Raw genomic sequence first — 41,510 nt, forward strand, 5'->3', positions numbered from 1 at the left:
CAACAGTGGAAACTCAAGACAGTAGCAGAAGAAGCAGAATCAACAGTGGAAACTCAAGCAGTATCAGAAGAGAATCTTTCCCTAGAACAAAAACTAGAGATATCACCTGAAGTGTTAGCTGAACTATCCAAACTTATTGAAGAAGATTTGGGGAGCTTTGATTCTTAGATGGATTGAAACTGGCAAGAGTAAGTGTTTTCTTAATTATTGATTGTCGAAAAAACACTTGGTTCATAATCAAGTGTTTTTTCTATAAAACAGTGGATCTCCTAATACAATTTTGACTATATGAATCATCTTAATTTTAAAAAAATGTCGACAAATAGGTGAAAATATAATATTGTGTTAGGGAAATATAATTTAAGGAGGATAATTATGGATTTGTTAACAGGGTTGTTTGCAGGAATGTTTGTTCTTGCCATCATTTTAGTTATTGTAGGGATTGCACTTTATTTACTTTATTCCTATTCTTTATTTACCCTTGCGAGTAATCGAGGAATCGATCTAGCATGGCTTGCTTTTATTCCTATAGCTCAATTGTATATTTTAGGAAAGCTTATTATTCACTTTCGTTTCAATGGAAAAGTGTATAATCAAGCACCAGCCGAATGGGTGTTAGTAGGTGTAAGCATCTTAACTGCTTTTACAAGCGGTGGATTGAACAGCTTGTTATCGCTAATAGGCTTTCTATTATTTATCTTGGCTAGTTATAATGTGTATTGCATTTATAAGAGGGAGAGTGCTGGCATTTATACGGTATTAACCATCATTCCTTTTATAGCACCTTTCTTGTATTTTGCGATTCGTGATAATGAAGCAGATTTATCTGAATTAGATCAAGCTAACTCTGTGGAGAACACGGAGGAGAACTCAAACGATATCAACATGTCATAGGTTCTTTCTTTTCTATTAAAAACGGGATGTAGCAGTAGAGTAATGTTCTCTATTGCCACATCCCGTTTTTTTTTGTTCTAACCGTCGATAAGACTTCCTTTTCACATAGCGTTGTGAGTCGTTCACGATCATTTGCCAGTAGTGCATTCTTTTTTTGCCCAACAACTTAAACAGGAGCCTGTGCATCCTTCTAAACGAATCAACTTCGTATTACACCTTGGACAGATGATGCTAGTAGCTTGGACAAGATAAGAACAAGTGGGACACTGCTCCTGTTTAGGAAGCTTGTTTAAACTCATCGTCTACAAAGCTCCTTTTGTTATAAAACAGGAGTATTCCTTGTTTTATAATGAATCCAACAAAGATCATACTGAGCAAGCTAAATAAGACTTGCACAAAAGGACTAAAACCACCAAATACATTGAGTAGCATATGTAATAAACCACCTACAGTAAAGCTAATCACGAATGTCCCTCCCCACATGATGAAGGCTTCTCTCGTTACACGTTCTTTAAAAATAATCAATACCGAAGCGATACAAGGAACGAATAACGTAATGGTTAGTAAGGCAACGACCGTTTGGGCAGAGGACATGGACAAATCGTAGAGTCCAGCAGCGCCAAAATCTCGGCGAACAATTCCCATAATAAAGGCGGTAGAGGCTTCTTGAGGTAATCCAAGCCAGCTAACGGTTAAGGGTTTTAGGAAAAGTGAGATTTTATCTAACATGCTTGTCAGTTGAAGAACCGAGATCACAAGAGCTCCTAGAGCGAAGAGAGGCAGTGCCTCACGAATAAAGTGAACGGTTTTTATGGTTGTTTTCTTCAATACATTTACCGGACGTGGGATTCTCATAGGTGGTATATCAATTAAGAGAGAGGTTGCTTCTCCCTTTAAGACAGAATCAAGAATCTGCCCCACCACAACGAGCACGAGCACTAAGGCGGCAAAATAAAGCAAGGCATAGCTTTTTCCCACTCCTGCTAAAAGAGCAAAAATAACAGCGAGCTGAGCGGAACAAGGGATCGCAAGACCTAATAGAAAGATGGCAATTCTTTTTTCACGATCATTCCCTAATAAACGAGTGGTAATCGTCGCCATTGTGACACAGCCAAGTCCCAAGATCATGGGGATAATGGCTCGTCCATTCAACCCTATTTTCTGCATAAAGCGATCGACTAAAGTCGCTAGACGAGGTAAATACCCACTATCTTCAAACAGAGCAAGAAAGAGATAGAAGCTAAATACGAGCGGAAGAAGAAGCCCGAATACATAAGTTATGGTCATCGTGAACAGACCAAATTCCCCGATCAGGATTGTTCCCAATATGCCTTCTTCATTCAGATGAAACGTATCGGTAAATAAAGAAACGATAAAAGGTTCATAGATTTCCCCCATAAAGATATCTTCCGTCAATTCAATCACATCTTCAGCAACAAACACACCGATGATTTGATACATGAGCAGTAAGACAACAAGGAGAAAGGGGATTCCTACAAATGGTCGGATTAAAGCTTGACCAATGACGGTTCCTAACTTGGAGCTAGAGCCGGAAGACGTTATTACCTGAGCAAGTATTTCATTTACATGATGACGCCTGGCTGAATAAATAGGTTCAATCTTTTCATGTGCCTGGCTCTTTAAACGCTCACTGATAAGCGGACAGCCTTCTAGTAACAAGACTTTTTCCGCTTGACTTCCCTGAACATGCTCCACCTCTTTTAAGAAATTCGTTAATAGCGGAGTGGGATGTCCTACCTGTGCTTGTTTTATTGTGTTTTTTAAGGTATCCATTCCTTTATTTTGAGTAGCAATAATTTCAACAACAGGAACTCCTAGCTGCTTCGAAAGCCGTTTAGCATCGACCTGAACCCCTTTGTTCTTTGCTTCATCCATCATATTTAAGGCTACAATAACGGGTTTTCCCGTATCAATGAGATGCTGAGTGAGAAATAGGTCGCGATCTAGATTCACGGCATTAATCACATTAATAATTCGATCGGCTTGAAGAATCACTTCGCACGCAACTCGTTCCTCGTCAGTAAACGAAGACACTCCATAAATTCCTGGTGTATCGATGATGAGATCTTGATTCCATTTACCATGAGAAATATCTAGCGTAGTTCCTGGAAAATTAGACACATCTACATAAATGCTTGTTAAAGCTTGAAAAACAACAGATTTTCCTACGTTGGGATTCCCTACTAGGGCAATCCATTCTGAGTTTTGTTCTTTTTTAATGGGTAGTGGTGTTCCATGACAATTCATTTACATCCTTCTTTCAAACAATTTGGTAAGGCAAGAAGAAAAATAGAAGAGGACTACAGTAAATCAATGTGAATCACATTGGCTAAATCTCTTCCGATTGCGATTTCTTGGTGATTCTTTCGAATGACGACGGGACCAGCTGGAACAACCTCTATACACTCAATGGTTTGCCCTACTGTAATTCCAAAACGTAAGGCATCAATTTTTAGAGAAGAATGTAAAATGTCCGCAATTCGTCCTTTTTGACCACGTTTTAATAAAGAAAGAGTCATTCTATTAACCTCCTTTCACAGGAATAGTTGGGCTATTCCGAATGCATATTGGTAGCGGTAAAGTAATGCTATAATGAACACGATAATCATTATCAATTGTCTGATCTGGGGATCATTATACTCTTTTTCATTAGGCGAGTTCAGTGAGATAGTTCACAGAATAGCGAAAAATGCAAAAAAGAGTGTAGCAGCAGGTTGAAAGAGGAGATCCTACTGTACACTCTATTGTTATAGGGGAGAAAAGGAGTTTACTATTTCTGATTTCTCCAATAATGGAGCCGCTCCTTAATCGTTCGCTCATAACCATATTCACTGGGCGTATAGAAAGTATGCCCGATTAACTCATTGGGTAGGTACTGTTGTTCCACAAAACCATCCTTGTAATCATGAGGATATTTATAGCCAATCCCATGTCCTAATTCCTTAGCTCCTTTGTAGTGACTATCTCTTAGGTGCTTGGGGACTTGTCCAGTTTGCTCTTTTTCTACCGTCGATAGTGCTTGATCGATGCCTGTAATAATCGCATTGCTTTTGGGAGCGGTGGCGATATACACCGTGGCTTCAGCAAGAGGAATTCTAGCTTCCGGCATTCCTAAGAAATCGACAGCATAGGCAGCGGCATGGGCAATTTGCAAGGCTCTGGGGTCAGCCATTCCCACATCCTCTGCGGCGTGAACATACAGTCTTCGAGCAATAAAGCGAGGATCTTCCCCAGCATAGATCATTCGCGCTAGCCAATAGAGAGCAGCATCAGGGTCTGAACCACGTAAGCTCTTAATAAAAGCAGAGATGACATCATAGTGCTGATCTCCGTTTTTATCATACTGAATCACTCTTTTCTGGATCGATTCTTCTGCTACTTCTAGCGTAATCTGAATGATGCCAGTAGAATCTGGCGGTGTAGTCAGCACTGCCAACTCTAGGGCGTTGAGAGCGGTTCGGGCATCTCCATTAGCTACTTGAACCAGATGCTTTAAGGCAGTGTCAGTCATATGAATTTTTTCTTCTCCAAAGCCCCTATCTGTATCTTCTAGTGCTCGACGAAGAATGTGTTCAATGTGCTGATTGGTCAGCGGTTCAAGTCGGAAGATTCTAGATCTGGATAGTAAGGCTGAATTAATTTCAAACATAGGGCTCTCTGTTGTAGCACCTATTAAGACAACGGTTCCTTCTTCGACAAAGGGCAAAAGAGCATCCTGCTGTGATTTATTGAAGCGATGGATCTCATCAATAAATAGAACTGTTTTCTTTTGATAGAGTTGTAGTCGTTCTTTGGCTTCTGTTGTTACGCGACGTATATCTGCAACTCCTGATGAAACGGCATTTAGCTGTTCAAAATAGGAGGAGGTAGTATTGGCAATCACTTTGGCAAAGGTGGTCTTTCCTGTTCCAGGAGGACCAAAAAAAATCATCGGTGTCAGTTGATCGGCTTCAATCGCCCTGCGGAGTAGCTTACCAGGAGCAATAATATGTTCTTGTCCGACCACTTCCTCTATGGTTCGAGGTCTCATGCGATTGGCTAGAGGTCCTATTGTATTTTGGGTAGAATCGGTAGAAAAATCAAATAGATCCATATTGACACGTCCTTTCTAGTCACTTACAGAATAGTACAAAGAACGTATATTCGCAATAGGGTTAAAGAACGTCACTAAGTTTATACGAGTATTGATAGGGAAGTATTCCAAATATCCTAGCCTTAATAGTCACTTCTTGAATTGAATGAAAGTTTGCATTTTCTATAAGAATATTGTAACTATTGTTTTCATCTTTGCCTTGAATATATAAAGAGGAGAAGGGTTCAAAAATGTGCAAATGATTTCTTAATTCAGGCTCCTCGTCTAATTGCCTTCGATTCACATTAAAACGTTTGATACCGTTTAATTGGATGGTAAAAACATCTCCTTGTACGAGTTCATTATTTTCATTTTTTACAATCACGTCATGAATAACCATAGGAAATATAGAAAGATTTTCTATAGATAATTTTACCTCTAGTGTTGTCGGGCTAGAACCGACTCCTACTGACATAGGTTCTGAATAATAGAGATATGAGTAAATTAAGATAATGATGATGGCAACTATAGATAAACTAATAATAGAGATTCTTTTCTTGCTCATATACTCCCCACCTTTGCTTTGTTGAATAGGGGGGGGAAGCCCCCTATTCTATATTTAAACTATCTAGGTGTTGAAAGCCAATCTTTTATCATCTTTTTGTAGTTTCCTGCACAACATGCAATTAAGTAGTCTTATCAGCAATCGTTTCTCGATTACTCCATAGCAAGTGTCGGAAATTGGACTTCGAGCCTTGGATGATGAAATGAGGAATGTGATTTTCTTTAGCAATTTCTATACTTCCCCATGTCGCTCGATGAGAAACGGATGTTAGTAGGAAAAACAAGGCATGGGATTTTTTCAACTCTGTATAAATTCTTTCTGGGCTACGTCCGTCATCATGAATGAGTTCGGCTCCAGTTTCAAGAACAACTTCTTCAAACCATTTTTTTTGCCCGCCAATCACTGCTATTCGGGAGCCTTGTAAAAAAGGCTGTGGTTTCTCTTTTGGTCGTTCTACCTTTTCCTTCTTTTGATTTCCCTGTGCATTCTGCTGACTAGCCGCTCTCTTCTCCTCATCAAAAACTTTATATATTCGAGAAATGCGAGCAATATCTTTTCCATAAGCTACATTAAACGTACAGGGCGTTCCATTCTCTGGCTTAAGGAACATTCTATCTTTTTCATGCAAGATAAAGCGATTCTCACTATTATTCATATCTACACAATACAGGGCATGATATTCCCCAAGTTCGATATAACCGTCATACTGATGAATAGGAGCGTAATGATCGTCTCCTTGAAATAGTAGCTTAATATCGTATTGCATCACTCCGTTTTTCTCTTCTAGTGGTGTACACTCAACTTCTGCCTCGTGTTGTAAATCATTTTCATGCACCAAGGACTCTGTTATATTGAAGGTTTCTCCATTTTCTAATTGAATAAAGCCTCCGTGATCTCGTCGATAAAATATTCCTGGATAAACGTTCTGTCCATCTTCACTAGGTTGATCTTCTGTAATTTCCTCTTCTAGTTCCTCCATGTTGTTTTCGACCATTTTAGTAGATAGCCCGATTTCCTGAATCTCATTAGCAAGAATTTTTTGACTGCTAAACTCTTCTAAATCATCAATAAAGATAAGTGCCTGCTTGATCTGTTCACGTAATTCTTTGGCAGTAAATGAACCCGTGGGAGTACCTGCTAATAGTAGCTCGTTAATGGTATTTATTTTCTGATATACTCTTAGGATCATTTCTTGAATAAGAGAGGATAGATTTTGGCTCTCAGTTTGCTTTCGCTGATCTTCCTTTAATTCTTTTTTAAATTGAATGATCTCATTTTTCCTGCTCTCACTCAGTTTTGTCATTTGATCAAGTTCTTTAGTTTTCTTGACAAGCTGCAAATCAAGTTCCCTCATTTGATTTTGGAGTATTTTATTATCCTGAATCAGATCTTGATTTCTCTTTGTCCAATTTCTTTTTTCTACCTCGCCTTGCTCTATTAATTCTTCATTTCGGTTACACCATTTACTGATTTCATTTTCCAAATGATGATTTCTTTCTATTAGTTGCTGTATTTGTTTCTCCTTTTGTATCAATTCTTGTTTCTGCTGATTTGCTTCTTCTTCTCGTTCATGCCTTCTTTTTTGTTCCATTTCTATCTTTTTTTCAAGCTGGAGAACCTTCTTCTGTATATCCTCTTTCTGAATGTACTCGGTGATTTCTTGTTCTGGCATTTCTTCAGGAGCTTCTTTTGGTCCATTGTCCAGATCCGCTACTAGTTGGTCATGTTTTTTTTGCCACAATACCTGGTTGTTTTCTTTATCTGGATGCAAATAAAACGCCCAATAATAATGCCAGAATCCAAAACTAGCAATGAGCTCCTCTTGTTTACCTATGAAAACGTGTAGCTCTTCTTCTTCCTCCACTAAGGAAGATACGATCTCTCGAATCGCAAAAATTAGTTTTATTTTCTCATGTTTATTATCACGTTTACACCGATTTAAGATGATGTTCATTTCTTTTTGAAACAAGGGATCTGGAAATGCTCTTTTTTTCCCAGTTAAGTCAATCGGAAGAGAAAGACAGGCGATCATGGATCGCTTCTCCTGTTCAGTCATTTCTTTGATTAATAAATGTACCTGATCGATAGGGATAGGCAGAGAAGCCTCATGCAAAATCTGATCTTTATGTTGAATCACTTCGTTGTTCCAATCTATCTCCTCTTGATATATTTTCCCTAATATTTTCCGCATTATTTTTGTGTTCATCTGTAAAAACCTCCTTGTTTTTAATCCTGCTCACAAATATAGTGCTATAAGAAAAGCTTCAGTAAAAAAAGAAGAAGCTAACAGATTTTTTGTTGGCTTCTTAGGCTATAGCGATGATGTCATGATCTGAATTGGAAGTAGGTTTCCGTTCCTTAAATTCCATTTTTTTCATACGGATTAAATTCTATAACATCCTAAAAAATCCTGCTCTATAGGATAGAAATAGTAAAAATGAACCACTAATCGCTGTATGTCTGCTGGAATTCATGCTATAATATCAGAATTACTTCTAGTGAAATAGGGTGGAGAAAACGCGTGGGCACGAAATCTATCTTTTTTCTAAAATGGCTTGTTTTTATGTTATGGATTAATGATCATGTCTTTTGGTATTGTGCTGATGATTCGTGCAGACATGGGTGTTTCTCCATGGGATGTATTTCATATAGGTCTGTTTCTTCAAATAGGATTAACGATTGGAACATGGACCATTATCATAGGTATTTTCATCATCGCTTTGGCTTCATTTCTGACTCGTTCTCTTCCTCAAGCAGGCGCTATTGTGAATATGCTTCTCGTAGGGGTATTTATCGATTTATTCATGCTCATTCCTTGGCTTCAAACCCCATCACTTCTCTGGGGGAAAATCTTGTTGTTTTCAGTAGGAATGATCATCAATGGAGTAGGGATAGGAGTGTATATTGCCCCGAAATGTGGAGCTGGACCGAGAGATAGCTTGATGCTAGTGCTCACTGAGAAAACAAAGTGGAAAGTCCAATGGATAAGAGGGGGTATGGAACTTGTTGTCTTAACCCTCGGATGGTTATTAGGAGGTCCAGTATCCATAGGGACATTCATCTATACATTTGGAATTGGAAGTATTGTAGGCATTACTCTTCCCATGTCTGATGCATTATTTCAGAAATTAACGGGTGGGAGTGGGGCAAGTCAATCTGGAGGTGTTCAAAATGAAAGTATCAACAAAGGGCAGATACGGGCTTACCATCATGATGGAGTTAGCCATTAATTTTGGAGAGGGTCCAACGTCGCTGAAAAGTATTGCTAAAACAAATGATTTATCGGAGCATTATTTAGAGCAACTTATCGCACCTCTAAGAAATGCAGGTTTAGTGAAAAGTATTCGTGGGGCGTATGGAGCTATATTCTATCAAAAGAACCAAGCCAAATCACAGCGGGGGACGTTATTAGAGTGTTAGAAGGACCCATAAGTCCTGTTGAATTTGAGGAGGAAGAGGATCCAGCTAAGCGTCACCTCTGGCTTCGTATTCGTGATAGTATCTCAGAGGTGCTTGATAGCACAACCTTAGAGGATTTAATAAATTTCAAAGAAGAAGGAAAAAATGATAACTACATGTTCTACATATAATGGTTATAGGAGATGCGAGGAATGAATCAAATCTACGTGGACCATGCTGCAACTACTCCACTCCACCCCAAGGTGCTGGATACCATGCTACCTTTCTTCCAAGCTCAATACGGGAATCCTTCGAGTATTCATCGCTTTGGTCGTGAAGCACGGGCTGCCCTTGATCAAGCGAGAAACAGAGTGGCTTCTGCTCTTGGAGTTCAGCCAGGAACGCTTGTTTTTACAAGTGGAGGAACGGAAGCAGATAATATGGCGCTGATCGGTGTGGCTTTAGCCAATCAAGATAGGGGAAAGCACATCATCACCACCCAAATTGAACACCATGCCGTCTTACATACCTGTCAGTATTTAGAGCAACTTGGCTTCGAGGTATCTTATCTGCCAGTGGATTCATTTGGGCAAGTGAAGCTGTCGAGCTTAGAACAAGCCATACGTGAGGATACGATATTAGTGAGTATTATGTATGGGAATAATGAGGTAGGAACTCTTCAACCCATAAAGGAGATTGGAGAGCTTCTAAAGGATAAGGGGATTTATTTACATACGGATGCTGTACAAGCCTTTGGAATCGAACGTTTTGATTTATCAGAAATGAATGTTCATCTGGTATCTATATCGAGTCACAAGATCAACGGTCCTAAAGGAATTGGTTGTTTATATGTTGCACCAAAGGTTCTGTTGAGTCCTCTATTATTTGGTGGGAGCCAAGAAAGAAAAAGAAGAGCAGGGACAGAGAATATGACGGGTATTGTGGGCTTTGCTACGGCTATTGAGCTCGCTTTAGACGAGATAGAGGAAAAACGCGCTTTATATCAGGAATTCCGTCAGCGTCTTCTTTCTATTTTTACAGAAGAGGGACTTTCCTATGAAATCAATGGTCATCCTGAGCAGTATCTTCCCCATATTCTAAATGTCAGTTTTGAAGGGGTTCGAACGGATGCTTTGTTAATGAATCTTGATCTTGCTGGCATTGCTGCCTCAAGCGGCTCAGCGTGTACAGCAGGCTCCTTACAGCCTTCTCATGTGCTTTTAGCCATGCACGATAGTGAAGAACGGGCGAATTCTGCGATTCGCTTTAGCTTTGGTTTAGGAAATACACTGGAACAAATCGAACAGGTTGGTCATACCTTGGTTTCGATCGTGAAGCGAATGACAAGCTCATCATAATCCGAAAACAGATCGAAGAAAGGAGGTGTAGCTCATGGATACAACGGGAAAGTCTAGGGCAGAAACAAGAGTGGTCATAGGGATGTCAGGCGGAGTCGATTCTTCCGTAGCTGCCCTTCTCCTTAAGCAGCAAGGGTATGAAGTCATAGGGATCTTTATGAAAAACTGGGATGACACAGATGAAACGGGCTATTGTACTGCAACGGAGGATTTTAATGATGTTGTAGCGGTATGTAATCAGATTGGAATCCCTTATTATTCTGTTAATTTTGAAAAGGAATACTGGAACAAAGTCTTTACCTATTTTTTAGAAGAATATAAAGCAGGGCGTACACCAAACCCAGATGTTATGTGTAATAAGGAAATTAAATTTAAGGCATTTTTAGATCATGCCCTTGCTCTAGGAGCAGATTATTTAGCTACAGGTCATTACGCTAAGGTTCACCGCGAAAATGATCAATCCTTTCTCCTGCGCGGAGAAGATTCGAATAAGGATCAAACCTACTTTTTAAGCCAGTTAAGCCAGGAACAGCTCTCCAAAGCCATGTTTCCAATTGGAGAGCTACCTAAGAAGGAAGTGCGACGGATTGCTGCTGAAGCCGGTTTAGCGACAGCTAAGAAAAAAGACAGCACAGGGATTTGCTTTATTGGTGAGCGTGACTTTAAAGAGTTTTTAAGTCAATACTTACCGGCTCAGCCTGGGGAGATGAGAACGTACGAAGGTGAAGTAAAAGGCAAGCATGACGGCTTGATGTACTACACATTAGGTCAACGTCATGGGTTAGGAATTGGCGGTTCTGGTGAGCCATGGTTTGTCGTTGGCAAGGATGTCGAAAAGAATATTCTTTATGTAGGTCAGGGCTATGAAAACGAACGATTGTATACAGATCGATTGTTTGCTTCTCAATTAAATTGGATTAGTGGAAATCCTCCTGAGCAAGAGTTTGTTTGTACTGCGAAGTTTCGTTATCGTCAGCCAGATCAAGCAGTGAAGGTGTATGTGCGAGAGAATAACACCTGCGAAGTGGTGTTTGGACAACCTCAGAGAGCCGTTACACCGGGGCAAGCTGTGGTTTTCTATCAAGGAGACATCTGTCTTGGCGGTGGAACCATAGATCAGGCGATGAAGGATTCCTGATATAAGTCATAGATTCATAAATTGAATTTGAAAAGATCAAAAGGGATGGGCTCTTAACACGGCTCCATCCCTTTTTGACTTATTTGTTTTCATTTTGATTATTTCTCTCATACATTCTAGCAAGATTTACTTTTTAAGTGAACCATAGGTACATTTTCTCCAGAACCATTCAGCAGGACCATAGGAGAAGCGCTTGAACCAATAATGGCTATAGACGATTTGAATGGCGAAGATGACAAGGGTCAACAGATAACCAAGCGCTGGTCCAACCTGACCATAAAGCCCTAGTCCATAGGAATAAAAGATCGTTGTGCAGATAATGGTCTGCATTAAATAGTTGGTCAGTGCCATTCTCCCCACATTGCGTAAATAAGAGAGGTAATGATAGATTCTCTTATTGGAGCAGAGTAGAATGAGAGATGTAATATAGAAGAAACAGAGCGCTCCTCCACCGATAAGATTTCCAGTCAGTGCATAGAAACTATCTAGTGAACCCCCGAGATCACTTGTTTTATTAGATAAATAGACATACATCCCTTTCATCGGAACCCCTATAACAAGGCTCCCTATCCACACTCTCTTAATCAAGGTTATATGTTTTTCCACTTCATGAAAAATTCTTCTCTTGGCGGCATACAAACCAAAAAGAAACATAGCTAAAATAAAAGGAGCACCGAAAATACCGCTTATTATGACAAACAACCAGTCAGTGGCGCGTTGCCTGAAAATATCTCCGTAGCTGCCTTCTCCAAAAGCCTCATATGAACTCTTTATTTGAGCCTCAAAGAATTCCGGAGAACCAAAACCAGAATCATACTCGGTAGTACCTGCTTGCTGGTCGGCGGTGGTAAGCATGTAAGCAAGTGCGACTGTTAGAATAACAAGGAGAAGCGCCCATATGAGAATGGTCTTATTTGAACGTTTGCGAAAAGCAAATAGGAAAATACCAATAAACGAATAGATGATTAGAATATCTCCTGCCCAAAATAAAAAAGCATGAACAAGTCCAAATAAGAAAAGGAAAAAGAGTCGTCTGCGGTAAAGAGAAGCAGCATTTCTTCCTCTTTCCTCTGCACGGGTCATAAAGATCATAAATCCAAACCCAAATAAGAAGGAAAACATAGTATAAAAGTTTCCTACAGCGAAAAATTCAATACCTAGACGTATCACTTCATCTAAACCATGCTGGGAAGTAGATAAACCAACAAGTTCTAAATAAATGGGTGAATTAAAAAAGTCCATATTCACTGTCAGGATCCCCAGAAGAGCAAAACCACGGATGATATCAATAAGATGAATTCGTTCAGTGGAAGAGATAGGGGTTAATAATTCGGGTGTCTGATTTCTCTCCAAAAAAATACCTCCTAAAAAAATAATCTTCCTTATATCATACGCTCCATGGTAAAAATATACAATACTTATCTCCAATTTTTTCACATGTTATACTAATAAAAAGAGGATGTAAAAGGAGATTTAACATGATAAATAAACAGGCCGTGCAGCTAAATGAAGAAGGACTACAGCTTTTACGTGACGGAAAGATTGAAGAGTCGGTCGATGTGTTTTTGAAGGCGATCCAAGCAGATGAGAATTACCCCTTTCCTTATTGCCATATTGGGAACATCTTAGCAGGAGCAGATAAACAAGAAGAAGCGATCACATGGTTTGAGAAGGCGATTCAGCTACATCCAGAAATGGCTACTGCCTATTATGGATTAGCCAATGCCTTCTATTCTCTGCATCAATGGGATGATGCCTTGTATTCGTTTCAATTAGCACATGACAAGGGTCTGCAAGATGGAGATCTATTCTATATGATGGGGATGACCTATTTACATAAGGGAGAGGGACATGAGGCGATTGCTCTCGCCTATTTTCAAAGTGCTGTAGAAAAGAATGAGAAGGATGTGGAATCCCTCTTTCAACGAGGTCTGTGTTCAGCTTATTTAGGTCATTTAGCTCAAGCCAAAGAGGATTTCTATCGGGTCGTGGAACTTGATCAGAAGCACTCAGATGCCTATTTTAATTTAGGAGTTGCTTACTCATACGAAGGAAACTCGGAAAAAGCATTAGCCCATTTTGATAAGGCGATTGAGGTTCAACCTAATCATTTTTTAGCCCTTCATGCACGTAAACAACTACGAGAAGCTGAGGAAAAGAGCGAATGACGAGCAAGAAATCAGATCAAATGGGTCTAGACTTATTTGACGAGAATCAGCCTTATATTAAAGGCAAGCTTCTTCAAGAGGTTTTTCATAATCCAGAAAACATGTATACGGTCGCCAGAATTAGAATTAGTGAAGCTACAGAAAATGTTCAAGAAAAGGAGATGGTGGTGGTTGGCAATTTGCCACCGCTTCTGGAAGGAGAAAGCTATACTTTTTGGGGGCAGCTTAAGCATCACCCACGTTTTGGTCTACAGTATCTTATCCAACAGTATAGAAAGGAATTACCACAAGGGAAGGAAGGAGTGGTTCAATATCTTTCCAGTGAGCTTTTTCCTGGTGTCGGAAAGAAGATTGCTGCCCACATTGTAGAAGCGTTAGGTGAGAATGCTATTCAAAGAATTTTAGAAGCACCTCATCTTCTTGAAGAGGTTCCTCAGTTAAATGAAACGAAAAGACAAATGATCTTTGATCGACTCATGGAGCATCAGGGCTTGGAACAAATCATGATTAAGCTAAGTGAGTATGGGATCGGTTTGGCTCTCTCTGTACAGATTTATCAGACCTATCATGAGCAGGCGATGGATGTCCTACAAAAAAATCCGTATCAATTAATCGAGGATATTGAAGGGATTGGCTTTAAAAGAGCAGACATGATCGGCAAGGCGATGGGCTTAGCGCCTGACTCTCCTGAACGAATAAGAGCAGCTTGTACTTATTTTTTACGTGAGCAATCGGAACAGAATGGGCATGTATACTTTCCGTTGGAGGTATTTCTGACTGGAGTCAAGGAATGGTTGAATCGTGAAGGTGAATTGCAGGAGATTGTGGAAATTGATGAAGTTATGATTGCTGGACAAGTGATAGAAATGGGAGAAGAGGGGAAGCTAATCATTGATGAGGAGCGGATTTATCTGCCTTCTCTCTTCTATGCTGAAAAAGGATTTGCTAAGAAAGTAAAACAGCTTCTTCAAACAGAGATTGAGCTTCCTCTAACACAACAGGAATTTTTTGGAGCTCTGGGTGAATTAGAGGAGCGGCTAGGTATCGAATATGCCCCTACACAAAAAGAAGCCATAGAGCGTGCTCTTCACTCCTCCTTTATGATTCTAACAGGAGGTCCAGGAACGGGAAAAACAACGGTTATTAAAGGGGTTTGTGAATTATTTGGAGAAATTCATGGCTACTCTTTAGAGCCCAAAGACTATGTGAATAAGGATGAATCTTTCCCTATTCTGTTAGTGGCTCCTACAGGAAGGGCAGCGAAGAGAATGGCGGAATCAACAGGAATTCCTGCCGTTACCATCCATCGTCTTTTGGGCTGGAGGGGTGGAAAAGAATTTGAGCACTCTGAAGAAGAGCCTCTGGAAGGAAAGCTCATCATTATTGATGAATGTTCGATGATGGATCAGTGGCTTGCCAACCAGCTTTTTCGAGCCCTTCCCGACCCTATTCAGGTCATTTTAGTGGGCGACCAAGATCAGCTTCCTTCTGTGGGACCGGGTCAGGTATTAAGAGATTTGATTGATACAGGCAAAGTCCCTCTTGTGGAACTAAAGGATATATACAGACAATCTCAAGGCTCGTCTATTATCACTTTGGCACATCAAATGAAGGCAGGACAGTGTCCTGATGATTTGCTTGATCCTAAGGAGGACCGACGCTTCTTTTCTTGTACAAGCTCTCAGTTGGTTCATTATGTACGTCAAATCTGCTCCTCGGCAATTCGTAAGGGATACACAACGAAAGATATTCAGGTATTAGCTCCTATGTATAAGGGAGAAGCAGGAATTGATGCGATAAACAAAGCGCTTCAGGAAGAGTTTAATCCCAAGATTGAAGGGAAAAGAGAGATTGCTCATGGAGAGCTGATTTACCGAGTGGGAGATAAGGTTTTACAATTGAATAACAATCCAGAAGAAAATGTTTTTAACGGAGATATTGGTGAAATTGTGTCCATATTCTATGCCAAAGAAAATGTGGAGAAAGAAGATTTCATCATCGTCGCTTTTGAACAAAATGAAGTAAAGTACAGACGAAATGAATTTATTCAACTGACATTAGCCTATTGCTGTTCCGTACATAAATCACAGGGAAGTGAATTCCCTATTGTGGTCATTCCAGTAGTGAAACAATACTATCGGATGTTAAAGAGAAATTTAATCTATACACCATCACTCGTGGCAAAGATTATCTTATTTTATGCGGAGAAGAATCTGCCTTTCGAGAAGCGATCTTGCGAAATGATATTGCAGAAAGATATACCTACCTCAAGCAAACGATTGAAGAATGGCTTGGAAACCAATCCTAGTTATGAAATAACTATATCTTCACACACTATAGACGTACGGAAAGGGGGGCATTCCGTGCGGAGAGCAACAGAATTACTTGGTAAAATGGTATTGAATCAAAAGAACGGTGAAGAAGTGGGACGGATTAAGGATCTGTTATTTGATCGGCAGGGACGTTTGCAAGGATTTCTTCTAGAAAAGAAGAATTGGTTTCATAAAGCACCTTTTATCCCTTTGTCTGAGGTTTCTTTTGGTGAAGACATGATGATGGTTTGTCTAGAGGAAATCCCCACCTCTGACAGCATACAGGAAGAGTGGATTCATTTAGCAGAGGGTCATCCACACTTTAGAGGCATGCCATTTGTTCCTCAGAGGGAAAGCAATTAGGCATACTGGAAGATGTATACTTTCAGGAAGAATTGGGCAACATTATAGGGTACGAATTGTCGGACGGCTTTTTTTCAGATCTGATGGAAGGTCGACGTGTCATGAAAAGCCCAGAGCATCTTCTCATCGGTAAAGATGCCATGATCATCCCTCAGAATGAAAAAGAAGGAGTACCTTATAGGAGGAAGTAAGATGTTGCTACAATGTCCTAATTGCAAATGCAAGGATATAGGAAAAATTGGCACCTCGCAATATTATTGTTGGGGATGTTTTATCGAGTTCTCACTTGCCAATAACAAGTTGGATATTTTTCAAGTTGAGGAAGATGGAACCCTAAGCTCATTAAATGATTTGTTTGAAGATGAGTACGTCGAAGCAAAGCTTTAAAAAAAACTAGACGAGGGGAAGGGATATCATGAGAAGAAATATGATGAGCTCTCTTTTTGCAATAGGTGGTATTGCTCTTGCCGTCATGCAGATGATGAGAATGAGGAACAGAAACACTCCTTGGAGTAGCATGGTACACCGAATGAATCATACTGGACAGGATATGTTGCGCGGAGTCAATAATATGATGCGAATGGTTCGTCGTCGCGTTAGGGCATAAAGAAGCCTGAGTTCAAGGAAAAGCAAACAGCTTCTCTTCATGAGAGAGGAGCTGTTTTTTTCATGTTAGACAGCAAAATCAATAAAAAGTATAAAACCTATCCATTGCGGGATGCTAAAGGAAAATGAAGGATAAGGAGCCGTACAGGATGGAAAAGCTCTTCTCTGTTCAATGGTTGATACGTGTAGGAATATTAGTCTTAGGCTTAATCGCTCTGTATCTTATATTTTTGATCCTGCCCTTTTTTATTCCAGTATGGAAGGTCATAAGAGCGGTAGCTATTCCTTTTATTATCTCAATGATTTTTGCCTATTTACTTCATCCTTTGGTTGATTTTTTACTCAAATTTAATATGAAGAGAGTGCTGGCGATCCTGCTTCTGTACCTCTTTTTTTTTGGGGGAATGGGACTTTTAATTTGGAAAAGCACTCCTGTTTTGATGGAGCAAATGAAGGACTTTGTTGATCGTCTTCCAGAGATTGAAGCTCAAGTACAGGGATTTGTGAGTCGTGCAGAAAGTCAAATGAATCGCTTGCCAGATGGAGTACATCAAGGAATAGATGATTCTCTCTTAGGAATCGAACAAGCCATTCGTAGAGTAATGGGTGGAATTGTGGAAACAATGGGCGGGCTCATTGGCAATTTATTTGCTCTCATCGTCATTCCTTTTTTAGTGTTTTATTTATTGCTTGATGTCGAAGTGATTCAAAAAACGCTGTATTTTTTTGTACCTCATCAATATAGAAAGGCCTTTGTCAAACTGTGGAAGGATATTGACGAATCTTTGGGTGAATACATCAGAGGTCAGATCATTGTCAGTGTGATTGTGGGAATTTTGGCTTTTCTCGGCTATTATTTTGTACAATTGCCCTATCCCTTCTTTTTTGCTTTATTTGTTGGAATTACAAACATCATTCCCTATTTTGGCCCTTATATTGGAGCCGCGCCTGCTGTCCTAATGGCTTTATTTACTTCACCGAGCTTGGCTTTGTGGATCATTCTCATTAATACAGTGATCCAAATGCTTGAAGGGAATGTGCTAGGACCTTGGATTCTAGGGAAACGGCTGCATATCCATCCCGTTTTTATTATTTTTGCCTTGCTTGTTGGAGCTGAAGTTGGGGGAATTGTCGGTTTGATCCTAGCTGTTCCTATATTTGTTGTATTTAAGGTTATTATTCTCAATACCGTCTTACATTTAAGACGATATCAGATTGACAGAATGGAAAATGTATAGGTATAATGTGCTCATAATTAGTAAAATCTGAAAATGAACACTGACGAACATGATGAAGGAAACAAAGTAAATCAGGATGACATACAGAGAGAAAGCTCCGCGCTAGGCAATAGTGTATGGTTGAGAGAGCTTTTATGAGAAATCAGATTGAAAGCTATTTCCTGAATGCAGCTAACCCCTGCCGGCGACACACCGTTATTTGTGAATCAAGCGATACAAGAGGTTTTTTTCTTGTATAAGCAGGGTGGTACCGCGTGAGAGAATCTCTTTCGTCCCTGATTTGAACGGAGTGGGGATGGAAGGGTTTTTTTATTTGCGTATCCCCATTGGATAAGTGCTAAGGACAGAAAGGAAGAGAGAAGAATGAAGAAGCTATCTTCGACACAAATTAGACAAATGTTTCTAGATTTTTTCAAGGAGAAGGGGCATGATGTTGAACCAAGTGCTTCATTAATCCCGCATGATGACCCTTCTTTATTATGGATAAATAGTGGAGTTGCCACTCTGAAGAAGTATTTTGATGGTCGTGTGATCCCTGAAAATCCGCGTATTACAAATGCTCAGAAATCGATTAGAACAAATGATATTGAGAATGTTGGAAAGACAGCAAGACATCATACATTCTTTGAAATGCTAGGAAATTTCTCGATCGGTGAGTATTTTAAGAAAGAAGCGATTCACTGGGCATGGGAGTTCCTTACCTCTCCAAAATGGATTGGATTTGAAGCTGAGAAGCTTTCGGTAACGATTCATCCAGAGGATGATGAGGCATTTGAGATATGGAGGAAAGAGATTGGAATTCCAGAAGAGAGGATCATCCGTCTAGAAGGGAACTTCTGGGATATTGGAGAAGGGCCAAGCGGACCTAATACAGAGATCTTCTATGATCGCGGTCCTGAGTATGGTGCTGATGAGAACGATCCTGAGCTTTATCCAGGAGGAGAGAACGAGCGTTATTTAGAAATTTGGAATCTGGTATTCTCTCAATTTAACCATAACCCTGATGGAAGCTATACTCCATTACCTAAAAAGAATATTGATACGGGAGCAGGTCTTGAACGCTTTGCTTCTGTCATTCAGAATGTACCTACCAATTTCGATACGGATTTATTTATGCCGATTATTGAAAAAACAGCTGACATTTCTGGAGCTACTTATCGCCAGAATCCCGATTTAGACGTAGCTTTTAAAGTGATTGCAGATCATGTGCGGACGGTGGTCTTTGCGGTTGGAGATGGAGCTCTTCCTTCCAATGAGGGTAGAGGATACGTCATTCGTCGTTTATTAAGAAGAGCGGTACGATATGGGAAGGTGCTAGGTGTACATGAACCGTTCATGTATCGTTTAACGGATATTGTGGGAGAGATTATGGGCTCCTTCTATCCAGAAGTTGTTGAAAAGAAAGAGTTTATAGCTAAGGTGATCAAAAATGAAGAAGAGCGTTTCCACGAAACCTTAAATGAAGGATTGGCTATTCTTTCCGAGATGATTGAAGGCTTGAAGCAAAAAGGAGAAAGCATTCTTTCAGGAGAGAATGTATTTAAGCTATATGATACCTTTGGTTTCCCGATTGACTTAACAGAGGATTTTGCTGCTGAACAAGGGTTTCAAGTGGATCGTGAGGGATTCGAAGCTCAAATGGAGTTACAGCGTGAAAGAGCACGTGCAGCAAGGCAAGATGTGGAGAGTATGAAGGTGCAAGGTGGCGTCTTAGGAGACTATAAGGAAAAAAGTGAGTTTATTGGCTATGATCAGCTAAGCGTTACTAGTAAAGTGTTGGCGATGGCTGGGAATGACCAATGGCTTGATCTTGTGAACGAAGGACAACAGGCACAAATTATTCTCGATCAAACTCCGTTCTATGCCGAAAGCGGAGGGCAAATTGCCGATCGCGGACGTCTTGTTGCTGGAGAGGCTGTTTTTGAGGTGGAAGATGTTCAGAAGGCGCCAAATGGACAGCACGTGCATATTGGAAAACTAGTAAGAGGAAGCCTGAAACAAGGGGATCAGGTTACGGCAGAGGTTCAAACTCCAGCGAGAACAGCGATTATTAAGAACCATACTGCGACTCATTTATTACATCAGGCTTTGAAAGATGTATTAGGAGAGCATGTAAACCAAGCAGGTTCCTTAGTAACGCAAGAGAGATTACGTTTTGACTTCTCCCATTTCAGCGCAATTGAAGAAGAGGAGCTACAACGTATTGAAGGCATTGTGAATCAGCATATTTGGAAAAATAGCAAGGTGGAAACGATGTATCGTTCCCTGACCGAAGCGAAAGCTATGGGTGCAATGGCTCTATTTGGTGAAAAGTATGGCGATACGGTTCGCGTAGTGAAGGTAGAGGATTATAGCTTAGAGCTGTGCGGCGGTTGCCATGTGAGCAATACAGTGGAAATCGGACTATTTAAGATTATCAGTGAGAGCGGAATTGGAGCTGGAACAAGGCGGATTGAAGCTGTAACAGGACAAGGAGCTTATCAATATCTCAATCAACAGGTCGAGCTGTTAAAGAATACAGCCCTACAGTTAAAGACCAAAATGAACGATGTACCTCAACGAGTAGAAGGCTTACAGACTCAGCTGAAGGAGCTTCAAAAAGAAAATGAATCGCTCCGTGCCAAGTTAGGAAATATTGAGGCTTCTTCGCTCACATCCCAAGTTCAAACGATCGATGGAGTGTCTGTCATTGCAGCGAAAGTCGCAGCACCAGACATGGATAATCTTCGAAGCATTGTTGATGATTTGAAACAGAAGCTTGGATCAGGAGTGGTTGTTCTAGGAGCAGTGTCAGGTGAGAAAGTGAATATCGTGGCTGGGGTAACGAAAGATCTAATCGCCAAAGGCTATCATGCTGGTCAACTAGTAAAAGAAGTGGCTACTCGCTGCGGCGGAGGAGGCGGAGGTCGTCCTGATATGGCGCAAGCCGGAGGCAAGGACCCTGCTAAGCTGGAATCGGCTTTAGAGGTTGTTCCTGAGATGATAAAAACAGTTTTACAATCATAATGTTTTACAATCTATATTTTTAGAGTACAATAGAAAAGAGAACTCCAAATTAAGGGATTAAAGCTGGAAAAAAAAGAGGTGTTTGTGATGAGTTCTATGGATCATACCATGAAATTTAGTGTCAAGGGAGAAAAAGTTGAAGTCGACCCACAGGAGGTGTTGCTGACAGTATATGCTTCTTTAGAAGAGAAGGGGTACAACCCTATTAATCAGATTGTTGGCTACTTGCTATCAGGAGATCCAGCTTATATACCTAGACACAACAATGCGCGGAGTACGATTCGTAAATTAGAGAGAGATGAGTTAATTGAAGAACTTGTTCGTTTCTATTTATCACAGCACCGTGAGGAACAATACAAGTGAGAAGTATGGGGTTAGATGTAGGAGATCGACGAATTGGTGTAAGTGTAAGTGACGAATTAGGCTGGACTGCGCAAGGAATTGAAGTGATTCAACGTAATGCGGACGTGCCAGATCAAGATATTCAAAGAATAGAAGAGCTAGTGAAGCAATACTCGATTGTGAAAATCGTGGTGGGTCTCCCGAAAAACATGAATGGCAGTATTGGGCCAAGGGGAGAATTATGTAAGGAATTTGCTCGTCAGCTTGAGGAAAGAACATCGCTACCTGTCATTATGTGGGACGAGCGTCTGTCTACCGTGGCTGCTGAAAAATTTTTAATTTCTGCCGATGTCAACCGCAAGAAAAGAAAAACCGTGATTGATAAGATGGCTGCAAATTTAATATTACAAGGGTATCTAGATTCCCAAAAATAAAAGAAGAGGTGTTGTCATGAGCGAATTTAATGAAGAACTAGATGTAGAAACCATCATCATTCCTGATGAGGACGGCAATGAAAATGAATTTGAAGTGTACATGAAGTTTGATGTGCCTTCAACAGGGAAGCAGTATATGATTCTGATCCCGTTAGAAGAGGGTGAAGTAGACATCGATGAGGATGAGGTTGTTGCCTTCCGTTATGAAGAGAATGGTGATGAATATTCTTTATTCTTTATTGAAGATGATGAAGAATGGGAAATTGTTGACGCTACTTTCCAAACATTACAAGAAGAGGTGTTGGGTCAATCGGAATAATCTGATTGATTCTAATCCATAGTAAGAATAAGGATTTTTTAGAGACGCCATCATTCTACATGATGGTTCTCTTTTTTTGTTGTATAATGGGGAATGATGGGAGGGAGAATAGATGTCAAAAAACAGCAGAAATGAAGAGTGGCAGGAAGAGGAGTCTTCATTTTCAGCCATTAAAGTTGTACTCATTACGTTGCTTATCCTTTTTCTAATAGGTGTAACTGGACTTGGTGTAGGGGGATACTATGTCTATACGAATTTGCAACCGATGGATCCACAATCAGAAGAATTTGTTCAGGTTGAGGTACCCCTAGGCTCCTCTTCTACCAAAATAGCTCAGATCCTTGAAGAAAACGGTTTAATAAAAAATGATAAGATTTTTTATTTATATGTCCGTTATAAGGGGGCATCAGGATTTCAAGCAGGGGAATATTATCTCTCAAAAAATCGACAATGGACGAGCTAATCGAACAGTTGAAGGATGGGAGAGTCTACTTAGAATCTGAAAGGTTCACGATTGCTGAAGGGCTGAGTGTGGAACAAATTGGTGCGCACTTAGCAGAGAAGGGACTTGTGAATCAAGAACAATTCTTGAAATTGATTAATGAAGGCGATTTTAGTGATATTCCTTTTGTTGCTGACATTCCTGAGGTGAAGGATCGTAAGTACCGCTTGGAGGGATTTCTTTTCCCTGAAACGTATGAAGTATTTAAGGGAGCGACAGAAGAAGAGATTATCCGAACGATGCTAAAGCAATTTGATAAAGAGATTCAGCCTGAATGGAAGGAAGAGCTAGAGAAACAGAATCGATCCTTATATGACGTCATTACACTGGCTTCCATCGTTGAAAGAGAAGCCGTAGTGAATGAGGAACGCAGCATTATTGCTGGGGTTTTCCACAATCGGATTCGAGAAGGGTGGTTACTCCAATCTTGTGCAACGGTCCAATTCGTCTTAGGAAAGCAACGGGATCGCTTATTGTTCGAGGACTTAGAAGTGAAAAGCCCTTATAATACCTATATTAATCCAGGGCTACCACCAAGCCCAATTGCAAGTCCAGGACGTGCTTCTGTAGAAGCAACCCTCTTTCCAGACAAACATGATTTCTTTTTCTTTGTCACAAAGAAGGATGGAACAGGTGCACATCACTTTGCCCGTACCTTTAAGGAGCATCAAAAAAATGATGCACAAAGCCGAGGGAATTTCTAGGAGATAGGAGAGATTCCATGATCATGAATCCAAAACTAGAGGAGTATCTACATCAGCTTACTCCTCTCCAACATCATATGTTAGCAGAGATGGAGAAAGTAGCTGAACGTGATCACGTTCCCATTATTGAAAGACCTTCTATTCAATTTATCCGCACTCTTTTAGTTTATAAGGCAGATATAAGAAGGATTCTGGAGATTGGAACAGCGATTGGCTATTCTGCCATCTGGCTAGCTGAAGCAGCTCCTGAGGCGATAGTAGATACGATTGAGCGAGATGAAGATCGTTACAGCCAGGCTCAGCAATTTGTTGCGAAAGCTGATTTACAGGAGCGCATTCAATTACATTTGGGTGATGCGACGACATATGCCAGCCATCTGCAAGATAGAGAGTATGATGTGATCTTTATCGATGCAGCGAAAGGGCAGTATAAGCTTTTCTTTGAACAGTATACGTCTCTCTTGAAGTCCGGTGGGTTAGTGATCACGGATAATGTTTTTTTTCATGGAGAAGTCGTAGCTGAAGAGATTGAACAGAGGCGTATTAGATCCTTAGTTAATAAAATAAAAGGATATAATGAGTGGCTGATCGGCTTAGATTCATTTGAAACATCCTTTGTTCCGATTGGCGATGGTCTAGCTTTAAGTGTCAAAAAATAAGGTTGGTTAATCTACATAAAATCAAATCAAGCTAATATATTATCATTGGATTCATGAATGAGTTTCTAAATAATAGGAAACGGTATAAATATCATGAATAGGAGGGGATTCTTATGAGTGAGAAAGAAACATTGGTAACCGAAGAAGGGTTAAGGAAGCTACAAGACGAGTTAGATTATCTGATTACACAAAAACGTAAAGAAGTGGTAGAACGGATTAAGATTGCCCGAGGCTATGGTGATCTAAGTGAAAACTCTGAATACCATGCGGCAAAAGATGAGCAAGCATTTGTTGAAACAAGAATTAATCAGATAGAAGCAATGCTACGAGGCGTGAAAATAATCGACGTAAACGAACAGGCGAAAAATGGAGTGTCTGTCGGAAAGACGGTTGTTATTCAAGAGCTTCCAGATGGTGAAGAAGAAGAGTACACCATCGTTGGTACCACCGAATCAGATCCCCTGAATGGAAAAATCTCAAATGACTCCCCACTGGCACAAGGGTTAATGGGTAAGGAAATTGGAGACCAAGTGAGTATCCAAACGCCAGGAGGAGAAATGAAAGTAAAGGTAGTAGATATCCGAGTATAAAGTAGACTTCCATCTGATGGAGTTTCTGCTCCATCAGATGGTTAGTCGCCCTTATCCTCATCTAACATGTGTGTTTATGCAATTTGTATAAACGGATATGCTTAGATGGGGTTTTTTTTCTTATTCAAATGTTAAGAATGGATTCTATAGATACTTTTTGAGTGAGAAGGGGATCCATATGAGGAAGCAGCATTATAAACGATTAATTTGGCTATTAAGCAGTATTTTCTTAGGGCTATTCATCTTGTTAGCACGAATCACTCATATTCAGTTAATTAGCACAGAAAGCTTTTCTTCTCATCAAATTAATTTAATCAAAAAATCCGTCCAGCAGCGCCAGCAACAAGTGATTTTGCATTCCGGAAGAGGAGAGATTACCGATCGTTATGGAAAAGCACTGACAGGGAAATCAACCTACGTGCTTGTTCTCTTTCCACTTTCCAGCAAGCTAGAGATGGATCAGCAAAAAATAGAGAAGGTCGCCCAGCTTGCACATATTTCCGAAGACCGTCTGCTCCAGCAAATTAGAGAAACACGAGAGCCTAAAATCTATCATTCTGTTCGAGGATTGTTGCAGTTAACGGAGGCGGAAGCCAATCAGATTAATGAATTAGCCATCCCTGGGGTGCTCGGATTGCCGTATGAAATAAGATATGATCCAGAGCAAATCGTTGCCCAGCACTTAATAGGTTATATTGGACAAAATGCGGAGTATGTGAAGAAGTATTTTGCGGACGATTTAGCGCAAGGTACATTACATGAGAATTCTGTCATTGGGATTAGTGGTTTGGAAAAAACGTTTCAGCCTTTTTTACAGGGAGCGGGTCCTACTTCCCTTTCTTATTACGTCGATGGCAGAGGCTATCCCTTACATGGAATGGATATTAAATATATGGATCAAGGGAATCCCTTCTATCCCTTAATTATGCAAACAACTCTTGACCTGGAGCTTCAAATGCAGGTTGAACAGCTGATGGAATCCCATCAAATGAAAGAAGGAACGGCGGTGATTCTTGATTCAGAAACAAGTGAAATTTTGGCTATGGCAAGCAGACCTCATTTTTTGACACAAATGAATTCATTCGATGCTTGGGAGAACAAAGCTATAAAAAGATTGTCCCCAGGCTCTATTTTTAAAATCGTCATTGCGGCTGCCGCCTTAGAAAAAGAATTAGTAAAGGAAGGGGAGGAATTCCACTGTGAAGGAATTCTAGAAGGTGCCAACCTACACTGCTGGAAGGATGGAGGACATGGGAGAAAGACTTTCGAAGAAGGGTTTGCAGAGTCATGTAACATTGTATTCGGTCAGCTTGCGGCGAAGCTTGGTCCAGAGGTCATTGAAGAATATGCCCAAAAACTAGGGTTACTTGATAAAAATGGCTGGCTCGATGATTCTCTTTTTCATATTGAAAATTTTAGGCAATTGGATAGCGAGGAGGCAGGTCAGATCTATGCTCCTACACGTTCTGAAGAAGAAAAAAACGATCAAGAATATCTGCTTCAAACAGGTATAGGACAATTGGATGTACAAGTTACTCCACTAGCTGTGGCTAATATGCTTGCGACGATCACCAAGGGAGGAAATAAGCATCAAGTCAAAGCTGTACGCGATATATTGTATCAGACAGGAGGTTCCTTCTTTCACTTTCCGAAAAAGAAGATAGAGGGCGAAACCATTTCTCCTTATACTGCTTACCAGCTTCAAAAGTTATTGGCGGGTGTAATTGACAAAGGAACAGCTTCCCGTTTAGCAGAAAAAGAGTGGAAGGCGGCAGGGAAAACAGGAACAGCTCAAGTAGAACGAAGCGGCATGTCGTATCATGTCCAACAGTTTAGTAACCATAAGTGGTTTGCAGGTTATTATCCAAGAAACCATCCGCGTTATGTCATTGTAGTTGTCAATATGAATCAACCTGAAAATGCTCGCAATGCTTCGATTGATCTATTTGGCGATATTGTTGATTGGCTCGAACAGAATAGATAATTTGCAATTTCTCGGGAAATATAAGGGTGTAAGTTCAAAAAGGATGACATAAGTCTTGAGGAGTGAACAAACAAAATGGCTCTTAGAGAACGAGAAATTTTAGCCAAAAAGAAGACAACAACCCAAGTCACAAAAGGTTCAGTAGCTGAGGTTATGCTTAAACAACTCCATTCATGGGGAGTGAAAAATATCTATGGTGTAGCAGGGGATGCTATACTCCCCCTCTTAGATGCCATGCACTATCACAAGGAGATGCAGTACTATGCGGTTCGCCATGAATCTGCGGCAGGATTTATGGCATCTGCTGAAGGAAAGGCGACGGGGAAAATCGGGGTGGCACTATGTACCAGTGGACCAGGCTTGGCGAATGTATTGAATGGAGTTGCAGATGCCAGTGCTGATCATATTCCCATGCTAGTCATTTCTGGACAAGTGGAAAGCCATAAAATCGGAACGGAAGCCAAGCAATATGTAGATCAAGCAAAAATGATTGATCCCCTCTCGGTTTATTCCGGTTCTATTCTTCATCCCGAAGCCACGATTGATGTCTTACACAGAGCGTTAATTGAGGCAATTAGTAAGAAGGGAGTCGCTCATGTTTCGATTCCCAAAGACATCTTGTCAATGCCCTACCAAGAAAAAATCCATCCTCCTCTTGGAATGCTAGAGAATGTCATTCAAGAGGATACACATTATTTGGATCAAGCTGTGAAGACGTTACTTCAGGCAGAGAAACCAATCCTCTTCATCGGAGAAGGGTCTCGGTCTTCAGCGTCGAAAGTGATTCGTTTAGCAGAGGAACTGGGAGCAGGTATCATTGAAACTCTGGGAGCGAAGGGCTGTGTTCCCTATGAGCACCCTTTATTTATCGATGGGATTGGAGAAGGTGGAACAGAAGAAAGCAGGGAGTTAATGCTGCAATCTGACTGTATCCTCATTGTTGGAGCAACTTGGTGGCCGAAGGGATTTGTTCCTGAAGATACGAAAGTGATTCAAATCGATATTTCTCCTGCGAGCATTGAGGCTCATAAAGAAGTTAACATTGGAATTGTAGGGGATGCTCAAGCCGTACTGAGTCAAATGCTTACGAAAATTACACAAAAGACGATGATTCCTAAGAAAGAGTGGGTTGAAACCCTAAAACAAGGAAAACAAAAGCTTGACGAAAAACTGAATCAAGCTCGTCAGAACAAAGAAACTCCAATAGCTCCTGAGCGTCTTATTGCCGCGATTGATCAGAATGTAGATGAGGATGCCATAATGGTCATAGATACTGGAGATCACACTGTTTGGTTTAGCCAAGTTTTTAGAGCCAAGAAACAAGAGGTGCTTTACTCAGGCAAGTGGAGAACAATGGGCTTTGCCATCCCAGCAGCCAACTCGGCAAAAATTGCGTATCCCCAAAAACAAGTGGTTGCTCTCGTAGGGGACGGATGCTTTACCATGAGCATGATGGAATTGGCTACAGCGGTAAAATATCAATTGCCTATCGTGGTTATTGTCTTTAATAATCAATCCTTAGCAATGGAAAAAAATAAAATGATGACGAGTGGAATCCAGCCATTTGGAACAGAATTGCATAATCTAGACTTTGCTAAAATAGCAGAAGCCTTTGGCGCAAAAGGAATTCGAGTGACTCAAGAAGCAGAACTAGAAGCTGCGATCCAAACCGCCTTGCAATCTCAGAGTGCAGTTGTTGTTGATGTTCAAGTTTCTGATGTGAAGCCTCCGCTTTTAGGGGAGTAAGGATGTTATGTTTGTAGACATCTAAAAAACGAGCGTGTGTACTAAAAAGTGCATGCGCTTTTTTCTTTGCCATAATTTGAGGATTGTCCCCTCTATCATTTCTTAGGTAATCTAGTAAAGATAGCTATGATAGAAAGGGTGTCCATTCTATGCAGACTTCTATGGCGAAAGCTACTCTACTTCGTACATTAAAACCGCTTATCCTACTATGTATGCTAATTCTTGCGGTACCTGAACAGTTGGGAGCCAGCGGTAAAAAGGAGAAGGCATCTGCTGAACCTCCATTTAATATGTCGTATATTTATTTTGGGAATATAGAGTCTCAATTGAGAGCAGTCAATCGAACAAATGATAGTTTACATGTGATTGCACCAAGCTTTTTTGATATCAAGACAGATGGAAGTCTAGCTATTAAGGTCAACTCTACGTTTGTTCAAGAGATGAGAAAGAAGGGGATTAAGGTCGTTCCTTTTCTTAGTAATCATTGGCATCGTGAAGCTGGACGAATCGCTCTTAGAAATAGAGAAGAGATGACAACTCAAATAGCAAAGGCCATTGAAGAATTTGGCTTGGACGGCGTAAATGTGGATATTGAAAACGTAACGGATATTGATCGTGAAGCATTTACAGATTTTGTTCGCTTACTCCGAGCCAAAGTTCCTAAGAACAAGGAGGTTTCTGTTGCAGTGGCGGCTAATCCAAACGGCTGGACCAAGGGGTGGCATGGCTCCTATGATTATGCTGCTCTAGCTCAGCATAGTGATTACTTAATGATCATGAGCTATGATGAAAGCTATGAAGGGAGTGCAGCAGGTCCAGTGGCGAGTATTGGCTTTGTGGAGCGATCCATTCAATATGCCCTAAAGCAAGGAGTTCCAGCAGATAAAATTGTCTTAGGGGTTCCATTTTTCGGGCGTTATTGGAATGATCAAGAAGAAAGAGGAGGAAGAGGAATCTCTCTAAACAGAGTAGAGGATTTAGTTAATAGATACAAAGGGAAAATCGAGTTTGATCTGAAAACTCAGTCGCCTAAGGCAACCTTCACGATTCGAGAACAGGATGAAAAAGCAGTTGTAGGGGGGCGTACACTCACACCAGGCTCCTATACCCTTTGGTTTGAAAACCATCAATCTATTCGTTCGAAACTATTTTTAATCCAGAAATATAACCTAAAGGGCTCTGGAAGCTGGAGTTTAGGTCAAGAAAATGAATCCCTATGGAAATACTACTCCGCTTGGTTAGAAGGAAAAATATTTGTCGACTCGATCGGACACTGGGCTGAAGAAGATATCTATGATATTTTTATCCAAGGCTGGATGAAAGGTCATTCAGAGCATTACTTTGCACCGGGAGAATCTCTGACCAGAGCTCAGGCAGCTACGATTCTATCTAGGGCATTGGAGTTGACTACAACGGGGACAGAAGTACGATATTCTGATGTGTCACAGCAGCATTGGGCTGCGAAAGAGATCGAATTGGTTACTCAGTATGGCATCATGCGAGGCATGGGAGAAGGGAAATTTGGTCCTAATGTTCACTTAACAAGAGAGCAGTTAGCCGTTATCTTAGCTAGGGTATTTGGTTATCAGCCGTCGGAAGCATTCCTCAACCCTTTTTCCGACCTCAATTCTACTCACTGGGCATATTCTGAAGTAATGGCTATGTATGAGCAGGGAGTGATCAGAGGTTATTCTGATGGGCGATTTGGGATACAGGAAAAAGTGAACCGAGCTCAAAAAGCAGCTCTCATGAACCGTGTTTCACCAAAAATAAGTAACTGGAACCGAGGCCAATAGTAAAGTCCCTGTAATCTAGAGGCGCTTGTCTTTGCATTCTCATCATCTAAGAAACTGTGTTAGAATAAGAAAGTAGGAGGAGATGAGAATGAAAGTTGTCATGATTCTATCTTTTGTGATCATATTTGCCGTGATTGGCTTAACCATTTTAGTGACAAACAGAGCCTATGCATATAAGCATGAAGTAGATCCTCTTGTTTCCCAAGGAGAGGGAGTAACCGAAGGAGAACAAGTGAAAAGAGCAAGTGAATTGTGAGAAAGGTGGGATATTCCCGCCTTTTTTATTTAAATATTGTTGTAAAAAAAGGAATTTCATACACAAAGTAGAATTAGGTAGTTTAGTCAGTAATCTGAAAAGGAGTGCAGAAATGAATCAAAAATTCTATGACGATGGGAAATCGGATTATGATGTTATTGTGTTGGAATACCTCCTTTTGAAGCTAGTTAATGTAATTACACTTAAAAAAATCGTCTTTGTGAATAAAAGGTTAAATAAATTACGCAAGAAATTGGATCAACAAAAAAGATTAAGGCATATGGATAACATTTTATATTAGGGTAGATATGGATGTTAGCTAAGGGTGAAACGATCATTTCCGAAAAAAGGGGATGTTATCAAGGGAGTGAATACATATGAAAAACTATATTATTTTTGGCGCTAGCAAGGGATTAGGCGATGCCTTTGTCAAAGGCTTGCCGGAACAAGGAGATCATGTCTGGATTGTTTCTAGAAGCCGTCCAGAGAGCTTGGATATTCAAGATGGGGTACATATACATTGGATAGAGGCAGACCTATCAGCTCCCTCAGCAAGCGATAAGATCGCTGAAGGCTTGAAGGATTCTGCCTTGGATGTGTTGATTTACAATGTTGGGATATGGGAGCGAGAAGGCTTTAGCGACGAGTACGATTTTGAAAAGGACGCACCGGACGAGATTGCTCAAATCATTCATGTTAATATAACTTCCACTATTCTATGTATCCAGAAATTGTTACCCAATCTTAGGAAATCAGATAATGCCAAAATATTCTTAATAGGTTCTACTGCTGGAATGGATAATACCAATTATACTCAAGTTTCCTTTGTGGCTTCTAAATTTGGGTTAAGAGGGGTATGTCACTCCATACGTGAGCATGTCAAACCATATGATATCGGGGTAACGATTATTAACCCTGGAGAAATCGCCACGCAAATTCCTTATGAAGAAGGAAGTGAGAAGGTTGTTACGGAGTATCAAGGCACTCAAATTCCACTTCAAGATATCGTATCACTCGTGAAGTGTGTCATGAATCTTTCAAAAGCCTCATGCGTGAAAGAGATCGATATTCCGGCGATGCGTGATACGAGTGCATAATAAGAGAGAGAGCCTGAAATATAATGATCATATCTAAAACAAAATTAATCCTTATTTATTTAGTTGTTTTTTTCATTATCTGGTTTATCATCCATTCGGCAGTGATTGTCATTGATGGATTAACTGATGAAATACATGCTGCTGATGTTGCTGTTGTACTGGGAAACAAAGTTGAAGCGAATGGAGAGCCATCAGAAAGATTAAAATCAAGATTAGATAAAGCTGTAGAATTGTATAACAGGGGTTATTTTACATCTATCATTGTTAGTGGTGGAATCGGAATAGAAGGCTTCGATGAAGGCAAAGTGATGAAAGAGTATTTGATGGATCAAGGTATTTCTGAAGAGAATATTATCGTGGATAGTCATGGTTCTAACACTTGGATGACAGCAGAAAACACAAAAAGATTCATGGATGAATGGAACGGTGGTACCGTCATGATTATTTCTCAGTATCATCATCTGTCAAGAACGAAATTAGCCTTTAAGAAGCTGGGGATGGAACCCGTAGCTTCAGCGAGTGCGGATATCATTGAAATGAGAGATTTGTTATTCGATCTTTCGAGAATTTTTTGCTTATTACGAATATGTTATAAGGTATTAATGATTTTATAGTTCCTTTCATACTTCGAGTTTAGGATGGAGATAGTAGGTAAATAATATCTTAGGCGCAAGGATGATATGGAGGGATGTATGTCATGTACGATTGTATCATTATTGGTGGAGGGATTGCTGGACTTCAGGCTGCGATTCAATTAGGTAGATATGAGCATCAGGTGTTAGTTGTCGATTCAGACTATGGCAGGTCCACCTTGTGCCGAGCTTATCATAACCTGCTTGGCTGGCCTAATGGAGTTAGCGGGGATGAATTAAGGAAGCTGGGGCGCGAGCATGCCGAAAAGTTAGGAATTGAATTTGTGCAGGATGAGGTTGTTCGTGCGGAAAAACAAGGAGAGCTTTTTACCGTGCAGGGAAAAAAAGAAGAAGCAACTTATCAAGCCAAAAGGCTATTACTAGCCACTGGTGTGCTGGATCGCTTTCCGCCACTGCCAGGTTTGGTTCCTTGCTTAGGACTATCTGTCTATGTCTGTCCAGACTGTGATGGATATGAAGTGAAGAATAAGCGAACGGTTGTCTTGGGAGCTGGAAATACAGGTGCCAGCATGGCGCTCACACTAATCTCTTGGACAGATGACCTTGTCTATATCAATCATGATCAGAAAGAGCTGAAGGAAGAATTTCGACTTAAGCTCGATCAAAACAACATCACGTATATTGAACAGCCGATTGAGCGAGTGCTGACAGAAAAAGAATGGGAATTTCGAGGAGTTCAATTAACCAATGGAGAAGAAATCCGAGGGGACAAAGGATTTATTGCTTTTGGAGGAAATGAAGTCAAATCTCAGCTTGCGAAACAGCTTGGAATCGAACGTTTAGAGAATAAACATATCTTAACAGATCCTAGATCAAAAATGACCTCTGTCAAGCACGTCTGGGCTGCTGGAGATGTGGTTGCTCACTCGGAACAGGTGACAATAGCAATGGGGGAGGGATCACAGGCAGCGATTTGGATTCATAAAAGTTTGATAAATGAGAACAAATAGACACTTTTGCATCATCATAAGCATTTTTTTTGCTTCTGATGATGCAATTGGGTAAAATGATATTCAAAGTGTAGAGATGTAGACGATCAAGGTCGAGCTCTCTAATTAAAAATCACTTCTAGGAGGTTTGTATTTATTATGCCAGTAGAACGCTTAGTAGGAAAACCAGCGCCACAATTTGAGATGGATGCCGTGATGCCAAATAAGGAATTTGGCAAGGTAAGTCTTGAGCAAATCAAGAAACAAGACAAATGGACAGTTCTTTATTTTTATCCAATGGACTTTACCTTTGTATGTCCTACAGAGATTATTGCATTAAGTGATCGCTATGATGAATTCGAAGATCTAGATGCAGAAGTGATTGGTGTATCTACTGATACAATCCATACTCATAAGGCTTGGATTAACACTCCTCGTGATCAGAACGGTTTAGGTGAATTGAAATATCCTCTAGCTGCAGATACGAATCATGTCGTTTCTAAAGAATACGGTGTGTTTATTGAAGAACAAGGCATTGCGTTAAGAGGTCTATTTATCATTAGTCCTGAAGGTGAACTCATGTATTCTGTTGTTCATCATAACAATATTGGACGTGAGGTGGACGAGGTATTACGCGTGCTTCAAGCATTACAAACAGGCGGATTATGCCCAGCGAACTGGAAGCCTGGTCAAGAAACATTAAAAGTATAACAGCATGAAGCAAACGGATTAAAAAAGACTCCGAACATCAAGGAGGTTAATAGCAGATGAAACTAAGAGCTCCGATGCCAGAACTGACTGGTGCAACGGCTTGGTTAAACGGTGAAGTAACGAGAGATCAATTAGTAGGAGAGAAACCTACACTGATTCATTTTTGGTCCATTAGCTGTGGGCTGTGCAAAGAAGCTATGCCTCAAATCAACGAATTTCGGGATCAATATCGGGATAAGTTGAATGTTGTCGCAGTACATATGCCACGTTCAGAAAAAGATCTAGATCTTGAAGAAGTCACCAAAGTAGCAAAAGAGCATGATATCTCTCAGCCTCTTTTTGTTGACGGTGAACATAATTTAACGGATGCTTTCGAGAATCAATATGTACCTGCCTATTATGTATTTGATAAGACAGGACAATTGCGCCACTTCCAGGCTGGAGACGGCGGAATGAAAATGTTAACAAAGAGAGTAAACCGTGTGATTGATGAAAGTGAGTCCTAAGAAAAGCTACTAAAAAAGATGAAATTAACTCGTAGAGGAGAATGAAAAAATGGCGAATATTACATTTAAGAACAACCCAGTTACTTTATTAGGGAACGAAGTAAAAGTAGGAGATCAAGCTCCTAATTTCACAGTATTAGCAAACGATTTATCTCCAGTAACACTGGATAGTTCAAAAGGAACGGTTCGTATTATTAGTGTGGTTCCATCTGTTGATACAGGTGTGTGTGATGCTCAAACTCGTCGTTTCAATGAAGCAGCAGCATCTTTAGAGGGAGTATCGATCCTTACTGTAAGTGTGGACTTACCTTTCGCTCAAAAACGTTGGTGCGGAGCAGCTGGAGTGGATAAAGTTCAGGTTGTGTCCGATCATCGTGATCTTTCTTTCGGAGAAGCTTACGGAGTAGCGATCAAAGAGCTACGCTTACTTGCTAGAGCTGTATTCGTAATTGATAAAAACGATAAAGTGGTTTATGCAGAATATGTTTCTGAAGCAACAAACCACCCTGATTATGAAGCACCAGTCGAAGCGGCTAAAGCAGCTCTATAAGGAAAAGGGATAGAAAATAGCATAGATGAAAAAGTCCATGAGGCAAGTGCTCCCTGAACAGGGGCAGCTTCCTTATGGACTTTTCTTTTTCAGTTCTATAGTTCTGATGGAAGTCTACTTTATATTGATCTAGAATTTCTAAAGTCTCGCGGAGACATTCCATATTTGGCTTTGAACACACGGTGAAAATATGTGTAGTTGGCAAAGCCAGACAAATCGGCAATTTGCTCCAAGGACATGGGACTAAATAAAATACGATCTCGAGCCATGTTTAACCGTACCTCCAGAGCATATTGCATGATGCTTTGTCCAAAAAAAGCTTTATATAAGCTCACGGTACGGGACACACTTAATCCAATATAATCGGCAACATCTTCAAGCTTAAAAGGCGCTGTCGCATGTTCCTCAATATAGTGCTTCATTCGATAGGCAAGAATATTCTTTCCCTTAGAAGTGGTTTGCTCTCGAATGATTCGATCCACCATGCGGCAGAGAATCTGCATAAAATAAGAGTTCATCTCCTTCGATTCCATGGTAGCTCTTCTCTCTTCCAGAGACATTTGCCGGAACAATGTCACCATTTCTTCATAGATCGGGACTTGGATTCGGCGAGGTCGAGGGGAGATGGTTGCCCACCAATGATCCATCCAAGCTCCTGCCTTGCAATATAAATAATAATCAGCACATAATATCTTTCTTTCATTTAGAGGCTGTGTTTCGGAATCAATGTGTAGCTCGTAATAATCGTCTGGATGACATACAATAAGGTCACCCGCTTCAAGAGTGAAGGATTGCTTGCCTATTCTGGTTTGACTTGTCCCTTCTGTTTGAATGCGAAATAAATACACCTTTAAGCCGTCCTTATGAATGGAATGGTAGGGTTTAGTGCTATGATAAGCATAGCCGCAATCGAGCACTTCACAGGCAAAGTCAGGTTGAAAATGAGTCAATTTCCTTCTCCTTTCAAAAACAGTCAGATTGTTCATGTAATTGTAATATACTTCATTTAATTATACAGGATAACGTAATATGATGTAATTATATTAATGATAAATGTAAGGAGGAGCATCTATGTCTAGTCCTACAGTGAGAATAGCCATGATAGGGTGTGGAGGGATTGCTACAGGAAAGCATTTACCCAGCCTAAAAAAACTAAAGCAAGTAGAACTGGTTGCCTTCTATGATATTGATACAGAAAGAGCTCAAAAGGCAGCACAGGAATTTGGAATCCCAGAAGCGAAGGTATACCAAAGCTATGAGGAACTATTGCAGGATCAAACGATTGATGTTGTACATGTCTGCACACCTAATGATTCACATGCTCCAATCAGTATAGCTGCTATGGAAGCTGGAAAACATGTGATGTGTGAAAAACCCATGGCGAAGACAGCAGCTGAAGCTCGTCAAATGTTAGCGGTAGCGAAGAAAACAGGGAAAAAGCTCTCTATTTCGTATCAGAACCGTTTTCGTTCAGACAGTCAGTATTTAAAAAAGGTTTGTGAGCACGGAGATTTAGGAGAAATTTATTTAGGCAAGGCGTTGGCGATTCGACGTCGGGCAGCTCCTACGTGGGGAGTTTTTCTGGATGCTGAGAAACAAGGAGGGGGTCCCCTCATTGATATCGGTACCCATGCCCTAGATTTGACCTTGTGGTTGATGAACAATTATAAACCAAGAAGTGTTGTAGGAAGTGTGTTTCATAAGCTAGGGAAGAAAGAAAGCCCTGCTAATGTATTTGGACCATGGGAGCCAGCTAAATTTAATGTAGAGGATTCAGCATTTGGCTTCATCACAATGGAAAATGGAGCAACCATCATCTTAGAGTCTAGTTGGGCGCTGAATACCTTACAAGAAGGTGAAGCAAAGACCGTTCTGTGTGGAACAGAAGGCGGGGCTGATATGGAAGATGGCTTGCGTATCAATGGTGAAAAATATGGCAAGCTATTTGTAGAGAAAGTGGCTAATAGTGCTGGGGATGTTGCTTTTTACTCAGGAGATGCTGAGAGCGCTGCTGATCTTGAAGCAAGATTATGGATTGAAAGTCTTCTGAATGATACAGAACCTTATGTCAAAGCGGAAGAAGCCTTAGTGGTAACAGAAATATTAGAAGCGATTTACGAGTCTTCGAAAACAGGAAAAGCCATCTATTTTTCATAAATTACTTAGGAAATGGGGTATAAGAGCATGAAATTAGGAGTATTTACTGTATTATTCTCACAGAAGCCTTTTGAAGAAGCTTTAGATTATATTGCAAGCAAGGGGCTAGAAGCCGTAGAAATAGGAACTGGTAGTTATCCAGGAAATGCACATTGTAATCCAGATCTGCTTCTAGAAGATGATAAGGCGTTACAGAACTTTAAAAAAGCGATTGAATCTAGAGGTCTTATGATTAGTGCCTTAAGCTGTCATGGAAATCCATTGCATCCTCAAAAGGCGATTGCCAAAGAATTTCATGATAACTTTGTTAAAACAGTGCAGTTAGCAGAAAAGCTCGAAGTGCCAGTGGTCAACACTTTCTCAGGCTGCCCTGGGGATCATGAAGAGGCAAAGTACCCAAATTGGCCTGTGGCTCCTTGGCCCAATGATTATCAAGAAATTTTGACCTGGCAATGGGAGAAGAAAATCATTCCTTATTGGAAGGAATGGGGTAAATTTGCTAGTGATCATCATGTCAAGATCGGTCTAGAGCTTCACGGTGGATTCTCTGTTCATAGTCCTGGAACATTGCTTCGCTTACGAGAGGAAGCTGGAGAAGTGATAGGAGCTAATTTAGACCCTAGTCATATGTGGTGGCAAGGAATTGACCCAGTACAAGCCATTCATATTTTAGGACGAGAAGGAGCGATTCATCACTTCCATGCGAAGGACACGTCGATCGATCCGATCAATGTGAATAAGCATGGTATCACGGATATGCAATCCTATACTCAGATGCTTGATCGTGCTTGGCAGTTTAGAACCGTTGGCTTTGGTCATGATCTTAAAGAATGGGCAGATATGATGAGTGCACTTCGCTTGGTAGGATACGATTATGTCGTTAGTATTGAGCATGAAGATGGCTTGATGTCGATTGACGAAGGATTCACGAAGGCGGTTAGTAATTTACAGCAGGTCTTGTTAAAAGAACCACTTACTCAAATGTGGTGGGTCTAGTTTGAAGTAGACTTCCATCAGATGGAGTTTTTACTTCATCTGACGATTAGAACGTGATAAAAAGAGCAGAAAAGAAGCCCTGTTCCTTAAGCTAACCATCCTATTCAGGTGATGATCTGATCATCTTCCTGTTAGATGGGTGCTTGGAAAGGGCTTTTTTCTTGTTCTCTATGTGTTCTTTGTTCTGCCGTGTTCAGCTGACTTGAGTCAATCCTACTCTAGAGCGTAGCGAATTTAATACAGACAGGCTTGGAAAGCTGGAGCGTATGCTCTGTTCTGTGAAGCTTTCCTGTTTCGGCATCTCTGGCAAAGGTAATAATATCGTTCGTATCTCGATTGGCAACCAGAAGAAAATGTCCGTCTGGAGAAAGGGCAAAGTTGCGTGGATGCTGCCCTCCTGTTGAGACATGCTCGATAAGGTGAAGGTGACCTGTAGACGGTTCAATGCCATAGACGACAATACTGTCATGACCACGGTTAGATCCATATAAGAACAAGCCATCGGGAGAGATATGAATATCGGCACAGGCATTCTCACCCTTATAATCGTCTGGAAGGGTTGAGAGAGTCTGAATTTCTGTTAGTTTCCCCTCTTCTTGATCATAGGAAAAAGCCGTCACTGACGAATTTAATTCATTAATGACATAACCGAAGGACTGAGAAGGATGAAAAACAAAATGTCGTGGTCCTGCACCAGCAGCTACTTTTACCTTTCCTTGAGGAATGAACTTATAATGATCAAGGTCCAGCTTATAGGTATGTAACGTGTCCGTACCAAGGTCACAAACGATCGCAAAACGGTTCTTAGGGTCTACATTTACGGAGTGCGCACGTGCTTGGCTCTGTACTGGATGGATGCTAGAACCTTGATGCTGTTGTACATCACTTGTTTTTGTAATTTGTCCATCCTGTGTAAGAGGAGATAGACCGATCATACCGCCATGATAGCTAGCCACCATTAAGCATGTCCCTGTCCGATCTAAAGTAATGTGACAGGTAGGACCAGCGACAGTGACTTCTTCATTCAATTTGCTGAGCTTGCCTGTCTCAGGATCAAATGTAAAAGAAACAGCTGCACCGCATCGATTTCCTGCCGAATCTGTTTTTTCAGTAATGGCGTATAGTTTCTGCTTCGCTCCATGGATGTCTAGAAAGGTGGGATTTTTAAGATCGGCTACCCCATCTAATAGTGTAAGCTTTCCGGTTGAGGGCTGATAGGAACATACATAGACTCCAGATGCTTCTGGCTCAGCATAGGAACCAATAAAGGAAAAAATTTGTTTTTCTGTTTCAGCTTCTAAATAACTCATAGTTTCACTCCAGTACAAATGAATTTCTACTTAAATTATCGCAAATGCAGCTTCATAGCGCAAACCAAAGCTCCCTAATTTAACAGTTTAGTGTATTGGAAGCGATTGACTTAATTTAGGTGATACTAGCAGGAGAACAAGGCTCAGATGAAGAATGGATGAAGAAAGGATATTTGGAGGTGTAGGATGAAGATTACATTATTTAAGTATCAGGATCAAGTGCGTTATGGCGTGATTAAAGAGAATAAAGTGATACCTCTTAGTGGAGATATTTTTGGAGCATATGAAGAATCTGCTGAAGAGATTCCTCTGAACGATGTAGAATTGCAAGCCCCTATTCAGCCGAGAAAATTGATCTGTGTAGGGTTGAACTACGCTTTACATGCGAAAGAAACGAATAAGCAAATTCCTGAAGAGCCCATGATTTTTATGTGTTCTCCATCTGCTATAATTGGTCCAAATGAAACCATCCACTTAAATAATCAGGAAGATCCCATTGATTATGAGGCGGAACTAGTCATTGTAATCGGCAAGAAAGGAAGAACATTGCTGCAAGCGAATATCAAGAATATGTCTTAGGCTACACCTGTGGAAACGATGTATCCAATCGACGACTGCAAAAAAAGGATGGGCAGTTTACCAGAGCTAAATCCTTTGACAGCTATAAACCACTAGGACCCTACATCGAAACTGAGCTTGATCCCACTCAGCTCCAGATTCGCTTATGGCAAAATGGAGAGCTAAAACAAAATTCAAATACCAGTGATATGATTTTCCCTGTTCCTCAAATTATTGAGTATGTATCACATATTATGACTCTAGAACCGGGAGATGTTATTTTTACGGGAACGCCTGAAGGGATCGGGAACTTAAGAACGGGAGATCACATAGAAATTGAGATCGAAGGGATTGGACGTTTAACGAATCATGTAAAGTAAGTGAAACATCTGCATAGATATAGAACAGTAAAAAAGAAGAACAATAAGGAAAAGAAGCCATTAAAAAAAGAAAACAAAGCTAATAGAGAGGTGAAAAGGGATGGACTTACATTTGCAGGGAAAGGTTGCTTTAGTGGTGGCATCTAGCCAAGGTCTAGGAAAGGCGATAGCGAAAGCCTTAGTCTTAGAAGGAGCACATGTTATGCTAAATGGTCGTCACCAAGACAAGTTACTGGAGGTTCAACAAGAGCTAGAAGCCCTTCAAGGAGGAAAGGTTTCTTACTGTACAGCAGATATCACGAAGGCAGAGGATGTCCACAGATTAGTGCAGGAAACTAGGAACGTATATGGCAAGGTAGATATCTTGATCAATAATGCCGGCGGTCCTCCAAGTGGTAGTTTTGAACAGCTCACTGATGAAGATTGGCAAAATGCCTTTGAACTTAATCTATTAAGCACGATTCGAATGATTCGTGAGGTCTTGCCAGACTTAAAGGAAGCCGGAGGAAAAATCATCAACATTGCTTCCTCTTCAGTCAAGCAGCCGATCCCCGGCTTGATCTTATCCAATACATTCCGATTAGGAATGGTGGGCTTAGCCAAAACCTTGGCAGAAGAACTTGCCCCCCATAAGATCTTGATTAATACCGTAGCACCGGGGCGAATTGCTACCGATCGCTTAGCCTATCTCAATCAAGTAAAAGCAGATAAGCTAGGAATGACGAGAGAAGAAATAGAAGCAGAATCACTCGAATCAATCCCTCTAGGCAGATTTGGCGAGCCAGATGAATTTGCCAAAGTGGTAGCTTTCTTAGTTTCTGATGCCAACTCATATATGACAGGAAGCACATTCTTGGTAGATGGCGGGCTGATTAAATCGATTTAAAATCAATCGTGTTCAAGGTGAAGTGGAAACTCCATTTTAGGAAGTCTGCTTTATCTATTGGAGGAAACGGAAAATAGTAAGGCAAATAAACTTGACATATATTCTCCCCCCTATTAAAATTAAAGACAAATATTGGTATATAATACTTTGATATGGCTGCCTATAATAAAACAAGTAAAAAAGTCTTATTGCCTTTAAACTAGAAAACGCTGTTTGGACTCATGTCGTAACAACCGTAGCCCTCATTATCATTGCACTTATTGTCTTGATCACTAGGATAAAAAGAAAAAAATGACCTCGAAATA

Annotated in this window: 37 protein-coding genes and 3 pseudogenes; 32 read left to right on the plus strand and 8 right to left on the minus strand. The window is 40.6% G+C overall.

Features of this window, described 5'->3' with window-relative positions:
- The first annotated feature begins 375 nt into the window (after window positions 1-375).
- The gene (locus tag JCM10596_RS28260; protein ID WP_025028594.1) at window positions 376-894 is read left to right on the plus strand and encodes a hypothetical protein; all 519 of its coding nucleotides are present in this window, start codon (window positions 376-378) and stop codon (window positions 892-894) included.
- Between the two features lie 276 nt (window positions 895-1,170).
- Here JCM10596_RS28260 and feoB read toward each other — a convergent pair whose 3' ends face one another.
- The 5 genes from feoB to JCM10596_RS19815 all read right to left on the minus strand — a co-directional run bounded on the left by feoB (window position 1,171) and on the right by JCM10596_RS19815 (window position 7,758).
- Window positions 1,171-3,162, minus strand: coding sequence for a ferrous iron transport protein B (feoB, locus tag JCM10596_RS19795; RefSeq protein WP_025028595.1), 1,992 nt, complete (start codon window positions 3,160-3,162; stop codon window positions 1,171-1,173).
- A 53-nt stretch (window positions 3,163-3,215) separates the two neighbouring features.
- A complete protein-coding gene (locus tag JCM10596_RS19800) occupies window positions 3,216-3,434 on the minus strand; it encodes a FeoA family protein (RefSeq protein ID WP_025028596.1) in 219 nt (72 codons plus the stop codon).
- A 251-nt stretch (window positions 3,435-3,685) separates the two neighbouring features.
- The gene (locus tag JCM10596_RS19805; RefSeq protein WP_025028597.1) at window positions 3,686-5,008 is read right to left on the minus strand and encodes an AAA family ATPase; all 1,323 of its coding nucleotides are present in this window, start codon (window positions 5,006-5,008) and stop codon (window positions 3,686-3,688) included.
- A 61-nt stretch (window positions 5,009-5,069) separates the two neighbouring features.
- Complete coding sequence (locus JCM10596_RS19810; RefSeq protein WP_025028598.1) at window positions 5,070-5,552, minus strand: hypothetical protein; 483 nt, start codon at window positions 5,550-5,552, stop codon at window positions 5,070-5,072.
- Between the two features lie 121 nt (window positions 5,553-5,673).
- Window positions 5,674-7,758: a hypothetical protein gene (locus JCM10596_RS19815; protein WP_025028599.1), complete on the minus strand. Its 2,085-nt coding sequence runs from the start codon at window positions 7,756-7,758 to the stop codon at window positions 5,674-5,676.
- A 376-nt stretch (window positions 7,759-8,134) separates the two neighbouring features.
- Between JCM10596_RS19815 and JCM10596_RS19820 the strand changes: the two genes are divergently transcribed.
- From JCM10596_RS19820 to mnmA, 4 genes and pseudogenes are all read left to right on the plus strand, one after another.
- On the plus strand, window positions 8,135-8,782 hold the full coding sequence (locus JCM10596_RS19820; protein WP_369345672.1) for a YczE/YyaS/YitT family protein: 648 nt from the start codon (window positions 8,135-8,137) through the stop codon (window positions 8,780-8,782).
- A pseudogene (gene cymR, locus JCM10596_RS26635) lies at window positions 8,724-9,142 on the plus strand (cysteine metabolism transcriptional regulator CymR). The gene JCM10596_RS19820 and the pseudogene cymR overlap by 59 nt, the downstream one beginning before the upstream one ends.
- Window positions 9,143-9,163: 21 nt before the next feature.
- On the plus strand, window positions 9,164-10,309 hold the full coding sequence (locus tag JCM10596_RS19830) for a cysteine desulfurase family protein (protein WP_025028601.1): 1,146 nt from the start codon (window positions 9,164-9,166) through the stop codon (window positions 10,307-10,309).
- A 34-nt stretch (window positions 10,310-10,343) separates the two neighbouring features.
- The gene (mnmA, locus tag JCM10596_RS19835) at window positions 10,344-11,447 is read left to right on the plus strand and encodes a tRNA 2-thiouridine(34) synthase MnmA (protein WP_025028602.1); all 1,104 of its coding nucleotides are present in this window, start codon (window positions 10,344-10,346) and stop codon (window positions 11,445-11,447) included.
- 126 nt (window positions 11,448-11,573) lie between these two features.
- Here mnmA and JCM10596_RS19840 read toward each other — a convergent pair whose 3' ends face one another.
- A complete protein-coding gene (locus tag JCM10596_RS19840; protein WP_025028603.1) occupies window positions 11,574-12,800 on the minus strand; it encodes a DUF418 domain-containing protein in 1,227 nt (408 codons plus the stop codon).
- Window positions 12,801-12,925: 125 nt separating this feature from the next.
- Here JCM10596_RS19840 and JCM10596_RS19845 point away from each other — a divergent pair, with 125 nt between their 5' ends.
- The 23 genes and pseudogenes from JCM10596_RS19845 (at window position 12,926) to tpx (ending at window position 34,918) form a co-directional block, all read left to right on the plus strand.
- Window positions 12,926-13,615, plus strand: coding sequence for a tetratricopeptide repeat protein (locus JCM10596_RS19845; RefSeq protein ID WP_025028604.1), 690 nt, complete (start codon window positions 12,926-12,928; stop codon window positions 13,613-13,615).
- Window positions 13,612-16,290 (plus strand): SF1B family DNA helicase RecD2, encoded by a 2,679-nt coding sequence (gene recD2, locus JCM10596_RS26640; protein WP_234410573.1) that lies wholly within the window; start codon window positions 13,612-13,614, stop codon window positions 16,288-16,290. Before JCM10596_RS19845 ends, recD2 begins: the two co-directional genes overlap by 4 nt.
- A gap of 32 nt (window positions 16,291-16,322) precedes the next feature.
- Complete coding sequence (locus tag JCM10596_RS29285) at window positions 16,323-16,481, plus strand: hypothetical protein (protein WP_234410574.1); 159 nt, start codon at window positions 16,323-16,325, stop codon at window positions 16,479-16,481.
- A gap of 4 nt (window positions 16,482-16,485) precedes the next feature.
- On the plus strand, window positions 16,486-16,677 hold the full coding sequence (locus JCM10596_RS19865) for a YrzR-like zinc ribbon domain (protein WP_025028606.1): 192 nt from the start codon (window positions 16,486-16,488) through the stop codon (window positions 16,675-16,677).
- A 28-nt stretch (window positions 16,678-16,705) separates the two neighbouring features.
- Entirely contained in the window at window positions 16,706-16,897 is a 192-nt protein-coding gene (locus JCM10596_RS19870; RefSeq protein ID WP_025028607.1) for a hypothetical protein, read from the plus strand.
- 148 nt (window positions 16,898-17,045) lie between these two features.
- Window positions 17,046-18,134: an AI-2E family transporter gene (locus tag JCM10596_RS19875; protein ID WP_025028608.1), complete on the plus strand. Its 1,089-nt coding sequence runs from the start codon at window positions 17,046-17,048 to the stop codon at window positions 18,132-18,134.
- A 363-nt stretch (window positions 18,135-18,497) separates the two neighbouring features.
- Window positions 18,498-21,140 carry an alanine--tRNA ligase gene (alaS, locus tag JCM10596_RS19880; RefSeq protein ID WP_025028609.1) on the plus strand — a complete coding sequence of 881 codons (2,643 nt, stop codon included), beginning with the start codon at window positions 18,498-18,500 and terminating at the stop codon, window positions 21,138-21,140.
- Between the two features lie 87 nt (window positions 21,141-21,227).
- Window positions 21,228-21,503 (plus strand): IreB family regulatory phosphoprotein, encoded by a 276-nt coding sequence (locus tag JCM10596_RS19885; protein WP_025028610.1) that lies wholly within the window; start codon window positions 21,228-21,230, stop codon window positions 21,501-21,503.
- Window positions 21,500-21,916: a Holliday junction resolvase RuvX gene (gene ruvX / locus JCM10596_RS19890; RefSeq protein ID WP_025028611.1), complete on the plus strand. Its 417-nt coding sequence runs from the start codon at window positions 21,500-21,502 to the stop codon at window positions 21,914-21,916. Before JCM10596_RS19885 ends, ruvX begins: the two co-directional genes overlap by 4 nt.
- Before the next feature lie 16 nt (window positions 21,917-21,932).
- On the plus strand, window positions 21,933-22,235 hold the full coding sequence (locus JCM10596_RS19895) for a DUF1292 domain-containing protein (protein WP_025028612.1): 303 nt from the start codon (window positions 21,933-21,935) through the stop codon (window positions 22,233-22,235).
- Window positions 22,236-22,500: 265 nt separating this feature from the next.
- Window positions 22,501-23,441, plus strand: a pseudogene (mltG, locus tag JCM10596_RS26650) (endolytic transglycosylase MltG).
- Between the two features lie 17 nt (window positions 23,442-23,458).
- Window positions 23,459-24,100, plus strand: a complete 642-nt coding sequence (locus tag JCM10596_RS19905; RefSeq protein ID WP_025028613.1) for an O-methyltransferase — start codon at window positions 23,459-23,461, stop codon at window positions 24,098-24,100.
- A 113-nt stretch (window positions 24,101-24,213) separates the two neighbouring features.
- Window positions 24,214-24,690 (plus strand): transcription elongation factor GreA, encoded by a 477-nt coding sequence (greA, locus tag JCM10596_RS19910; RefSeq protein ID WP_025028614.1) that lies wholly within the window; start codon window positions 24,214-24,216, stop codon window positions 24,688-24,690.
- A 178-nt stretch (window positions 24,691-24,868) separates the two neighbouring features.
- On the plus strand, window positions 24,869-26,674 hold the full coding sequence (locus tag JCM10596_RS19915; protein WP_034681836.1) for a peptidoglycan D,D-transpeptidase FtsI family protein: 1,806 nt from the start codon (window positions 24,869-24,871) through the stop codon (window positions 26,672-26,674).
- Window positions 26,675-26,749: 75 nt separating this feature from the next.
- On the plus strand, window positions 26,750-28,420 hold the full coding sequence (locus JCM10596_RS19920; RefSeq protein WP_025028616.1) for a thiamine pyrophosphate-binding protein: 1,671 nt from the start codon (window positions 26,750-26,752) through the stop codon (window positions 28,418-28,420).
- A 149-nt stretch (window positions 28,421-28,569) separates the two neighbouring features.
- The gene (locus JCM10596_RS19925; RefSeq protein WP_025028617.1) at window positions 28,570-30,216 is read left to right on the plus strand and encodes a glycosyl hydrolase family 18 protein; all 1,647 of its coding nucleotides are present in this window, start codon (window positions 28,570-28,572) and stop codon (window positions 30,214-30,216) included.
- An 88-nt stretch (window positions 30,217-30,304) separates the two neighbouring features.
- Window positions 30,305-30,472 (plus strand): YtzI protein, encoded by a 168-nt coding sequence (ytzI, locus tag JCM10596_RS29290; protein ID WP_159102378.1) that lies wholly within the window; start codon window positions 30,305-30,307, stop codon window positions 30,470-30,472.
- 377 nt (window positions 30,473-30,849) lie between these two features.
- Window positions 30,850-31,569 (plus strand): SDR family NAD(P)-dependent oxidoreductase, encoded by a 720-nt coding sequence (locus JCM10596_RS19940; RefSeq protein ID WP_025028619.1) that lies wholly within the window; start codon window positions 30,850-30,852, stop codon window positions 31,567-31,569.
- 23 nt (window positions 31,570-31,592) lie between these two features.
- Window positions 31,593-32,183 (plus strand): YdcF family protein, encoded by a 591-nt coding sequence (locus tag JCM10596_RS26655; RefSeq protein ID WP_234410575.1) that lies wholly within the window; start codon window positions 31,593-31,595, stop codon window positions 32,181-32,183.
- An 83-nt stretch (window positions 32,184-32,266) separates the two neighbouring features.
- Window positions 32,267-33,172 (plus strand): NAD(P)/FAD-dependent oxidoreductase, encoded by a 906-nt coding sequence (locus tag JCM10596_RS19950; protein WP_025028620.1) that lies wholly within the window; start codon window positions 32,267-32,269, stop codon window positions 33,170-33,172.
- 138 nt (window positions 33,173-33,310) lie between these two features.
- Complete coding sequence (locus tag JCM10596_RS19955; RefSeq protein ID WP_025028621.1) at window positions 33,311-33,862, plus strand: peroxiredoxin; 552 nt, start codon at window positions 33,311-33,313, stop codon at window positions 33,860-33,862.
- 56 nt (window positions 33,863-33,918) lie between these two features.
- Window positions 33,919-34,368, plus strand: coding sequence for a TlpA disulfide reductase family protein (locus JCM10596_RS19960; protein ID WP_025028622.1), 450 nt, complete (start codon window positions 33,919-33,921; stop codon window positions 34,366-34,368).
- Between the two features lie 49 nt (window positions 34,369-34,417).
- A complete protein-coding gene (gene tpx, locus JCM10596_RS19965) occupies window positions 34,418-34,918 on the plus strand; it encodes a thiol peroxidase (RefSeq protein ID WP_025028623.1) in 501 nt (166 codons plus the stop codon).
- A 119-nt stretch (window positions 34,919-35,037) separates the two neighbouring features.
- On the opposite strand, the gene JCM10596_RS19970 is transcribed toward tpx, so the two are convergent.
- A complete protein-coding gene (locus tag JCM10596_RS19970; protein WP_025028624.1) occupies window positions 35,038-35,868 on the minus strand; it encodes an AraC family transcriptional regulator in 831 nt (276 codons plus the stop codon).
- A gap of 121 nt (window positions 35,869-35,989) precedes the next feature.
- Between JCM10596_RS19970 and JCM10596_RS19975 the strand changes: the two genes are divergently transcribed.
- On the plus strand, window positions 35,990-37,075 hold the full coding sequence (locus JCM10596_RS19975) for a Gfo/Idh/MocA family protein (protein ID WP_025028625.1): 1,086 nt from the start codon (window positions 35,990-35,992) through the stop codon (window positions 37,073-37,075).
- A 27-nt stretch (window positions 37,076-37,102) separates the two neighbouring features.
- Window positions 37,103-38,071 (plus strand): sugar phosphate isomerase/epimerase family protein, encoded by a 969-nt coding sequence (locus JCM10596_RS19980; RefSeq protein WP_025028626.1) that lies wholly within the window; start codon window positions 37,103-37,105, stop codon window positions 38,069-38,071.
- Window positions 38,072-38,289: 218 nt separating this feature from the next.
- On the opposite strand, the gene JCM10596_RS19985 is transcribed toward JCM10596_RS19980, so the two are convergent.
- Window positions 38,290-39,381, minus strand: coding sequence for a lactonase family protein (locus tag JCM10596_RS19985; protein ID WP_025028627.1), 1,092 nt, complete (start codon window positions 39,379-39,381; stop codon window positions 38,290-38,292).
- Window positions 39,382-39,567: 186 nt separating this feature from the next.
- On the opposite strand from JCM10596_RS19985, the pseudogene JCM10596_RS30490 reads away from it, so the two are divergent.
- Both JCM10596_RS30490 and JCM10596_RS19995 read left to right on the plus strand, forming a co-directional pair.
- A pseudogene (locus JCM10596_RS30490) lies at window positions 39,568-40,319 on the plus strand (fumarylacetoacetate hydrolase family protein).
- A gap of 100 nt (window positions 40,320-40,419) precedes the next feature.
- A complete protein-coding gene (locus tag JCM10596_RS19995) occupies window positions 40,420-41,205 on the plus strand; it encodes an SDR family oxidoreductase (RefSeq protein WP_025028628.1) in 786 nt (261 codons plus the stop codon).
- Window positions 41,206-41,510: the final 305 nt, after the last annotated feature.

The organism is Caldalkalibacillus mannanilyticus JCM 10596 (genome assembly GCF_000615945.1).
GTDB classification, from domain to species: Bacteria; Bacillota; Bacilli; order Caldalkalibacillales; family JCM-10596; genus Bacillus_AT; species Bacillus_AT mannanilyticus.

Coding starts and splice junctions, on each gene's coding strand:
- JCM10596_RS19820 (WP_369345672.1), top strand. CDS start 8,135: ATGTCTTTTGGTATTGTGCTGATGATTCGTGCAGACATGGGTGTTTCT.
- JCM10596_RS19975 (WP_025028625.1), top strand. CDS start 35,990: ATGTCTAGTCCTACAGTGAGAATAGCCATGATAGGGTGTGGAGGGATT.
- JCM10596_RS19955 (WP_025028621.1), top strand. CDS start 33,311: ATGCCAGTAGAACGCTTAGTAGGAAAACCAGCGCCACAATTTGAGATG.
- tpx (WP_025028623.1), top strand. CDS start 34,418: ATGGCGAATATTACATTTAAGAACAACCCAGTTACTTTATTAGGGAAC.
- JCM10596_RS19985 (WP_025028627.1), bottom strand. CDS start 39,381: ATGAGTTATTTAGAAGCTGAAACAGAAAAACAAATTTTTTCCTTTATT.
- JCM10596_RS19920 (WP_025028616.1), top strand. CDS start 26,750: ATGGCTCTTAGAGAACGAGAAATTTTAGCCAAAAAGAAGACAACAACC.
- JCM10596_RS26655 (WP_234410575.1), top strand. CDS start 31,593: ATGATCATATCTAAAACAAAATTAATCCTTATTTATTTAGTTGTTTTT.
- feoB (WP_025028595.1), bottom strand. CDS start 3,162: ATGAATTGTCATGGAACACCACTACCCATTAAAAAAGAACAAAACTCA.
- alaS (WP_025028609.1), top strand. CDS start 18,498: ATGAAGAAGCTATCTTCGACACAAATTAGACAAATGTTTCTAGATTTT.
- JCM10596_RS19950 (WP_025028620.1), top strand. CDS start 32,267: ATGTACGATTGTATCATTATTGGTGGAGGGATTGCTGGACTTCAGGCT.
- JCM10596_RS19885 (WP_025028610.1), top strand. CDS start 21,228: ATGAGTTCTATGGATCATACCATGAAATTTAGTGTCAAGGGAGAAAAA.
- JCM10596_RS19995 (WP_025028628.1), top strand. CDS start 40,420: ATGGACTTACATTTGCAGGGAAAGGTTGCTTTAGTGGTGGCATCTAGC.
- JCM10596_RS19875 (WP_025028608.1), top strand. CDS start 17,046: ATGGAAAAGCTCTTCTCTGTTCAATGGTTGATACGTGTAGGAATATTA.
- recD2 (WP_234410573.1), top strand. CDS start 13,612: ATGACGAGCAAGAAATCAGATCAAATGGGTCTAGACTTATTTGACGAG.
- JCM10596_RS19915 (WP_034681836.1), top strand. CDS start 24,869: ATGAGGAAGCAGCATTATAAACGATTAATTTGGCTATTAAGCAGTATT.
- JCM10596_RS19980 (WP_025028626.1), top strand. CDS start 37,103: ATGAAATTAGGAGTATTTACTGTATTATTCTCACAGAAGCCTTTTGAA.
- JCM10596_RS19800 (WP_025028596.1), bottom strand. CDS start 3,434: ATGACTCTTTCTTTATTAAAACGTGGTCAAAAAGGACGAATTGCGGAC.
- JCM10596_RS19905 (WP_025028613.1), top strand. CDS start 23,459: ATGATCATGAATCCAAAACTAGAGGAGTATCTACATCAGCTTACTCCT.
- ytzI (WP_159102378.1), top strand. CDS start 30,305: ATGAAAGTTGTCATGATTCTATCTTTTGTGATCATATTTGCCGTGATT.
- JCM10596_RS19810 (WP_025028598.1), bottom strand. CDS start 5,552: ATGAGCAAGAAAAGAATCTCTATTATTAGTTTATCTATAGTTGCCATC.
- JCM10596_RS19940 (WP_025028619.1), top strand. CDS start 30,850: ATGAAAAACTATATTATTTTTGGCGCTAGCAAGGGATTAGGCGATGCC.
- JCM10596_RS19925 (WP_025028617.1), top strand. CDS start 28,570: ATGCAGACTTCTATGGCGAAAGCTACTCTACTTCGTACATTAAAACCG.
- JCM10596_RS19830 (WP_025028601.1), top strand. CDS start 9,164: ATGAATCAAATCTACGTGGACCATGCTGCAACTACTCCACTCCACCCC.
- JCM10596_RS19960 (WP_025028622.1), top strand. CDS start 33,919: ATGAAACTAAGAGCTCCGATGCCAGAACTGACTGGTGCAACGGCTTGG.
- JCM10596_RS19870 (WP_025028607.1), top strand. CDS start 16,706: ATGAGAAGAAATATGATGAGCTCTCTTTTTGCAATAGGTGGTATTGCT.
- JCM10596_RS19845 (WP_025028604.1), top strand. CDS start 12,926: ATGATAAATAAACAGGCCGTGCAGCTAAATGAAGAAGGACTACAGCTT.
- JCM10596_RS19815 (WP_025028599.1), bottom strand. CDS start 7,758: ATGAACACAAAAATAATGCGGAAAATATTAGGGAAAATATATCAAGAG.
- JCM10596_RS19805 (WP_025028597.1), bottom strand. CDS start 5,008: ATGGATCTATTTGATTTTTCTACCGATTCTACCCAAAATACAATAGGA.
- JCM10596_RS19895 (WP_025028612.1), top strand. CDS start 21,933: ATGAGCGAATTTAATGAAGAACTAGATGTAGAAACCATCATCATTCCT.
- mnmA (WP_025028602.1), top strand. CDS start 10,344: ATGGATACAACGGGAAAGTCTAGGGCAGAAACAAGAGTGGTCATAGGG.
- greA (WP_025028614.1), top strand. CDS start 24,214: ATGAGTGAGAAAGAAACATTGGTAACCGAAGAAGGGTTAAGGAAGCTA.
- JCM10596_RS28260 (WP_025028594.1), top strand. CDS start 376: ATGGATTTGTTAACAGGGTTGTTTGCAGGAATGTTTGTTCTTGCCATC.